General features: G+C 68.3%; 40 protein-coding genes and 1 tRNA gene (1 of these 41 running past the window's edge). 25 read left to right on the forward strand and 16 right to left on the reverse strand.

Going from position 1 to position 44,396, the window contains the following annotated elements:
* The 9 genes from dpdF to GCL84_RS26925 all read left to right on the forward strand — a co-directional run.
* A protein-coding gene (gene dpdF, locus GCL84_RS26885) for a protein DpdF (RefSeq protein ID WP_197523527.1) crosses the window boundary here: on the forward strand, positions 1-46 show its final stretch. The gene continues 2,390 nt to the left of window position 1, outside the view; the window shows 46 of its 2,436 coding nt (coding positions 2,391-2,436); its start codon lies off the left edge, out of view; the stop codon is at positions 44-46.
* Positions 47-1,042: a hypothetical protein gene (locus GCL84_RS26890; protein ID WP_156758346.1), complete on the forward strand. Its 996-nt coding sequence runs from the start codon at positions 47-49 to the stop codon at positions 1,040-1,042.
* On the forward strand, positions 1,039-4,035 hold the full coding sequence (gene dpdH, locus GCL84_RS26895; RefSeq protein ID WP_156758347.1) for a protein DpdH: 2,997 nt from the start codon (positions 1,039-1,041) through the stop codon (positions 4,033-4,035). The genes GCL84_RS26890 and dpdH overlap by 4 nt, the downstream gene beginning before the upstream one ends.
* Positions 4,032-4,787: a hypothetical protein gene (locus tag GCL84_RS26900; protein ID WP_156758348.1), complete on the forward strand. Its 756-nt coding sequence runs from the start codon at positions 4,032-4,034 to the stop codon at positions 4,785-4,787. The genes dpdH and GCL84_RS26900 overlap by 4 nt, the downstream gene beginning before the upstream one ends.
* Complete coding sequence (gene dpdJ, locus GCL84_RS26905; RefSeq protein ID WP_156758349.1) at positions 4,784-9,211, forward strand: protein DpdJ; 4,428 nt, start codon at positions 4,784-4,786, stop codon at positions 9,209-9,211. Before GCL84_RS26900 ends, dpdJ begins: the two co-directional genes overlap by 4 nt.
* Complete coding sequence (gene dpdK, locus GCL84_RS26910) at positions 9,208-9,744, forward strand: phospholipase D-like domain-containing protein DpdK (protein WP_197523528.1); 537 nt, start codon at positions 9,208-9,210, stop codon at positions 9,742-9,744. Before dpdJ ends, dpdK begins: the two co-directional genes overlap by 4 nt.
* Complete coding sequence (dpdD, locus tag GCL84_RS26915; protein WP_268891420.1) at positions 9,741-11,951, forward strand: protein DpdD; 2,211 nt, start codon at positions 9,741-9,743, stop codon at positions 11,949-11,951. The genes dpdK and dpdD overlap by 4 nt, the downstream gene beginning before the upstream one ends.
* 187 nt (positions 11,952-12,138) lie before the next feature.
* Positions 12,139-13,128: an IS30 family transposase gene (locus GCL84_RS26920; RefSeq protein WP_197523529.1), complete on the forward strand. Its 990-nt coding sequence runs from the start codon at positions 12,139-12,141 to the stop codon at positions 13,126-13,128.
* Positions 13,129-13,485: 357 nt separating this feature from the next.
* A complete protein-coding gene (locus tag GCL84_RS26925; RefSeq protein WP_156758353.1) occupies positions 13,486-15,057 on the forward strand; it encodes a hypothetical protein in 1,572 nt (523 codons plus the stop codon).
* Between the two features lie 455 nt (positions 15,058-15,512).
* On the opposite strand, the gene GCL84_RS26930 is transcribed toward GCL84_RS26925, so the two are convergent.
* Together GCL84_RS26930 and GCL84_RS26935 are read right to left on the reverse strand one after the other, a co-directional pair.
* Positions 15,513-15,755, reverse strand: coding sequence for a hypothetical protein (locus GCL84_RS26930; RefSeq protein WP_156758354.1), 243 nt, complete (start codon positions 15,753-15,755; stop codon positions 15,513-15,515).
* 435 nt (positions 15,756-16,190) lie between these two features.
* A complete protein-coding gene (locus GCL84_RS26935) occupies positions 16,191-16,541 on the reverse strand; it encodes a helix-turn-helix domain-containing protein (RefSeq protein WP_156758355.1) in 351 nt (116 codons plus the stop codon).
* Positions 16,542-16,825: 284 nt separating this feature from the next.
* Between GCL84_RS26935 and GCL84_RS26940 the strand changes: the two genes are divergently transcribed.
* From GCL84_RS26940 to GCL84_RS26960, 5 genes are all read left to right on the forward strand, one after another.
* Positions 16,826-18,094, forward strand: coding sequence for a helix-turn-helix domain-containing protein (locus GCL84_RS26940; RefSeq protein WP_156758356.1), 1,269 nt, complete (start codon positions 16,826-16,828; stop codon positions 18,092-18,094).
* Between the two features lie 19 nt (positions 18,095-18,113).
* Positions 18,114-18,815, forward strand: coding sequence for a creatininase family protein (locus GCL84_RS26945; RefSeq protein ID WP_156758357.1), 702 nt, complete (start codon positions 18,114-18,116; stop codon positions 18,813-18,815).
* A gap of 172 nt (positions 18,816-18,987) precedes the next feature.
* Positions 18,988-19,191 (forward strand): hypothetical protein, encoded by a 204-nt coding sequence (locus GCL84_RS26950; RefSeq protein WP_156758358.1) that lies wholly within the window; start codon positions 18,988-18,990, stop codon positions 19,189-19,191.
* Between the two features lie 80 nt (positions 19,192-19,271).
* Complete coding sequence (locus GCL84_RS26955; RefSeq protein ID WP_156758359.1) at positions 19,272-21,314, forward strand: P-loop NTPase family protein; 2,043 nt, start codon at positions 19,272-19,274, stop codon at positions 21,312-21,314.
* A gap of 246 nt (positions 21,315-21,560) precedes the next feature.
* A complete protein-coding gene (locus tag GCL84_RS26960) occupies positions 21,561-23,315 on the forward strand; it encodes a recombinase family protein (RefSeq protein WP_156758360.1) in 1,755 nt (584 codons plus the stop codon).
* Here GCL84_RS26960 and GCL84_RS26965 read toward each other — a convergent pair.
* Positions 23,297-23,380: transfer RNA gene (locus tag GCL84_RS26965), tRNA-Leu, on the reverse strand. The genes GCL84_RS26960 and GCL84_RS26965 overlap by 19 nt on opposite strands.
* A 184-nt stretch (positions 23,381-23,564) precedes the next feature.
* Between GCL84_RS26965 and GCL84_RS26970 the strand changes: the two genes are divergently transcribed.
* Positions 23,565-23,843 carry an Lrp/AsnC family transcriptional regulator gene (locus tag GCL84_RS26970; protein ID WP_156758361.1) on the forward strand — a complete coding sequence of 93 codons (279 nt, stop codon included), beginning with the start codon at positions 23,565-23,567 and terminating at the stop codon, positions 23,841-23,843.
* 1 nt (position 23,844) lies between these two features.
* On the opposite strand, the gene GCL84_RS26975 is transcribed toward GCL84_RS26970, so the two are convergent.
* The 6 genes from GCL84_RS26975 to ctaE all read right to left on the reverse strand — a co-directional run bounded on the left by GCL84_RS26975 (position 23,845) and on the right by ctaE (position 30,161).
* Positions 23,845-24,882 (reverse strand): MrcB family domain-containing protein, encoded by a 1,038-nt coding sequence (locus GCL84_RS26975; RefSeq protein ID WP_156758362.1) that lies wholly within the window; start codon positions 24,880-24,882, stop codon positions 23,845-23,847.
* 25 nt (positions 24,883-24,907) lie between these two features.
* A complete protein-coding gene (locus tag GCL84_RS26980; RefSeq protein ID WP_235926757.1) occupies positions 24,908-25,783 on the reverse strand; it encodes a serine hydrolase in 876 nt (291 codons plus the stop codon).
* Positions 25,784-25,872: 89 nt separating this feature from the next.
* On the reverse strand, positions 25,873-27,546 hold the full coding sequence (gene qcrB / locus GCL84_RS26985) for a cytochrome bc1 complex cytochrome b subunit (RefSeq protein ID WP_156758363.1): 1,674 nt from the start codon (positions 27,544-27,546) through the stop codon (positions 25,873-25,875).
* Positions 27,543-28,679 carry a cytochrome bc1 complex Rieske iron-sulfur subunit gene (qcrA, locus tag GCL84_RS26990; protein ID WP_156758364.1) on the reverse strand — a complete coding sequence of 379 codons (1,137 nt, stop codon included), beginning with the start codon at positions 28,677-28,679 and terminating at the stop codon, positions 27,543-27,545. The genes qcrB and qcrA overlap by 4 nt, the downstream gene beginning before the upstream one ends.
* Entirely contained in the window at positions 28,676-29,473 is a 798-nt protein-coding gene (gene qcrC / locus GCL84_RS26995) for a cytochrome bc1 complex diheme cytochrome c subunit (protein ID WP_156758365.1), read from the reverse strand. The genes qcrA and qcrC overlap by 4 nt, the downstream gene beginning before the upstream one ends.
* A 61-nt stretch (positions 29,474-29,534) precedes the next feature.
* On the reverse strand, positions 29,535-30,161 hold the full coding sequence (gene ctaE / locus GCL84_RS27000; RefSeq protein ID WP_156758366.1) for an aa3-type cytochrome oxidase subunit III: 627 nt from the start codon (positions 30,159-30,161) through the stop codon (positions 29,535-29,537).
* 103 nt (positions 30,162-30,264) lie between these two features.
* Here ctaE and GCL84_RS27005 point away from each other — a divergent pair, with 103 nt between their 5' ends.
* From GCL84_RS27005 to trpD, 3 genes are read left to right on the forward strand one after another with little or no spacing between them, the layout of a single operon-like run.
* A complete protein-coding gene (locus tag GCL84_RS27005) occupies positions 30,265-30,711 on the forward strand; it encodes a hypothetical protein (RefSeq protein ID WP_156758367.1) in 447 nt (148 codons plus the stop codon).
* 17 nt (positions 30,712-30,728) lie between these two features.
* Complete coding sequence (locus tag GCL84_RS27010; RefSeq protein WP_235926758.1) at positions 30,729-31,157, forward strand: hypothetical protein; 429 nt, start codon at positions 30,729-30,731, stop codon at positions 31,155-31,157.
* An 8-nt stretch (positions 31,158-31,165) separates the two neighbouring features.
* A complete protein-coding gene (gene trpD, locus GCL84_RS27015; protein WP_156758368.1) occupies positions 31,166-32,212 on the forward strand; it encodes an anthranilate phosphoribosyltransferase in 1,047 nt (348 codons plus the stop codon).
* 424 nt (positions 32,213-32,636) lie between these two features.
* On the opposite strand, the gene GCL84_RS27020 is transcribed toward trpD, so the two are convergent.
* Positions 32,637-33,038, reverse strand: a complete 402-nt coding sequence (locus GCL84_RS27020) for a cytochrome c oxidase subunit 4 (protein WP_156758369.1) — start codon at positions 33,036-33,038, stop codon at positions 32,637-32,639.
* Positions 33,039-33,068: 30 nt separating this feature from the next.
* Positions 33,069-33,977 carry an aa3-type cytochrome oxidase subunit II gene (gene ctaC, locus GCL84_RS27025; protein WP_156758406.1) on the reverse strand — a complete coding sequence of 303 codons (909 nt, stop codon included), beginning with the start codon at positions 33,975-33,977 and terminating at the stop codon, positions 33,069-33,071.
* A gap of 483 nt (positions 33,978-34,460) precedes the next feature.
* On the opposite strand from ctaC, the gene asnB reads away from it, so the two are divergent.
* Complete coding sequence (gene asnB / locus GCL84_RS27030; protein ID WP_156758370.1) at positions 34,461-36,389, forward strand: asparagine synthase (glutamine-hydrolyzing); 1,929 nt, start codon at positions 34,461-34,463, stop codon at positions 36,387-36,389.
* Between the two features lie 185 nt (positions 36,390-36,574).
* Here the strand turns inward: asnB and GCL84_RS27035 are convergent, their stop codons facing one another.
* Together GCL84_RS27035 and GCL84_RS27040 are read right to left on the reverse strand one after the other, a co-directional pair.
* Positions 36,575-36,850 (reverse strand): helix-turn-helix domain-containing protein, encoded by a 276-nt coding sequence (locus tag GCL84_RS27035; RefSeq protein ID WP_156758371.1) that lies wholly within the window; start codon positions 36,848-36,850, stop codon positions 36,575-36,577.
* Between the two features lie 69 nt (positions 36,851-36,919).
* Positions 36,920-37,852 (reverse strand): carbohydrate kinase family protein, encoded by a 933-nt coding sequence (locus GCL84_RS27040; RefSeq protein ID WP_235926770.1) that lies wholly within the window; start codon positions 37,850-37,852, stop codon positions 36,920-36,922.
* Positions 37,853-38,102: 250 nt separating this feature from the next.
* On the opposite strand from GCL84_RS27040, the gene GCL84_RS29550 reads away from it, so the two are divergent.
* A complete protein-coding gene (locus GCL84_RS29550) occupies positions 38,103-38,276 on the forward strand; it encodes a hypothetical protein (RefSeq protein ID WP_197523531.1) in 174 nt (57 codons plus the stop codon).
* Positions 38,277-38,342: 66 nt separating this feature from the next.
* Here GCL84_RS29550 and GCL84_RS27045 read toward each other — a convergent pair whose 3' ends face one another.
* A complete protein-coding gene (locus GCL84_RS27045) occupies positions 38,343-38,705 on the reverse strand; it encodes a HesB/IscA family protein (protein ID WP_156758373.1) in 363 nt (120 codons plus the stop codon).
* A gap of 155 nt (positions 38,706-38,860) precedes the next feature.
* Positions 38,861-39,895 (reverse strand): glycerate kinase, encoded by a 1,035-nt coding sequence (locus tag GCL84_RS27050; protein WP_156758374.1) that lies wholly within the window; start codon positions 39,893-39,895, stop codon positions 38,861-38,863.
* 43 nt (positions 39,896-39,938) lie between these two features.
* Between GCL84_RS27050 and GCL84_RS27055 the strand changes: the two genes are divergently transcribed.
* Together GCL84_RS27055 and GCL84_RS27060 are read left to right on the forward strand one after the other, a co-directional pair.
* The gene (locus GCL84_RS27055; RefSeq protein ID WP_156758375.1) at positions 39,939-40,592 is read left to right on the forward strand and encodes a DUF3043 domain-containing protein; all 654 of its coding nucleotides are present in this window, start codon (positions 39,939-39,941) and stop codon (positions 40,590-40,592) included.
* 97 nt (positions 40,593-40,689) lie between these two features.
* Positions 40,690-41,688: an aldo/keto reductase family protein gene (locus GCL84_RS27060; protein ID WP_156758376.1), complete on the forward strand. Its 999-nt coding sequence runs from the start codon at positions 40,690-40,692 to the stop codon at positions 41,686-41,688.
* On the opposite strand, the gene GCL84_RS27065 is transcribed toward GCL84_RS27060, so the two are convergent.
* Entirely contained in the window at positions 41,685-41,882 is a 198-nt protein-coding gene (locus GCL84_RS27065) for a hypothetical protein (RefSeq protein ID WP_156758377.1), read from the reverse strand. The two genes, GCL84_RS27060 and GCL84_RS27065, sit on opposite strands and share 4 nt — an antisense overlap.
* Positions 41,883-41,895: 13 nt before the next feature.
* On the opposite strand from GCL84_RS27065, the gene GCL84_RS27070 reads away from it, so the two are divergent.
* Genes GCL84_RS27070 through GCL84_RS27080 form a run of 3 tightly spaced genes read left to right on the forward strand, consistent with a single transcriptional unit; the run spans position 41,896 to position 44,217 of the window.
* Positions 41,896-42,432, forward strand: a complete 537-nt coding sequence (locus GCL84_RS27070) for a bifunctional adenosylcobinamide kinase/adenosylcobinamide-phosphate guanylyltransferase (protein ID WP_156758378.1) — start codon at positions 41,896-41,898, stop codon at positions 42,430-42,432.
* A gap of 16 nt (positions 42,433-42,448) precedes the next feature.
* Complete coding sequence (gene cobT / locus GCL84_RS27075) at positions 42,449-43,516, forward strand: nicotinate-nucleotide--dimethylbenzimidazole phosphoribosyltransferase (RefSeq protein ID WP_156758379.1); 1,068 nt, start codon at positions 42,449-42,451, stop codon at positions 43,514-43,516.
* Between the two features lie 2 nt (positions 43,517-43,518).
* Positions 43,519-44,217, forward strand: a complete 699-nt coding sequence (locus GCL84_RS27080; protein ID WP_156758380.1) for an adenosylcobinamide-GDP ribazoletransferase — start codon at positions 43,519-43,521, stop codon at positions 44,215-44,217.
* Positions 44,218-44,396: the final 179 nt, after the last annotated feature.

Here is a 44,396-nt window from a genome sequence, read left to right on the forward strand (position 1 = left end):
ATGGGGCCGCCAACACCGAATCGACCACTTGCTGCGGAGGCTGTGAATGGCGCTGCTGACCTCGCCGGACATGCTTCCCGAGGGCACGCGGTTCTTGACGCGCGCGCTCGTGGCCACCAAGGGCAAGCCCGTTGACAGGGACGAACTCACTGCCCTGGTGGCGCCGCCCGGCCTCGCTGAGGCGATGACCACCCTGGTAGCAGTGATCGACGACGACGCTCCCGACGACGCCGACGAGAGGGAGCAGGCCACAACGGGCGATGCGGGGAACGAGGCTGCGCAGCGGTCCCTGGACGCTTTGCGCACCCTCGGGGTCGTCGACATCGCCAAGAATGAGGTGGCCCTGTCCGAGGTCACTGCCCGGTTGTGGTCACGACCAGAACACGTCACCCCGCGCGCCTTCCGCGCTTTCATGCTGGACCGGTTCCTGCAGACCGCCGACCCGCAGGCTGCGCCGGACAGCATCGAGGGTGTGATGGACTTGGTGCACGCCCTTGACCTGTTCTATACTGCGGAAGAGCCGATGCGCCCGATGGCGCGGTTCAAATCTGGGCCGAAGGGGCCGGGTTTCGCCGCCTTGCAGACTGCGGCGCTAGGCATCGACGACGACCTGTGGCCGGTGCGCAACGCCACCCGCTGGACTCCGTTCGTTCGCTGGGCTTGCTACCTCGGCCTGGCGCGAAACGTCAGTCCGAGCGCGATGGTCCCCGACGCCAGCACCGCACTCGCCCTGCGCCTGTCCTCCCTGGAAAGCAGGACGTACCGGGCCAGCGAGTTCGTCGCGCAGTGCGCCGCCGCCGTGCCCCTGCTGGACGGAGGCGCGTTGCAGCGGACATTCACTGTTGAGTGGACGGGCGACACACAGGTCATTTCACCCGCCCTGTCAATCTCACTGCTGCAACTGGAGGCCGACGGCGCAGTCACGTTCAGCAAGCAAAGCGACTCCGGGGTGTGCGTCTTGCGCACCCGACCGGACCGGTCCACCGACAAGCCGGTCACCTCGATCGAGTGGACGGCCAACGCCGAGAGGGGGGCCGCATGAGCGGCAACCTGGTCTGCTGGAACCGTGAGGCTGTCGATACCGCCACGCAGGTCGACGTCGGAGGTCTGCAGGTCGACGACGCCCACGCCGACGCGGTGTTCGCCGCGATCCACCAGCCCCTGCCGCTCAAGCGGGTCCGCGACGTCCGCCAGAACCAGACCTCCCCGGCGACCGAGAGCGACCTGCTGGCGGAGTTCACCAAGCCGATTAACGCCAATGAGCCAAGGCTGGTGTTCGTCACCGGCCCCAAGGGCAGCGGCAAGAGCCACCTTGTGCGCTGGCTGAAGTCGCAGATCGGTCCCCGGCCCTTGTGGCACGTGGTCTACATCGAAAAGCGCAACACCAACCTTCGCCGTGTCATCGAACTGATCCTCGACGGCATCGACACACCGAGAGCCATCCAACTCCGCGCCACGCTGGCCAGAGCCAGCGCGGAGATCGCCAGCGACGCTGAGGCGGTCAACGCGCTGCTCAGCCGACTGGACCACCTGATCCAGTTCGACCGGTCCGGCGCGCTCAAGGGCCTCGACGGAGTGCCTGAGCCGGAGATCAAGGAGTTGCGCACGACCGCGCACCGACTGCTCGGCGACTTCACCTTCCGCCAGGAGTTGAGCAAGCAGGACGGGCCAATCCACCGACTGGTGCGACTTGCCCGCGGCGGGGCGGGCGCGTCCGAGACCGACGAGGCCGACCTGCACGTGACCGAGGGTGACCTCGTCGTCGAGGCTTCGCACTTCGAAGACCTCGGCCAGGAAATCCAGCGCCTGGTGAAGCAGGTCAACAGCAGCAGGTCCCTGCGCGCGGACCTCGCGGCGTTGTGCGACTCGTACCTGGAGCGCGCCAAGGGCGAGGTCTTCACCGGGCCGAGCACCGACCTGCTCGAGGTGTTCGAGGACGTCCGCAAGGAGATCCACTCGCGGGGCAAGGAACTGTGCCTGTTCGTCGAGGACCTGGTCCTGCTGCACGGCATCGACAAGCAGTTGGCGCAGGCCCTGACCATCCCCGCGAACCGGCAACTGTGCAGGCTTCGCGCGGCGATCGCCGTTACCGACGGTTACCTGCGCTCGGTGGACACGTTCGCCGACCGGGGGAGCCACTTCGTGATCGATGTAGACATGCCGGAGATCGGCCAGTCGCGGTTGCGGGAGTTCGTCGGGCGCTACCTCAACGTCGGCCGCCTCACCGCGACGGAACTGGCCGTAGAACAGCAGCCCGCAACGACCGCCAACGCCTGCCTGCACTGCGAGCTGCGGCCCCGTTGCCACGACGCTTTCGGGGCCACGCCGCTGGGGCACGGGCTGTACCCTTTCAACGCCCATGCGGTCGACCGCCTGGTGGAGCTGGCCAGTCCGGACGAGTTCCGTCCGCGCGACATCCTGCGCCACGTGATCCGCGACTCCCTGGAAGTCGCCGAGGACGAACTGCCTCGAGACGGGGCCTTTCCCTCCTCGGCGTTCGCGCGGACCCTCGACAGCTCCCGGCGAGCGGTCCCGGTCGACGTCAGGGCCACAGTCCACAGGCAGAACCCCTCCACCGCGGAGCCCGAGGTGAGCTTGCGGGCCTTCTACGCCGACACCCCGCCAGCCGTGGACGGGCACCTGAAGAAGATCGCCGCGTACTTGCGCGTCGCCCTGAGCGACCTGCCCAGCGACTCAGGCGGCGACGCTGCAGCCGAGATAAGCTTGGATGCGTCGGCAATCGGGCCGTCGACGGCGCCGTCGAGGCAGAAATCGGCCAAGCCCGCGGTCGATAAGCCTGCGGAGAGCACGAAGCGTGACGAGTTCCAACTCTGGACCGACGGGGTCCAACTGCCCAGTGGAACAGCCAACAAGATCCGGACCTGGATCTGCAACAACATCGTCACCGTCCTGCGGGGCGGTGAGCATGGACTGTTGGTCGCCAAGACCACAAAACGCTCGTGGCGGGTCGGTGCGCACGAGTTGCGCCTGACCGATGTCAAGATCGCAAACGCCGCAGGCAGTGGCGGCATCGCGTCGGACACGCCGTTCCCCATCGCTGTGACCGACGACAACGCGCTGATGTTGAAGGGGATCGCCGCCGCCTCGGACGGCAAGCCGCTTGACGAGGTGGACGGCGGCGTCTGGTACTTCGCGGTGCAGTCGCGCATCGGCCGTTACGCCGAGCGAATCGCGGTACTGGCCTCGCGGGACGCCGAAGCGCGTGTGGCGGAGGCCGCGCGCGCTCTCACCGTCCTACGAGGAAGCGCCGCCCGGCCCGGGACCTCGGTCGTCGAAGCGCTACCCGCGATGCTGGACCCGACTCCTCTCGCAGGGGCGAATCGGGCGTTGCGGGACTTCGCAACCGACACCAGGCCCGCCCACCGCATCTGTCTCTCGGTGCTGCGCGACCACATGACGGGTGCCAAGGGCGCGGGCAAGCCAATCATCCTCGACATCGGCCCGATTTACCGGACCATCGCGCAAACCCTGACGACCACAACCTTTGCTGAACTGGAGCAGAAACACGGCGGCGAGATCTTTGCGGGACTGCAGGTCCGGCTCGCTCGAGCGGCGGACAAGGGGTGGTCGGAGGTCGGCAACCTCACGACCGACCTCGCCGCCCGCTTGGACCCTCGGGAGGACCTGGCGGTGGCCATGTCAGTGATCGAGCAGTTGGTGGACCGAGGGCACCTTGCGGGAAAGCTGCCGAACCAACGCGCCAAGCAGGAGTACGAAGATGCCGCCTCTGATGTGTCGCCTGCGCTGATGGCGGTCTACCAGCGCGCGGCCGCCGTCCCCCCGGGGCAGCGGGGCCCGGGTGCGCTGTGGGAGTTGCGTGAGGACCCAGTGCCCGGCCTTATTAAGCTCCGCGCCTACCTGGCCGCGGCTGAGAAGATCATGTCAGGGGTGGAGAGCAAACTTCCCGAGACGCACGACGGCGAGGCCTCGATCGACACCGAACTGCTCATCCAGGAGTTCAAAGGTCTGGCGGACCAGTTGGACGCGTTGGCCAAGAGAGGGGCACGGGCATGACCGCACCAGCATTGGCGGCCCGCGCGCGCAAACTGCTCGACCGACTGGGGCAGGTCATGGAGGGGGAGGCAGACGTCCACGTCCGCACCTCCGTGGAGAGCGCCGCAGGTCGGGCCAGGTCCAGTCGAGAGGCGCTGTCGGCAATCGACGCTGCGCTGCCCCGCCTGCGAGAACATGGGATCGCCCCCGAGGGACTGCCCGCGGAGTTGATCAGGAGCGCGACGAACGCAAGAACCGCGTTGCGGACAGCCGCGACCAACGTCGCCTCCGACGACCCTCGCAACGCCGCACGGCGCGTCGGCACCGACACGGTGGACCGGGCTTTGGAGTCCGCGGAGAAGGTGGTCCGCTCTCTCAACGACAGCTTGGCCAAGTCCGCGGAGCGCTGGCGGTTGGGAGTGCTGCCACAGGGCGTCAACCAGCCTGTGACCTCATACCCCGGCGTCAGCGACGCGCTCGTCATCAGCCTGCGCCGCATTCAGACCAAGCTGACCGCCAGGTTCGACGGCTCCCGGGGGGCTGCGGCCTTCCCGGACTGGGTCGATGAGATTCTGGAGTTGGCCGCCCGCTGGGAACGGGACCGCCCGGTCCTGGAAAAGGCCCTGCAAGATCATCATCCCGAGGTCGTGGCGTTCCTGCGGCAGGCAGCGACCGAGGCTGGTGCCTCGTGGGACCTCATCACCCCCTCTGTCCAGAAGTGGCTGGCCGACCCTGGCCACACGACGGGTTTGAAGGTCGTACTCCGATCGTGAGCACCAGCATCTCCACCGACGCGCTCATGCGCGCCCTCGACGTCATCGAGGAAGCCGAGACACGCAACCTCGCCTGGGGGCTGTTCGACGAGTCGTGGACCCGCGACGGGCTCCTCGACCTGCTCGCCGCCAGGTGGCAGGAAGGCTCCGCCGAGGAGTGCCTCGACCGCTTGGTCGAGGAGCAACTGCTCCTGCAACTGCCTGCCTCCTGGCCGCAGGCTTACCGCACCCGGATGTCGGAGACGGTCCGCCTCTTCAGCAAGCTGCGGCAACTGTTCCCAAACCAGCCCTGGCAGACCGGCGCCCGCCTCGTGTCCGACATTCGCTTCACGCGGCAGCCGCGGATGTTCTCCGAGCGGGATATTGCCCCGGATGCCTGTGTCGAACGACTCGCGCAATTGGGAGTCCCCGAGACTGTCCTCGTCGAGGTCCGCCGCGTGCTAGGCGGCAGAAAGCTCTCGCGGTTCCAGTTGGCGGCGACGGCTGCGGTGGTCAACGCCACCCGCTCCAGTGAGGACCGGGGGGTTGTGGTCAGCGCGGGGACCGGTAGTGGAAAGACCCTCGCCTTCTACTTGCCCGCGCTCTCGCGGATGTCCGCGGAGAAACCAGCCTCCGGGCGCGCTGTGGCGATCTACCCGCGCAACGAACTGCTCAAGGACCAGTTCGCGACAGCCCTAGCGGAGATCCGCCGCCTGCGCCAGGCCGGGGGCAGGCAGTTGACAATCGGCGCGTACTTCGGCCCCACGCCCTTCTCCGTCAATGAGCCCCCACCGGCGTGGGGCGGGTGGCGAAAGCGCGGGAAACGGTACATCTGCCCGTTCCTGACCTGCCCGTCGCTGGAAGACGACGGCTCCGTCTGCGCGGGCGAACTGAGCTGGGACAAGCCTCGAAACGGCGACGACGTGCTGAACTGGGGACGCTTGGTCTGCTTGCGGTGCGAGGACGCCGTCACAGGCGACGAATTGCGGTTGACGCGAACATCCATCCAGCGCGACCAACCTGACATCCTGTTCACCACCACCGAGATGCTCAACCAACAGTTGAGCGACGGGTGGTCCAGGCACGTGTTCGGCGCGGGCGGCAACAGCAAGCGCAAGCCGAACCTCGTGCTGCTCGACGAGATCCACACCTTCACCGGGACCAGCGGAGCCCAAGCGGCATTCCTACTACGGAGGTGGCGCAAACTGCTCGGCACGCACGTGACCTGGGTCGGCTTGAGCGCCACCTTGGCCAACGCGGCGACCTTCTTCGCCGATCTGTGTGGGCTCAACGTGGATAGCATCGAGGACATCCGCCCCGCCGACAGCGACCTTAAGCCCCACGGCAGCGAGTACCAACTGCTCCTGCGCGGAGACCCTGCCTCGCAGTCCGCGCTGTTGTCGACGACCATCCAGAGCCTCATGCTGCTCCGCCGCGTGCTTGGCCCCCGAGGCAGTACTGCGACCAGCCCGTACGGGTCGCGGGTGTTCGCCTTCCTGGAGAACCTGGACCTGGTCAACCGCCTCTACCGGCAGGTACTCAGCGCAGAGGGGCGCAACCCGTTCGGCGAGGTGGACACTTCGAAAAAAGTGCTCGCCGCGTTGCGCTCAGACCACGTCGTGCCTGGCGACGAGCGGATGGACCGAGACAGCGAGGGCCAGTACTGGTGGCTGCCCAGTCTGCTCGGGTTCGAGCAGCACCCCTTGCAGATCTCTCGGACGTCGTCGCAAGACAGCGGCGTCGACAGTAGCGCTGACGTGATCGTGGCGACATCCTCGCTGGAGGTCGGCTACGACGACCCTCGCGTCGGCGGCGTGCTCCAACACAAGGCACCGCGTGACATAGCTCAGTTCCTGCAGCGACGCGGTCGTGCGGGCCGAGTGCAGTCCCAACGCCCATGGACGGTGGTCGTTCTCTCCGACTACGGCCGCGACCGGCTCGCATTCCAGTCCTATGAGTCAATACTAGATCCGTCCGTGCCAGCCAAAAGTCTGCCGCTGGGCAACCAGTCGGTGCGGAAGATGCAAGCCGCGATGTGCCTAGTTGACTGGATCGCTATCCGCTTGAGTGCCGACGGCAACAGGCGGTGGGATGCCCGCAAGCTCCTGCGCGAACCGAACTCGGAGAACCAGGCGATCGCCCGTCGCTGTGCCGAGCTGCTGCACGAGGTTCTGGAGGGCGGACAGGCCCAGCACGACCTCGTCGCGTTCGTGCGCGAAAGTCTCCGGCTCAGCGACGATGAGGCCGCTAGCGTCTGCTGGGAACACCCCCGCTCGCTGCTGCTGGAGGTCGTACCTACCGCTTACCGGCGCCTGGCCAGCCAGTGGGCGGCCGTCGACGAGACGCGGCAGCTACGGCAGCAGATAGACACCGTCGCGCGGCAACCGCTGCCGGAGTACATCCCGAAGACGCTGTTCAGCGACCTGGAACTACCCGAGGTCGAGGTCGCTCCACCCGACGACTACGACCCCGCAGCCGACACCTCGCTTCCCGTGGGCATGGGCTTGAGCGAGCTGGCCCCCGGCAAAGTCACGCTGCGCTGGGCGGTGCAAAAGGTTCGCGGCCTGTGGGTCGAAGTCCCGCCCGGTGGCGTCGTAGACCTCGACGACCGCCTCGCGCCCGGCGGTGAGGTGTTGCGCGATGTGGACTCTCCGGCTGGGCTCGTGCCGCTGGTGCGTCCGATACGGATCCGACCCGAATCGCCCAGCAAGGACATCGACGCCGCCTCTAACGCCCGGTTGCGGTGGCGGTACCTCATCGACGAGGGCATTGGCGGCACCGCGCTGCCACGCGCGCGAAACAGCCCGCTGGGCGACCTCGTCGCCGAGGTGACCGCGTTCCTCAACATCGACCGGGGGCCGTTGCGCACATGGCGCTACGCCCTCGACGGCACTGCGGAGATCGTCACAAGGTCAGGCGGCCGTGTACGCCAGGACTACACCTTCACCAGGAACGGGTCACCCGCAGCAGTTGGTTTCGCCTCGACAGTCGACGCATTGGTGGTCGTCGTCCACGCGCCTGCCTCGATCGAAAGTTTCGACCTGCTCGACGACCCGGACCGACTCCGACAACTGCGCACCGACCGCTTCCAGCACTTGGCCGTCGAAGGTTTGACGACACGGGGGCTTAACCCCTTCGCTGCGGGCTGGGTCACCGATGTCGCCGTCTCCGTCGCCGCACAGGCAGTGCTGCACGGCGGAACAGCGCAGGACTTGGTGACCGCGCCGTTGTCGCAGTGGAAGGAACTCGCGGAGCAGGTCGTGGACGGCGTGCTGTTGGCGACGTCGCACACCGACCTAGAGCAGACACCGCTGCGCGACGTCGTACTGGACACCCTCAGCGACCCGCAGATGACCGATGTGCTCCGCGCCGCGCTGTCTGTCCTCGTCACCGCTCCTGACGTGTCGTGGCTGCCGTGGCTGCGGGCCCGGTTCCTGCAGACCGTGGCGGCTGCGTGGCAGTCCGCTGCACAGCAGGTGTGCCTGGACTTCAACGTCGACACTGATGCCCTTGTCGATGTGGTCGACGAAGGTGGCCTCACCGCCCGTGTTGTGCTGTCAGACTCTGTGCCAGGCGGAGGAGGCCTGGTCGAGACGCTGGTCCGCCGCATCTCAGACGATCCCCGACGTTTCGACACGCTGGTCGCGACCGCAACGGAAGCCAGCGACACCGAAGAGGTCGATCCGTCGCTTCGCCGGGCGCTGGGCCTACTGGGAGAGGACGTCGACGTGGCTGCCGCGGCGGAGGCGTTCAGGTCCGCCCCGCACAACAACCGCTTGGCACTGTGGCAGAATTTGATCAACATGCTGGCTGACAAGGGTATCTCGCGCACGAGGATGGCCCTCTCGGCGCTCTCGGCGAGGGTTTTCCGCCCGGGATCCAGCCGCAGCAGCGACAAGTTGCTGCGGACGCTGCTGGACCAGTGGGACGCGATCGACCTGCGCGCGGGGTTCGCTATCGACCACCGGTCGGTCTGCGCGTTCCTCGCCGAAGACGGCCAGGTGCTGGCAGCCTTGCAGCAGCTGGCAGGGTCGAGCACCGGCGATGACCGACGTGCACGGGCGCAATCGGTCTTGCTCAGCTTGCTCTGGACCAGGGCATGCGCGCGGCGGCCCGAGACGCTGCGCGCCAGCAATCGCTTCGTGGCCAACCCTCCCGCAACTGAGCGCACCTTCGTCGAACACGCACTTCCCGGCCGGCCGAAGGGCGTCGATGTCGACCGGAACGGATGGCGCGAGGACCTCATCGCGGTCTTGCGCACATGGGGAGAAGCCCGGGTCTTCAGCACCAAGGCAAACGCGTCAGCCTTGTCCGCAGCCGTGCGAAGTCTCATCGTCGACCCCCTGGAGGTCGATTGGCTGCACGCCTATCCCAAGGTGACCGGCGCGGTCAGGGACGGCGGCAGACACTCCGTGTCCGTGACCCTGCAAGAGGCGCCACAGTGACGACCAGGCTGATCCACCGACAAGCCGCGTCCCCCAGCCGCGAGATCGCCGAATGCCTGGAGGGGATGCTCCTGAGCGAATTGCTGAGCCCCGGCAGGTCGCTGCTGGTGATGTCCCCGTGGATGTCCGACTTTCCTGTCGTAGACAACCGGGGAGGGCGATTCACCTCAATCGAGCAGTCGTGGACCGCCTCGCTCGTGCCGTTCTCCGCAGTGCTGCGCGCACTGCTTGTCCGAAGGGTCGAGGTCCGCCTGGCCTGTGGCCCTGGCGACCGCGACAGCGAGTTCGCCAAACGCGTCGAGCGGGGCGCCCAACTCGATGGGACATCGGCGCGCTTGTCAATCTCCCCGCTCCCGCACAGCGACAAGGCACTCAGCCACGAGAAGGCACTGGTCGCGGACACGTGGGCAATCTACGGCTCGATGAACCTCACCTACCGCGGCGTCACCTTCAACGGTGAACTGATCACGGTGACCACTGACCTGGCCACCGTGACCAAGGTCGGGACCGAACTGCGCGGGGTGTTCGCGTGAGCCCGACTCCTGACGCGGAGTGGTCCGCATTCCTTGAGGGCTTCTTCGCTGACCCCAACGAACTGCGTCCCCATGGCAGCCGGAGCCTGCGGGACTTGATCGACGAGGCGCGACAAGCCTGGTTCAGCGATCCGCAGAGGCCGATGTTCCTGCCGCTGCGCGCCTCCTCCTACACCTACTGGTACGCGATCTTTCCCGACCGCAGCCAGCAACCCTGGGTGCGAGACCTGGTCCGCGCCCACGTGGGATCGTGGATCAGCACCCAGGTCGCCGTTGAGGGGGACTCCACCACAGCGGTCGACGCCCCGGTGCGCGCCCTCATCGGTGACCAAGGCGCCGCGTTCAGGTTCCTCGTGGCCCGCCACGCCGACGCGGTGTCGATGACCCGCGACAGCATCGCCCGACTTGTGCGGACCCTCGCGCAGCGTCCGCACCGCAAGGTCAGACTCCTGCCCCCGCTCGGGATGGTGCTCGGCGATTTCGCCGACGCGTGCGCCTCTGGCGCGCAGTCGCTCGCGGCGAGTCATCTCGACCGCCTTGAACAAGACCACAGGCTCTCCAAGACCAACAAACTGTTCTTACGGCTGCGCTACCTCGCGGTGTTCGAATGCTGGCAGGAACTGGCGGACCTTCCGGAGTTCCCGGACCTGCTCCGCCTTGACCGCCCCGCCGCGGCGTCAGACGCCCTGGCCCGATATGCGATGGCGCGAGTGCCGCTCGATGCCGATCTGGCCGCCTTCGCCGAGCAGACGCCCGAGTTCGGCAACCTCGTGCCATCGGTGACCGCGATCAGGTCCGCCGCGGGCGCGCAATACTACGCGTTCTGGTCGGTCGCCTCCGGCGAGCGCAGCAGCGCCGTATCCGCCCGATTGGCCGAGGCGGGCTGGCTGGACCACGCCACCGACCGGCCGGGCTTGGCCCTCATTCTAGGAGGAGGACCGGACCAGGACCCGACGGCGACTGTTGAGGTCGATCCCCAGGTGCTGCACGACGCCGTGGCCAGGGGCCGTTTCGACGCCGCGATCGAACTGCTGAGCGCGTCCAAGCCCACAACTCACCTGCTGGAGGTGCTCACCGAGGTTCTGCTGTCCACCTTCCACCCGCAGGCGATCGCCTTGTTCCAACGGTGGAAGAGCGTGCTTGGCCCCGACGAGGCCACTGTCGCGCTCACGGCGCGAGGCACGCCCTCTGTCGCGCGGAAGTCGGCGGAACTGGCGACCGCTGACTTCGGAGCGGCGCTGAGGCAAGCATTCACCGACTCCAACGCTGTGCAACGGGCTGAGGCCTTTGAAGAACTCAAAGAGCACTCGATTGCACGTCTCATGAGGCCTGGGGTGCTGGCTGATGTGTTGGCGGTGGTGCGCTCGCTGAGCGGAGACATCGACCAGTCGTTGCGCCCTGAACTGGTGGACCTGCTGCTGGACATCGAACGCGACCTGTACGCGGCGTCGAAGAACGTGCCTGGCATCCAAGACCTGCGTGTTCTGGTTATCGAGACGTGGGCGTTGAACGACGCTACGGGCGACAGGCGCCGGGTCGAGCGGGTCATCGATTTGGTGGCTCGAACCCTGGCGAGCGGTCTGGGAACCGAGACGTACAGCGACGTGGTGGACGGGCTCATCCTGGCATGGGCACCGTTCCAGACCTCAGCGGATCTCGAACTGGGACTGGAAGCTGTAGAGGTGCTCGCCGCATGGCGGCCTGATTCCGACTCCCATCTGCTCGAATTCGCCGTCCCGATCATCAGCCGGATCGGCGTACACAACGCATCGAACCTGGGGCCTTCGTGGCTACAGACCGCGGTCCGACTGGGAACCGACTTCGGCCTTGACCTCACCGGCCTGTTAGTCCCGTTCGACAGTGCCACAGACGGCGATGACGCCCTGCGGGTGCCCAGTGGGACCGTGATCGCGATCTACTCCTTGATCGAGCCTGCAGCGCGCAGGGCTGCCGACGTGCTCAAGGCCACCTTTGCGCACATCCGCGTCGACGTACTCTCGGACAAAGTCGCCACCGAGGCGCTGCGCACCGCGAGTCGGACGGCGGATGTCATGGTGATCGCAGACAAAGCAGCGGCGCACGCCGCGACTGACGCCATTAAGGCAGCGCGCGGCACCAAGCCGCTTGCTTATGCGCGCGGAAAGGGAACTGCATCCCTACTCGACGCGGTCTACCAGGAACTCGCGAGCGCGTTCGCGAGAATTTAGGGCAGCTTCTACACGCTGTTGAGAGGGGTGCCCGTTTGCGAGTCGACGACGCGCGCCCGATGAGCTACTTGGTCGTGCGCCAACTCAGCGCCGAGGGCGTCGAACAGCAGTAGACCCGCTTGCCCTTGACCGGTCGAAGCATTTGATCTTGGTGTGATGGTGGTCGGCGTTCCGGGAGGATGTGCCGATGCGTCAGATGTTGACCGTGGCCGATCGGGAGGAGATCTCTCGTGGTGTGGCCCAGGGTCTGGAGTTCACCGAGATCGCGGTGGTGATCGGCCGCGATCCGTCGGTCATCTCGCGTGAGGTGGGTCGTCATGGCGGGCGGACCGCCTATCGGGCCGGGCGGGCCCAGCGGGCCGCGCGGGTGTCACGACAGCGCCCGAAGCGGCTGCGTCTGGACCGGGATCCGGTGTTGCGGGCGACCGTGGTGTCGTTGCTGCGTCAGAGTTTCTCCCCGGAGCAGGTGGCGGGCAGGTTGCGCCTGACCCACCCCGACGAGCAGGCTTGCCGGGTGTCCCACGAGGCGATCTACTCCTGGATCCACGCGCTGCCCGTGCGCGAGCTCGAACGCGCCGGCATCGCGCTGCGATCAGGGCGCACGCGTCGCCGGGGCCGGTCCCAGCCGGTCAACCGGGCGCCTCGGATCAGTGGGATCCGCTGGATCGACGAGCGTCCCGCCGAGGCTGGGGACCGTGCTGTCCCCGGCCACTGGGAGGGGGACCTTGTCGTTGGGGCGCAAGGGAAAACCGCGTGTATCACCCTGGTGGAGCGGACCTCGCGGTTCCTGGTCATGCTACCGGTCATCCGCCAGGACTCTGTGTCGGTGACCACCACCATCGGCGAGCACGTCGTCGGGCTGCCGTTCCTGCTGCGCAAGTCACTGACCTGGGACTGCGGCAAGGAGATGGCCCGCCACGCCGACCTCACCCTCGCCGCTGACCTGCCCGTGTTCTTCGCCCACCCGCACTCCCCGTGGGAACGGGGGACCAACGAGAACACCAACCGTCTGATCCGCGAGTACCTGCCCAAGGGCACCGAGATCACCACCGACCGCGGCTACCTCGCCACCATCGCCACCGAGATCAACAGGCGACCACGCCGTATCCTGGGATTCAGAACCCCAGCAGAAGTCTTCGCCGACCTCCTCACCAGCGCGAATGCTTCGACCGACTGAAGGCGCCAACGTGTCCGAGGCGGGAGGCGCGCACTATCTACACGGTTGAGCCTGGCGCGTGATGCTCGATAACAGCCTATAGCAGGTCTAGGTGCCAGCGGTGGTCTTCGCACCCGAATAGAACGATTATGATCCCCTTCGGCACGAAGAGACCAGGTGACGGAATCTGGCGGACTGCATCGGTCGTTAGGTTTCGATCCGCCTTAATCGAAGCCAAGGTGGATCGAACCAAAAATAGTCGTGCGAGAACACGTATGACGTCCATCAGCGTGACGGTCAGGCCACAATAGAAACCGATTCGCTAACGGATGGTTGATCTGTTGGTGCAAGTGATGGTGCGGCAAGTACTATCTGTACATGGAGAATGACGATAACACGCAACGTCCAGAGAAAACGCCCTGGGGAGTCGCCGAGGATGTTGAGTCGATCGCAATATTAGGCAGAAAGTTTACAAAATTTGTAACAAATACAGATTCTTGGCATTTTTCAGTCGCATCACAAATGCCTGTTCTGTGCCTTCCAGAAGCGACTCTGCGAAGGCCGGAGGAAGATGTCAACTGGGATGAACACAGAAAGATTTATCTGCACAACCCTATTCGCATGTTGATAAGTACAGACGTCTTAGAACTTGAACCAGAATCCGTCGTGACTGAACTCTACTCTCTATCGGAGACTTCGAGCTTCCAGATTTCCGCCTGTCAGGGTGACATTGCAGAATTGTGGCCACAGATTAGGCAATTCGAGTTGAACAGGGCAGTAAATGCTGAATATGCGGGACTTTTCATAAAGTCGAGAGCAGCAGAGACTCAAGTTGGCATCTCACTTAAATCCTTGGCAGAAACGGCTGGTAGTATTGCGCATACCTCGTCGCTCGAGCAAATATATGACGCTTTGCTACTTCATCGTGCTGCCAATAATATGCGTAGCGAGCTTTTTGTAAGCTCACTGCCGGAATTCCTCGAAGTTCGATCAGACGGATTTCGAACGCTTCCTGGTGTGGTTTCCCCAAAAGAAGCAATTCGACTCTGTTATGCAATAATGCGAAGTCGTCGCGAATATGTCACACATCTGTCGCCCGGCCAGAGGTTTACTGCTGATACACACACATTCTATGGAACGCTTTCATCGACCATACTTCCAAAAAGTATGCAGACGCTCCGGCACTGTTTGCGCCCAGGTTCGGAGAAGCGGAATCAGGTCGTAGCCAGGCATCTCCAAACTATAATTGCTAGATTCTCGGACCTTTTAATTTCTGCTGACGAACTTCATCATCTTAAAGTGATGGAGGGACTATTTGGGGGAAATAACAATAGCCTGACGGAGCAGATATACCATCTCAGTGCCAGCGTGCTGAACTACTGCGGAATTCTAGAATCGCTTGCTTGGCTTGCGAAGGAGGTCGATGAATATACTGAGAATCGCGGAAAAATGTCTATCTCTTGGGGTCGGTTAGTCGGGGATAAGGGATCTGATTTCGGAGCGCGCCTTCAGGCGGATGGGCGGATCGTGAGGGATGCGGCTCGTAGGCAGCCGTCAGAATGGCTTCAATTTGTACTCGATCTCCGCGCCGTGATGCAACATCGACGTCCCCTAGAGGGTGGGGTTCTGGAAGTGAGAGAGCGGTCTGGTCAGAGATGCCGCGCGAATTTTAGCGTGATTGATCTACCCTCTTCCTGTTCGGATGCGGCTCTTATCCCACTCGCAGTATTGGGACCAAATAACGACGGCTTGGTGCAGCCTTCGTTTTTACAGCATGAGATGGTCAAGTCGCTTTCGCCGATAATTGAAGCGACTGTCGGTTCTCTTGAGTGGAGGTCGGTTGAATGGCTTACTCGAAATCAATCCAACAAGCAGGAAATTGAATATCTGACGAAAATTGGACGGATTCATGCCGCTCAATGGCTATGGCCTATTCCTGAGAGCCGATAATCTTTATTCTATCTGCGGTTTACACAGCGAAACTCGCAAAGAAGGCGTGGATCGCATGTGATGCTCGAAGATCTAACTAGTTTAGGGTGTGCAAACGGGTTGAATCCAGATATAGGCGATTTCGCAGAGGGTTGCGGTGTCGCCCCAACGGTGGTCCGGCGAGATTTAAATAACGGCGGCTGGATTCTGAGGGCCTTCGATGACGTGGCTTGATGAGAGGTTGTCTCGGATGATGAGGTGGCGGTGTTCTTCCATGGCGGTGCCATGGAAGACGGCGATCTGGGAGTCGTTTTTAGCAAGGCGGAAGGTTTGGCCGTGGTAGTAGATGCGGACGTGTGGGTGATGACGAGTTGCTTGCTGGGGGTGAGGCGGTGTGTTGTGGGCATGGGGTGTCCTGTCGGACTGGAGGTTAGAGGCTGAGTACGTTATTTCGGTGATAGAGGAGGGCGTGGGAGTCAATTGGCAGTTCGGCGGATGGCGTGGACGATGACATCTAGGTCGTTGAATGCGTCGTCGCTGAAATTGTTGTTGTCTAGGGCCTTGGCGGCGGTTTGAGCGGCGTTAATGAGGTCGTGGAATTTGGTGGATTGGGGTGGGGTGAGGTGGTTTTCGGGGTCCTTCATGAGGGTGGTGAGGGCTGTGAGGACGTCGCACAGGACGGCGATGGCGATGTTGCGGGCGTCGGTGTCGGCGTTCATGGGTTCTCTCTGGATGGTTTGGGTGGGGGCGTTCGGTACTCGGGTTGTGCGAATTCGTTGCGGAGGGCGTGGGTGTGGTGGCTGTCGGGGTGCTCTAGGAGCCAGCGGAGGCAGGTGGTGACGTCGTCTAGGGCTATGGCTAGGTGGGTTATGTCTTTGAGGGTGAGGGTGTTGGTGAGGGCTGCTGCGATGAGGTTGTCGGGGGTGACGTTGAGGTCGATGAGGTTGCCGGGGAGGTACGGGGTTTGGGTGGGTGGTTCTGGAGTTGGATGGCGAGGATTTGATGGCATGTTTCGAGGATTCGGGGTGTGAGGGTTTCGAGGCGTTCGACTTCGTGGGGGTTGATGCCGCGTGTTTCTAGTGCGTATTGGATTTGGGAGGCGGTGGTGGTCATGGATTGGAGGTGGGCGATGAGGGTGATTAGGTCTGTGGTGTTCATGGGTCGTAGTGGGGGATTTCTGGTGGTGTGAGGCCGCAGTAGAGGAGGAGGGCGTGGAGGTGTTGGCGGGTTGGGTCTGGGGTGGTGTGTGGGATGGGTGGGAGGCCGTGGGCGCGGGTGAGGTATTCGGCGGTGGTGAGTAGGAGAGTGAAGGGGGTGGTGCCGTAGGCGGTGGCGATTGCGAGTAGGCGCGGGAGGGTGGGGTGGGTGGTGGCCTTCTCGTAGCTGCGGAGGGTGTGTTCGGGGATGTCGGTGGTGTCGGAGAGGTCGCGGATTGAGGTGTGGGTGGTGTTGCGGAGGGTGGTGAGGGTCAGGGCGAGTGCGGTGCGGTAGTCGGGGGTGGGCATGGGGCCTGTTCCGTGGGTTAGTTCGTGTTTCAGGTTTGACGTTGCTCTGTGTGGGTGCCGGGGTCCATCGACACGTGCGCATGATCTTTATGCGGGGAACTCCTAAAGGGCTCGACCTGGGGTTATGGTGGGTGGGGAGGGGAATCCGCGGGGCCGTTGACGCCGTGGGTATGAGCGCTGAGGGGAGGGGTGTGATGAGCGGCCGTTACTGCATGCGGTGTGGGGGTCGGCTGGCTCGAGATAGTCGGACGAGCATGTGCGACGCGTGTCGGCGGGTCAGTGGCGTGGGGACCGACCACGCGCCGAAGTTGGGCATGGGGTTCTGGTCGACCGACCAGATGCGGGACGCGTTCGACTCCCGGGACATGGGGACCGTGGTGCGGGCGTACCGGTACCACCCGGCGCATGGGCACAAGCCGTTGCCGCAGGAGACGGTGGCGCGGTGGTTGGGGACGGTGACGCAGTCGCAGTTGAGTCGGATCGAGTCGGGGCGCAACCGGGTTGAGGCGCTGGACAAGCTGATCCACTATGCGCGGGCGCTGCGGATGCCTGCGGAGTTGTTGTGGTTCTCGCTGCCGGATGACGTGGACGTGATCCCGATACCGAGGGCTGAGGACGTGCTTGCGCTGCCGGGCGGGCCGGTGGTGCCTGCGGCGAGTGCGCCGACGGGGTCGGCCATCGCGGACAGTCTGATGGGGACGTTGGACTTCTACGCGAGCACGGACAATCTGGTGGGGTCGCACTCGCTGTTGGAGGTGGTGCCGCCGCAGTTGCGGTTCATTGAGGAGCTGTTGGGGAAGGCGCGAGGGCGGGATCGGCAGGCGTTGTTGCGAGTGGGTGCGCGGTACGCGGAGTTCGCGGGGTGGGTGTATCAGGACACCGGGGACTTGCAGAGCGCCATGCAGCTCTCGGCGACGTCGTACGACTTCGCCAATGAGGCCGATGACCTGGCGTTGCAGTCGTACGTGTTGATGCGGCGGAGCAACATTGCCAGCGACGCGGGGCGTAGCGAGCTGGCGTTGCGGTTGGCGACATCGGCGTTGGAACAGGCGGAGTCGTTGTCACCCCGGTTGCGGGCGTTGGCGCTGCGGCAGCAGGCGCACGCACACGCCCAGCGCGGGGACGATGTGGCGTGCGCTCGGGCGTTGGAAGAGGCGTTCGTGCTGGCTCAGCGGACGCCGGGCTCTGGGGCCGACCTGGGGCACTACTGCACTCCGGAGTACTTGGAGATGGAGGCGGCGCACTGCTGGGTTGAGCTGGGCAAGCCGAACGACGCGATCGGGTCGTTGCGCAAGGGGTTGGGTGAGTGGCAGCCGGAGTTCCGGCGTGACCTGGGGTTGTGCCTGGCGCGGTTGGCGCTGGCGCACGCGGTGGAGGGGCAGGCGGAGTACGCGGTGCAGGTGGCGCGGAGTTCTGCGGTGATCGCGTTGGAGACGCGTTCGTCGCGGATTCAGGCGCAGTTGGGGCGGGTGCCGGGTGTTTTGGCTGCTCAGGACGCGTTGGAGGAATCTCGGATGGTGGGTCGGCTGGTAGCATCTTTGCGGTTGAATTAGTCGACGAACGAAGGTGTCTATGTTTGCCGGTGCCACGGCGGAAGAGGTAGCGGAGCGGGGCGCTTCAGTGGCTGTTCTTCCGGTTGGGAGCTTTGAACAGCACGGCGGGCATCTGCCTTTGGCGACGGACACTCTGATTGCTGAGATCATGGCACAGCGGGTGTCGTCGGATTACGGGTTGTTCTGCCTTCCGCCGGTTACCTTCTCTTGTTCTCACGAGCACGAAGGATTCGCGGGCACGGTCAGTATCAGTGCGGCGACGCTGATTGCGGTGGTGGCAGATATCCGGGCATCACTGGCGCGGTCCGGGGTGCGCAAGCTGGTCCTGGTGAACGGGCATGGCGGGAACTACGTGCTGTCCAACATCGCCCAGGAGGCGAACACGGGCGGGCCGGTGGTTGGCTTGTTCCCCGGCACTGACGACGTTGACGCTGCTCGGGCCGCTGCGGGTATGCGGACCACGGCGCATGAGGACATGCACGGCGGCGAGTGGGAGACGTCCATCCTGCTGCACGCGATGCCGGACGTGGTGCGGCCTGGCTATCGGGACGCGGACTTTGACGCGGCCGTTCGCCCACACCTGCACGCGGTGGGCATGGGCGGCTACACCAAGACCGGGATCATCGGTCGGCCGTCGCTGGCGACTGCCGAAAAGGGAGGTTTGGCGCTGGATTCATTGTCCGCGTCGTTCGGTGGATTGCTTGGCTTGTTGGGCGGCTGAGCGGGGTTAATGTCGGTCGCGCATAATGGACATGCGCGCGGCGGGGAGTTGCGAATACGTGCGCGCATAGAAGGTATGCGAGCATTTCATCAAATGGAGGTTGGTCGAGCCGTTTACTCGGTTGTGTTGGCCGGTGAATCCGCCGGTCGGAACCGAGAGAACGGAATTCGACATGGAACGCTGGGAAGACCTTCAGGCCAGGCTCTTTCACCTGGGGTACCTGGGCGAGGAACTCGAGTACTTCGCCACCGACCGGCAGCGCGGGGCGTGGCTGTACCGGCAGATCGCGGTGGAGGCGTTCAAGGCCGCTGAGATCGCCGATACCTACGCGGATGAGTCCTACACGGCTGAGAGCTTCCTCGGCGGTGACCTGTGAGGCGGCAGTGGCGGCCGGGGCGAGACCGGGTGCGGATCGTGGGCGTCGGGGTTCCGTGGTGGCGTCGGGTGCTGGTCTGGGTGGCAGCGTGGGTCCGCCGGGTCTGGGCGCGGTGGGTCACCTACTGGCCGGGGCTGGCCTATCCGGGGATCGCGTGGCGGGCGGTCGCTGGGTGGCGCGGTTGGGTCCTGGCGGGTCAGGGGGTGCTGTGGGCTTGGCGGCCGGTGTGGCGGTTGATCGGGCCGTGGTGCCGGGATGCCGCCGCGTGGGTGGTGCACGTGGCACCGGGGCTGGTGGTGCGGCTGTTCTGGCGCGCCTTGGTCGTGGGGGTGCGGTGGTTGGTCCGTCGTGGGGTGCCTGGTGGGCTGCGGGTGCTTGGGCTGGTCGTGGTCGGCGCGACGTGGCTGGCCGGGTGCCTCGGGCGGTACGTGCTGGCGTATCGGGACTTTGGGCCGCTGGTGCGGGAGATGGAGACCGAGGGGGTGCGGGCGCACCGGGTTAAGGGTGCTCGGGACGCGTGGCGGCGGACTACCTACCGGCGGTTGACCGTGATCGGCCTGGTTGCTCTGGGCGTGCTGGTGGGTGTGCTCGGGCTGGTGCGGCGGTATGGGCCGGTGGCCGGGTGGGGTGTGGTCCTGGTGGTCGTCGGGGTGCTGGCGGCGGTGGGGCGGGCGCGTCGACCCCAGCCGGCGCCGGCGGGTGATGCGGCGGTTCAGGAGCGGGGGGCGGATGAGCCGTTCCCGATCGCGGACGCGCACACCCGGTCTCAGGCGGCGGAGTGTGTGGCTCGGGCGGTCGCGGCCGAGGGGATCGAACTGCGGGCGGTGGAGAGCGCCAAGCGGCAGCCGTGGGGATGGGAGACGGCTGTGGTGTTGCGACGCGGGACACCGGCCGGGTTGGTGGGCAAAGTCGCTGAGTTGGAGACGACGTTGGACCTGCCGTCCGGGGGTGTCTTGGCCGCGCCGGATCGGGGGCGGCGGGCGCGGGTGGTGCTGAGGCTGGCGGAGCGGGACCCGTTCGCCGGGCTGGCACCGGCTGTCGACCGTGCGCCGGGGTCATTGTCCATCCGGGACTCGCACCCGGTGGGGGTGCGCATGGGCGGCGATGAGCTGCGGCTGTCGCTGTACGGGGTGCACGGGGTCGTGATCGGCGGTCCGGGGTCGGGCAAGTCGCAGACGTTGCGGGCGTTGGCCGATGTGGTGTCGGCGTGCTCGGACGCGGTGGTGTGGGACCTCGATCCAGCGGGGAACGGGTTGGAGGCGCTGGGGGCCGGGGTGGCCCGGTCCGAGCGGGACCCGCGCGGGATCGAGGCCGCGTTCAGCGACGCGTTGACGATGGCCCAGGCGCGGCCACGGTTGCTGTCCCGGCTGGGGATGGGCGATGCCTGGGACGCGTCTGCGGAGCGGCCCGCCGTGGTGGTGTTTTGCGACGAGTATCCCCGGTTGACCGATCAGGCCAAGGCGCTCGCTATCGACCTGATCAGAGTCGGGCGCAAGGCGCGGGTGACGCTGGTCTTGGCCGCGAGCGAGGCGACCTCGGACGCACTTGGGGCGGCGGTCGCGGAGATCGCGGCGTTGAAGGTCATGCACGCGTGTCGGCACGCGGATGTGCGGTTGGTGCTCGGGGCGAACATGGGCGCGGACGGGTGGCGACCCGACCGGCTCAACCCCGCAACCGGGGACGCGCCGGAGGATGCTGGGGTCTGCTACGTCCACGCGGCCGGGGCGCGTGATCCGGTGCTGAACAAGATCCGGGTGGTGCCGGGTGAGCGGGCGCGGCTCAACGGGTCGCATCGGGCGGCGCGGGGGCTGCCAAGGATCGACGCGGACACCCTCGGGGCTCTGCCCACCGTGCCCACGGCAGGGGACGCGGTGGACAGGACGGCGGTAGGGGACGTGCTGGCGGCGTTCGGGCCGGATGACCGGCTGTGGACTGAGACGCTGCTCGGACGGCTGGCCGGTGTCGACGGCCGGTATGCGGGGTGGTCGGCGGACGAGTTGGCTGGGTTGCTCGCTCCGTTGGAGGTGCGCCCGGTGCAGGTCAAGATCGACCGGCGCAACCGCAACGGCTACCGCCGTGACGTCTTGACGGCTGCTTGGGACGCCTACCGGGGGCAGTCATGAGCCTCTACCCGGTAGAGGCCGGTAGAGCTGCGGATTGTGGTTCTGACCTGGGCGGTAGACGGGTAGACGCCCGTTCCGGCGGGTGTGTGTCCCGGGCGGAAGTCGCCGGTTCGACTCAGAACGGCACGGAACATCCAGCGGTGCGTCTACCGAGTGAACTTCCCCCGCTGAACCCGACCGCTTCGCGCATTCTCCTTGCAATCCTGATCGAATTGACGACGATGGACACCCTGGAAAGGGGGACCCATGACCACCGAGATGACCACGAATCCGTGGGCGACATTGGATGACCTTTGGGGAATCGAGGTCGCCACCAACCTGAGCGCGGGACAGGCGTGGAACGTCGCGTTCTACGGCCGCTGCTCGACCGAGGACAACCAGGACCCCGCCACCTCGCGCGGGTGGCAGCGGGGCAACGCGACCAAGTTCGTGGAGCCCTTCGGCGGGACCGTCGTCGCGGAGTTCTTCGACATCGGCCAGTCCCGTTCGGTGCCCTGGGACCGGCGCGACGCCGGGGCCCGGTTGCTGGCCGCACTCAAGGACCCGAACCGGGGCTGGGACGCGCTGGTGGTGGGTGAGGGCACCCGGTGTTGGTTCGGCAACCAGTTCTCCCTGATCGCGCCCCGGTTCGCGGCGTACGGGGTGGACCTGTGGGTCCCTGAGTTGGGCGGGAAGTACGACCCGCGCAACGCCTCCCACAAGATGCTGATGAGCGTGCTGGGCGGCATGAGCGAGTCCGAGCGCCAGCACGTCCAAGCCCGTGTCCGCGCCGCGATGGACTCGCAGGTGGTCAACGAGGGCCGCCACCAGGGCGGGCGCGCGCCCTACGGGTACGTGACCGTCGACGGCGGGCCGCATCCCAACCCGCGCAAGTTCGCCGAGGGCTACCGGCTGCGCGTGCTGTCCCTCGACCCGGAAGCGGCGGAGGTCGTTCGACGCATCTTCGCCGAATACCTCGACGGCAACGGCGACCGCGCTATCGCCAACATGCTCAACCGAGAAGGCATCGAATGCCCTTCGGCGCGTCGACCGGAACAGAACAAGCACCGACACGGCGACGGCTGGCAAGCAAGCACGGTCCGCGCCATTCTGGACAACCCCCGCTACACCGGATACGCCGTATTCGGTCGCTGGACCAAAAACGAAACACTCATTGATCCTGACGACGTGGGCGCGGGACACAAGACCATATTCCGGAAAGCATCATCGGACCGGGTCGTGCGGTCCCGCCACCCCGCCCACCCGGAAGTCGTGTCGGTCGAGATGTTCACCCAAGCCCAACTGCTTCGCCGGTCGAAGTCCGTTGGTGGGTTGGCGACCGCGCGGAAGGCGGAGCGTGGGGCGAACTCCACCCGGTCCTACCTGCTGCGCGGGATCATCCGGTGCGGAATCTGCGACCGGAAGATGCAGGGAGCCACCATCCGCTCCGGTGCCTACTACCGCTGCACCGCCCGCAACCTCGCCCCCAGCTCCCCGTTCCTGCTCGACCACCCCCGCACGGTCAACTTGCGCGAGGATCACGTCACCACAGCCCTGAACGGCTGGTTGGGGCGTCTGTTCCACCCGGACAACGTGGACGCCACTGTCGCCGAACTCCTGGGAGCGCAGGAAGGCGTGGTCATCGCCCCGAACGTCGCCAACGCCAAAGCCCGCAAGGCCGATGCTGAACGGCGGCTACGGAAGCTGCAAGACGCCATCGCGGCGGGCGTGGACCCCACAGCCCTGGTCGAGCCCATCAACCAGGCCCAGGCCGAACGCGTGGCCGCGCAAGCGGAGATCGACAACCACCGCGACGGCGACGAACTCGACCCCGCCGAGGTCTACGCGATGATCGACTCGCTCGGGGATGTGGCCCGCACGCTGGACGAACGCAAGCCCCCGGCGCTGAACCGGCTGTACCGCGCGCTCGACCTGAAGATGGTCTACCAAGCGAAAGAGCAGGCCATCGATGTGATGGCCTGCCCGCGTGTAGCTAGTGAACGTGTCCGAGGGGGGACTTGAACCCCCACGCCCGTTAAGGGCACTAGCACCTCAAGCTAGCGCGTCTGCCATTCCGCCACCCGGACTTGCGAGGTCTCCCTCGCGGTGCGGTGGAGAGCATAGCCGATCGCCTGCCCAGCCTTGCAGCGGGGGATCACCGAGGTTGATCTTCCTCGCGGTGGCTGCGGGAGTCGATGTCCGCGCGGCTGGGAGGAGGGTGGTGCCAGGCTGCTCTAGGGTGGTTGCAGTCGACTCAGGGTAGGGGGCGGGATGATTACCGCTATCGTGCTGGTGCGGGCTGCGACGGATCGGATTCCGGAGACGGCGCAGGAGATTGCTGACATTTCCGGGGTGGCGGAGGTGTACTCGTGTGCTGGGGATGTGGATCTCATCGCGGTGGTTCGGGTGGGTGAGCACGCGGAGTTGGCGGAGTTGATCCCTGGGGCGATCGGGAAGGTGGAGGGTGTGTTGGACACGGACACGCACATCGCGTTCCGGTCGTACGCCAAGCGGGACACGGACACCGCCTTCGACATCGGTGTGAGCTGAGTCAGACCCGGTAGCGGTAGGAGATCGGGGTCAGGGCTGCGGGGTCGGCCAGCCAGGGGTGGATGGCGCGCAGGGTGCCGCCGCTGGCGGTGGTGGGGTCCAGGGTGATGCTGTGGACGACGATCAGCATTGTGTTGGGGTGCTTGGCGGCGTTCAACCGCACCTCGTTGTGGGTGAGGATCACCTCCAGGCCGGGTGACGTCGTGCCTTTCACCTCGACGTACAGGTGTTCGTCGCCTCGGCGGGCGTCGAGGTCGTAGGACTCCGTCGCGCCCACGTCTACGACGGTGAAGCCCTGGGTGGTCAGGTGGGTGGTGGCCAGGTCGACCGCGTGGCGCTCGATGGCGAGGCGTTCTCCAGCGTTGAGGCGGAGGCCTTGGCCTCTTCGCTTGCCTGCGGTGGTCTCGGCGGCGGTGAGGGCGTCGGCGACCTCGGAGGTGGCGTCGGTCGCGTAGACCAGGCCCAGTGCTTTGGTGAGGAAGACCAGGTCGGCAGCCAGGACGTCGTCGGGCGGGATGGCCTCGCGCGGGTAGGCCAGGGCGGCCACGGTGCCCGCCTCGTAGCCTTGGGCCCGTTTGCTGGAACGGCCCAGCAGGTCGACCTGGTGCAGGACGTCCGGGCGGGTGCCCAGTGCGGGCTTGGCGGCGGCGCGGGCCCACTCAGCTCGGGCGCGCAGTTCGGGCAGCGGCCGGGTTTGGACGGTGTCCCCCACCCAGTCGGTGGTGCCCTGCATGAGGGTCAGGTAGGCGCACTCCCCTGCGGCGTCGAACAGGTAGACGACGTACCAGCCGCGGGTGGCGCTGGGCGATCTGCTCGCGGAGAAGACTCTGGCCCAGGGGATCTCGGCGAGACGACCGACCCCGTCGCTGGCATCGACGGCGAGGTCGTCGGCGGGGAAGGCCGGGAGTGCGGGGAGTTGGGAACGCAGCCAGGTGACCATCTCGCGGCGGACCAGGTGGCCGCGGGTCCGCATCGCCGGGGTCTTGTTCGGGGAGTACGAGTTCTGGAGTTCGAGGACCTGTGCCAACGCTTCCCGCATCACTTGATCATGATTGCACGAGGGGTCAGAAGCGGCCCTCGAACAAGAGGCGGGCGATCTCGGTGTCGGTGGTGCGGCCCTCGTCGTAGGCGCCCTTGTTGTTGAGGTTGTTCATGATGGCCAGGGTGTAGCGCTCCGCTGGGCCTGCGAAGCCGACCGTGTTCATCACCCAGCCGCTGTCTTCTTCTGACCAGCCGTCCTTGTTGCCGGGGGTGGCTGCTGGGCCTGCGCCCCAGACGCCCCATTGTTGGTTGGGGGCTACGGTGCGCATTTCTTTGAGGATGAACGTTCGGTCTGCTGGGGGGAGGGCGTCCAGGACGTGGGTCATGAGGCGGTCGAGGTCGGCGGTGGTGCACTTCTGGAAGCCCCAGTACGGGTAGATGTCGCTGTAGCCCTTCTGGGGGGCCAGGGAGGTCAGGCCGTAGGTGGGGAAGGCCCTGTTCCACAGGGTGTGGTCGTGGCCGCCGTACTTGGTCCACAGGTGGGCGGCGGCGTGGTCGTCGCTGGTGTGGAGCATGGCGGTGATGGCGGTGCGGTCTGCCCGGGTGAGGTGGACGGCGCCGGTGTGGGAGCGGTGGAGGAGGTCGACGACCATGGCGAGCTTGATGGTCGACGCGGTCCAGGTGAGGTCTTCGGCGTGGGTGTTGCGCCACACGGCGCCGGTCTCGCGGTCGCGGAGGACCACGCCGACGGTGCCGGGGCGGGTGGCGATGTAGTCCTCGACGGCGGCGATGCGGCGTTGGAGGTCGCAGTCGAAGCCCGTGGCGGAACAGGGCACAGGGGTCTCCGACGACGCGGCGGGGTGGGGTGCGGGGGTCGGGGATTGCGCGGAACACCCGGTCAGCACCAGCAGCGCCAGCGGGAGGGCTGCCAGGGCGACCTTGGTCTTGTCCCCGATCACCGCGGCAGGCTACCGCACGCCGAGCGCCCCCGGAATGGCCGAAGGGGCGGCCTCCCGGAGTCCGGGTGGCCGCCCCTTCGGGGTTCGACTCAGAGCTTCGAGGACGGGTCCTCGGTCGCCGTGTGCTGACCGGTCTCATTCGGACCGGGCTCGATCTGGGCGTGGTCGCCGTGCGCGGCCGCGCGGGCGCGGGCGAGGGCGGCGGTCTCCTCCGGGGGGTCCGGGGTGAGCCAGGAGCCCTGCACCGGCGCACCGGCGGAGCCGAGCTTGTTCATCTTCTTCGGCACCGAGGTGCCCTGGTACTCCAGCGGGAGCGGGTGGCCGTGGTCGTCGACCTGGCCCAGCGGCTGGTGCACCTCGATGAACTCGCCGTGCGGGAGGCGCTTGATGATGCCGGTCTCGACGCCGTGCTCCAGCACCTCGCGGTCCGAGCGCTGCAGGCCCAGGCAGAGGCGGTAGGTGATGTAGTAGACCAGCGGCGGGAGCACCAGCAGGCCGATGCGGCCCATCCAGGTGGTGGCGTTCAGCGAGATGTTGAACTTCTCCGCCAGGACGTCGTTGGCCGCCGACAGCAGCGCCACCATGAAGTAGGTGATCGCCATCATGCCCAGGCTGGTGCGGACGGGAACGTCGCGCGGGCGCTGCAGCAGGTTGTGGTGGGCGTAGTCCTTGGTGAACTTGCGCTCGATCCACGGGTAGGCCATCGCGATGCCGCCGAGCAGCGGCAGGCCCAGGATGAACGGGAAGAAAGACGCCGCGATCGTGTAGTTCCCGAGGTAGATCTCCCACGAGGGCCACAGCCGGATCAGGCCGTCGGTCCAGCTCATGTACCAGTCGGGCACCGTGCCCGCGGAGATGTGCGCGGCGTTGTACGGGCCGAAGTTCCAGTACGGGTTGATCTGGAACAGGCCGCCCATCAGCGCGGTGACGCCGACGACGACGGCCATGAACGAGCCGCCCTTGACCGCGAACACCGGCATGATGCGGACGCCGACGACGTTGGTCTCCTTGCGGCGCACCCCCGGGAACTGGGTGTGCTTCTGGTACCAGACCAGTGCCAGGTGCACGCCGATGAGCGCGAGCAGGATGCCCGGCACGACCAGGATGTGGATCGAGTAGAGCCTCGGGATGATGTCCGTGCCCGGGAACTCGCTGCCGAAGAGCAGGTAGTGGATCCAGGTGCCGAGCACCGGGATCGACAGCAGCAGGCCGGACATGATCCGCAGGCCCGCGCCGGAGAGCAGGTCGTCGGGCAGCGAGTAGCCCGCGAAGCCCTCGAGCGCGCCGAGCAGGAACAGGTTGACGCCGATGACCCAGTTGACCTCGCGCGGGCGGCGGAACGCGCCGGTGAAGAACACGCGGAACATGTGGGTGACGATCGAGGCCATGAACAGCAGCGCGGACCAGTGGTGCATCTGCCGCGCGAACAGGCCGCCCTGCACGTCGAAGACGATGTTCAGCGACGACTCGTAGGCCCTGGACATCTCCACGCCGCGCAGGTTGTCGAAGGGCCCCTCGTAGACGACCTCCACCATCGACGGGTCGAAGAACAGCGCCAGGTACGTGCCGGTCAGCAGCAGGATGATGAAGCTGTAGAGCGCGATCTCGCCCAGCAGGAACGACCAGTGGGTCGGGAAGACCTTGTTCAGCTGCTTGCGCATCCCGCCCGCGGGGTGGAAGCGGTCATCGGCCCACTTGGCGCCCGCACCCGCCGCGCGCATGGCGGGGTTGCTCGGCTTGGTGGGAGTTGTGATAGCGCTCATGACTTCCGCTCCCAGAAGGCGGGGCCGATAGCTTCGTTGAAATCGTGCCTTGCGTAAAGGTAACCCGTTTCCTCATCGAGGGCGATGGGGAGCTGGGCCAGCTTGCGCGTGGCCGGACCGAATACCGGCTTGGCGTAGGCCAGGGCGTCGAACTGCGACTGGTGGCACGGGCACAGAATCCTGTTCGTGCGCTGCTCGTACAGGGAGGTCGGGCAGCCGAGGTGGCTGCAGATCTTCGTGTACGCGTAGTAGTCGCCGTAGTTGTAGTCCTCCTGGCCCTGGTGCTTGACCACCTTCGCGGAGTCCTCGGGGCGCAGCCGGATCAGCATGACCGGGTTGTCCGCGCGCTTGAGCGCGTGGGCCAGGGCCGTGTGGCTGCCGCGCTCCGACTCGCGGAACGGGAACACCGTCTCCATGGCGCCCGCGTCGAGGTCCTCCGGCTTGACCAGGGAGACCTCTTCCGGGATGCCGGTGGCCCGGCGCAGGAAGACGCGCTCGCCGTCGGTGTTCTGCCAGCCGGTGTGCCACAGCGAGTCCTTGGTCTCGCTGTCGGCCCAGGGGTTCTTGACCAGGCCACCGAGGGCGAACACGCCCAGGCCCAGGCCCATGACGCCTGCGCCGAGCCCGGCGCTGCGCTTGATCAGCGAGCGGCGCGCGATGCCGCTGCGGTCGCCGGAGTCGGACAGGTGGGCCAGCAGGGTGGCCTTGTCCAGCTCGGTCGAGCCGCCCTCGTGCCGCTGCTGGACCGCGACCTCGTGCGGGATGAACTTCTTGGTGTAGAGCAGCGCGCCGATGCCGATGGCGCTGATGGACACGCCCAGGGTCAGGCCGAGCATCGGGGTGTAGAGCGAGTACAGGGTGTGTCCCGGCTGGTCCGGGGCGACGTAGGCCGACGGCCACGCGACGAACACCACGATGAAGGCCAGGCCCGCCAGCGCGGCGAGGAGGAACCACAGCGCGACCAGGCGCTCCGCGCGCTTCTCGGCCCGGGTGCCCTTGACCGGCCAGGGGTCCGGGTACTCGACCAGCTCCACGCCGTCGAGCTTCCCGCCCAGCTTGACCAGGTCCTCGCGGGACATCTCCGCGAGCGCCGCCTCACTGGGAAGCTTCTGCTCCGGATCGGACGAACTCATGCTTTAGCCCCAATCCACAGGGTCACACCGACCAGCGCGGCGATGCCCACGATGAATGCGATCAGGCCCTCCGACTGGGGCCCGAGCCCGCCCAGCGGGTTGCCACCGGGGTTGTTGTTCCCGTCGGTGACCGACTTGACGTAGGCGATGATGTCCTTCTTCTCCTCCGGCGTGAGCTGCCGGTCGGAGAACTTGGGCATGTTCTGCGGACCGGTCAGCATCGCGGCGTAGATCTCGGTCTCGGTGACGCCGTCGAGCGCGGGCGCGTACTTGCCGGAGGACAGGGCGCCGCCGCGGCCGGTGAAGTTGTGGCAGGAGGCGCAGTTGAGGCGGAACAGCTCGCCGCCGCGCGCGGGGTTGTCGCCGACCAGCTCGCCGCCCGAGGCGTTGGGGAGCTGGACGCCGCCGCCGTGTGACTGCACGAACGCGCCCAGGGCGTCGATCTCCTCGGGGGAGAGCTTCACGGGCTTGCGGGGGGCCTGGGCCTCCTGGCGCACCGCGGGCATCCGCCCGGTCGCCGTCTGGAAGTACACCGAGGCCTGGCCGATGCCGATGAGGCTGGGGCCGCGGTCCTCCACGCCCTCCAGGTTCGCGCCGTGGCAGGAGATGCAGGTGTTGTTGTAGACCTGCTCACCCTTGCGCACCAGGGCCGCGTTGTCCTGGGCCTGGGCCACCGGCGGCTCCGGCGCCAGCGCGGAGTAGGCGAAACCGACCGACAGCAGCCCGAAACCGAGGGCGAGGAGCCCGGCCAGGCGCCTGCGGAACTTGCCACGACTGCGTGGTTTGTTGGTCATTGAACGGCAACCCTTGCTGTCAGTTCGGGCTCGGCGAAGCGGTGGTGGGGAGCTGTGCGCGTCATGGCACCAGGTAGACGACCGCGAACAGGCCGATCCACACGACGTCGACGAAGTGCCAGTAGTACGAGACCACGATGGCCGAGGTGGCCTGGGCGGGCGTGAACTTGCTCAGCTTCGTCCTGATGAGCAGGTACACGAACGCGACGAGGCCGCCGATGACGTGCAGGCCGTGGAAGCCGGTCGCGAGGAAGAAGACCGTCCCGAACGGACCCGACGGGATGGTCAGACCCTCGTGGACCAGCTCGTAGTACTCGTAGGCCTGACCGCCCACGAACACCGCGCCCATGATCAGCGTCAGGATGTACCAGCGCCGGAGGCCGAACACGTCCCCGCGCTCGGCGGCGAAGACGCCGAGCTGGCAGGTGAACGACGAGGCCACCAGGATGATCGTGAACGGCAACGCGTACGCCACGTTGAGTTCGAACGGCTCACCGTTGGCCAGCGGGGGCGGCCAGGACCCCGTCGAGTTCTGCGCCTTGACCGTGAAGAACATGGCGAAGAGCCCGGCGAAGAACATCAGCTCGCTGGAGAGCCAGACGATGGTGCCGACGCTGACCATGTTCGGCCGGTTCAGCGAGTGCACACGCTGGCCAATGGAGGGCGCTGCAGCAGTCACGCGTCGCATTATGTCCTGCGGTTACGCGCCACGCCCGGGCGGGGCGCGCATGGACCGCGTCACACCCAGGACACATCCCCGATATGCGCATGGATGCGCAAAAGGAGTCCCGATGTCGCTCATGGACCGGGTTCGCGGGCTGTTCCGGCGCCCCGAGCCGGAGCCCCTGGACGTGCACGCCCCGGGTTTGGCGGTGGTCGCGTCGTGTGACGACCCGGCCGTCGCGCCCTCCTCGGTGCTGGCCGCCTCGAAGGGGTGGGCGGAGGACGGGCAGGCCGTGTTGCGGTACCGGCTGGAGCTGCCCGCCGCCCGGGTGGGCGAGGCTTCGGGGTTGATCGGTCAAGACGGCTATGAACTGCGGGTGGACGGAGAGGAAACGGCGGACCCGGTGCGGTGCGCGGCGCTGCGGGCGGGGATCGTCACCGCGTTGGCGGTCGCGCGCGACCACTCGCGGATGGCGAGCCTGGCGCAGCGGCTGGGCGGGGACGCCATCGGCTGGGACGTGCTGCAACCACGGGAGGGTGAGACCGATAACATCGGGGTGCCCGACCTGACCTGAGCGTAAGGACGCCGCGCATGAGCACTCAGCCCATGAAGACCATGGTGCCCCTGAAGATCATGGTGTTCAGCCACCGGCCCGAGGTGCGCGAGACGATCATCACAGCGGTGGGCAGGCGCCCGGCCGCGGACGTGGGGCGGGTGTCCTTCGTCGAGGTCGGCACGGTCGCCGAGGTGCTGATGACGATGGACGCGGGCGGCGTCGACCTGGCCATCCTCGACGGTGAGGCGCAGCCGACCGGCGGCATCGGCCTGTGCAGGCAGCTCAAGGACGAGATCACCGACTGTCCCCCGATCGTGATCGCGGTGCGCCGCAAGGACGACCGCTGGCTGGCCACCTGGTCGCGCGCCGAGGGCGTGCTGGTGCACCCGCTCGACCCGCTGACCGCCGCGGAGACCGTGGCCGACGTGCTGCGCTCCACGCGCCTGCCCGTCGCGCGCGGCTGAGCCCGGCCATGCCCGCCGTCCCCACCTGGCCCGGCCTGCTCAACCGCCTGATCGAGGGCGCCGACCTGGCCCGGGACGAGACGACCTGGGCGATGGACGAGATCATGTCCGGCGGCGCCACGCAGGCCCAGATCGCCGGGTTCGCGGTGGCGCTGCGCGCCAAGGGCGAGACCGCCGACGAGATCGCGGGCATGGCCGAGGGCATGCTCTCCCACGCCAGGCCGCTGCGGGTCGACGGCCCCGCGGTCGACGTCGTCGGCACCGGCGGGGACGGCGCGCACACGGTCAACATCTCCACCATGGCCTCGATCACCACCGCCGCGGCGGGGGTCCCGGTGGTCAAGCACGGCAACCGCTCGTCGTCGTCGAAGTGCGGCACCGCGGACGTGCTCGAGGAGCTGGGCGTGGCCATCGAGCTGCCCCCCGAGGGCGTGGCGGCGTGCGTGGCCGAGGTCGGCATCGGCTTCTGCTTCGCCCCGGTGTTCCACCCGGCGTTCCGGATGACCGGCCCGCCCCGGCGCGAGCTGGGCATCCCGACCGCGTTCAACGTCCTGGGCCCGCTGACCAACCCGGCGCGGATCGCCGCCGGGCTGGTGGGCTGCGCCAACGCCAGGATGGCCCCGATCCTCGCGGCGGTGTTCGCCGGGCGCGGCGCGAGCGTGCTGGTCGTGCGCGGCGACGACGACCTGGACGAGATCACCACGACGACGACGACGCGGGCGTGGGTGGCCACCGGCGGGACGGTGCGCGAGGAGGTCATCGACCCGGCTCGGCTGGGCATCGCCCCGGCCGCCCCGGCCGACCTCAAGGGCGGGGAGGCCCCGTTCAACGCCCAGGTCGTGCGGGACCTGGTGGCGGGCAAGCCGGGACCGGTCCGGGACGCGGTGCTGCTCAACGCGGCCGGGGCGATCGCGGCTTTCCACGGGTTCGGCTCGGACCTGCACGCGGACCTGGCGGCGGGGCTGGAGCAGGCGGCGCGGGCTCTGGACTCCGGGGCGGCGGCGGCGCTGTTGGAGCGGTGGACGACCGTCTCGCAGCGGCTCGCGGGCGACTAGGTCGTGTTTCGGAAATCGGTTCGATGAGAGTCGTGATCGGGGTGGTTTCTGGCGGTGCGGGGTGGAGGTGCTGGTACCGGGGTTGTACCGGTGCCTTCGCCCCGTGCCGTCAGGGGCCGCTCCGGCGCGGCTATCGCGGACAGCGGCTTTCGAAACACGACCTAGGCCGGTTTTCCTCGGGCCCCGATGGCGACTTGGTCGCGGTCGGGGCCCGAGTCGCTGTCGGGGCCCGCTTCCCGGTCACAAGGCGACTTCAAGATCATTCTGTCCTGGGGACCCCCGATTTCCACGCTAGTGGAGGGGTCTGACAAGTCGGGGGCGGTGGGGCGCGTCTGTCCACAGGCGGCGAGGCGCTCCACAGGGGGCAGACGAGCGGCGAGGCCCTCCCCGGACTCGGGGAGGGCCTCGCCTGTGTGCGTCTTCGTCAGTCCGTGGAGTTCGGGCGGGTGTGGTACTCGAACACCAGGCCGCCGACGGTCATCAGGATCAGGACCGTGGAGATGACCAGGAGCCAGACCTGCCAGAAGGCCATGGCCACGCCCGCCAAGGCGGCGGAGGCGGCGATGCCCACGGGCCAGTAGCTGCCCGGGGAGAAGAAGCCCAGTTCGCCCGCGCCGTCGCTGATCTCGGCGTCCGGGTTGTCCTCCGGACGCTGCTCGAGGCGGCGGGCGATGAAGTGGAAGTAGGACCCGATGATGAGCGAGAGCCCACCGGTCAGGACCAGGGCCGTGGTGCCGACCGCCTCGCCCGCCCACAGGCCGTAGACGATGGCGGAGAGGAAGAAGAAGCCCGTCGTGACATCGAAGAGCCTGGCTTCGACCTTCATGCTGTCCTCGCCTTCAAGGTGCGGGGCGTCCTAGTTGGACGCGGTGCGCGCGGTGCGGTCGGTGTTGAACGGCTTGGTGGTGACCGCGGTCGGAGAGCACAGCTCGCCGCAGTTCATCTCGGTCAGCGCCTCGGCGGCGGTGTAGGACCGGCCGGTCGTGGGGTTGGTCTGCTGGCGCAGGTCCATGTACCGGTCGAAGTCGGCCGGGGGCAGGGCGCGCACCTCGAAGTTCATGACCGAGTGGTAGGTCCCGCACAGCTCGGCGCAGCGGCCGACGAACGAGCCGGTCTGGTCGATGCTGTTCTGGAAGGTGAAGTCCTGCTCGTTCTTCTCCGGCATCGGGAACACGTCCCGCTTGAACAGGAACTCCGGCACCCAGAACGAGTGGATGACGTCGCGCGAGCGCAGGTTGTACTGGATGGTGCGCTCGGTGGGCAGCACCAGCAGCGGGATCTCCGCGGAGCTGCCGAGCGTGCGGACCCGGTCCTGCTCGTCCGGGGTCTGCAACTGGCCCGCGCCGTCCTTGTAGGAGACGTAGCCGAACTCCCAGTTCCACTGGAAGGCGAGCACGTCCACCGTGACGTCCGGGTCGTCGGTCTCGGCCTGCACGTAGTTCTGGGTGGTGGCGGTGAAGTAGAACAGCACCACCACGATCACGACCGGGATGCCGGTGTAGATCAGCTCCAGGAAGTGGTTGTACTGGAACTGCTTGGGCAGCTCGTCCCCGCGCTTGCGGTGCGCGATCACCGGCCAGAGGATCAGCGCCCAGGTGATGATGCCGATGACCAGCGCGGCCACGACCGACCAGGTCCAGAACACGCGCATCGAGTCGGCCTGCGGGGTCACGCCCTCGGGCCAGCCGAAGCGCAGCACCTCACTGGTGGAGCAGCCGGAGGCGACCGGCACGACCAGCGCCATCAGCCCTGCGACCTTGGCCAGCCGTCCGCGAGAGCGGTTCGGGTGCCCTGCGGCACCGGCGGCAGGTGTGCCCACTGCGCGACTCCTCCTCGAGGCGATCTTCCCGTGGCCCCTCCGAGTCGAAGACCGCCGTCCCACCGCTGGGCAGCGGGCATCGGCGCTCGTCTGGAGCCATGCGGAGCCTAGCCCAGCGACCGGGGCCACACCCTGCGAGGGGTGAGCGGATGTCGGTCACACCCGTGTGTCGGCGTGGCGGGGGCATGGCCTTGTCACGTGCGCGCAACCCCGCCCGGCATACTGACGTCTTCCGGACGGACTGGGCACCCCCAGGAGAGCCCGGTCCCCCTTCGGCGGGTGCGCTGCCGCCCCGACCGTAGGTCGTGTTTTGGAAGTCCGTTCGATGAGAGTCGTGATCGGGGTGGTTCCTGGCGCGGCTATCGCGAACACGGGCTTTCGAAACACGACCTAGCCCCGTCCCCTGGACACGAGAGGTGCGCGAGAAGCGTGTGCGGTCTGCTTGGCCTGGTCTGCCCCTCCGAGATGGACGCCGCTGCCGCCCGCGGCGCCGTGGGCGCGGCGATGCGCTGCCAGCGGCACCGCGGCCCGGACGAGAGCGGGACGTGGACCGGCGGTGAGGCCGTCTTCGGCTTCAACCGGCTGGCGATGATCGACCTGGAGCACTCGCACCAGCCGCTGGTGTGGGGCCCCCCGGAGGCGCCACAGCGCTACACCCTGCTGTTCAACGGTGAGATCTACAACTACCTCGAGCTGCGGGCGGAGCTGTCCGAACGGCACGGTGCGCGGTTCAACACCGACGGCGACTCGGAGACGATCGTCGCCGCCTACCACTACCTCGGCGAGGCGGCGGTCCCCCGGTTGCGCGGCATGTTCGCGTTCCTGATCTGGGACGCGCAGCGGGCCGTGCTGTTCGGCGCGCGCGACCCGTTCGGCATCAAGCCGCTGTTCTACGCCGTCGGCCCCGGCGGGGTGGCGTTCTCCAGCGAGAAGAAGTCGATCCTGGAGCTGGCGCCGGTCATCGGGGTGCGCCAGGAGCTGGACCGGCGCGCGTTGCAGCACTACCTGACGCTGCAGTACGTCCCGGAGCCCGCGACGCTGCACACCCAGGTGCACCGGATCGAGTCCGGGCACTCGTTCACCCTGGTCCCGGGCGAGGAGCCCAGGATCAAGCGGTACTGGACGCCGCGGTTCGCCCCGCGGCCGGTGCACGGCCCCGCCGACGCCGAGGCCCTCTACGGGCGCATCGCCGACGTGATGAGCGACTCGGTGCGCGTCCACATGCGCGCGGACGTCACCGTGGGCTCGTTCCTGTCCGGCGGCATCGACTCCACCGCGATCGCCGCGCTGGCCCGCAGGCACAACCCGGACCTCGTGACGTTCACCACCGGCTTCGAGCGGCAGGGCTACTCGGAGGTGGACGTCGCCGCCGAGTCCGCGGCGGCGATCGGGGTCAAGCACGTGGTCAGGACGGTGTCGGCGCAGGAGATGATGGACGCGCTGCCGCTGATCACCTGGTACCTGGACGACCCGGTGGCCGACCCGGCGCTGGTGCCGCTGTGGTTCATCGCCCGCGAGGCGCGCAAGCACGTGAAGGTGGTGCTATCCGGCGAGGGCGCCGACGAGCTGTTCGGCGGGTACACGATCTACCGCGAGCCGCTGTCGCTGGCGCCGTTCGAGCGGGTGCCGGGCGCGCTGCGCAAGGTCATGGGCCGGGTCTCGGCGAAGATCCCCGAGGGCACGCGCGGCAAGGACCTGCTGCGCCGCGGCTCGCTGTCGCTGGAGGAGCGCTACTACGGCAACGCGCGCATCTTCCGCGACGACCAGCTCGAGCAGGTGCTGCGCACGTTCGACCCGTCGGTCTCGCACCGGGACGTCACCGCGGCGCACTACCGCGAGTCGGCCGCGCTGGACCCGGTGACCCGGATGCAGCACGTCGACCTGTTCACCTGGCTGCGCGGCGACATCCTGGTCAAGGCGGACAAGGTCACCATGGCCAACTCGCTGGAGCTGCGGGTGCCGTTCCTGGACCCGGAGGTCTTCAAGGTCGCCGCCGGGGTGCCGCTGGAGCAGAAGATCACCAAGGAGACGACGAAGTACGCGCTGCGCCAGGCGCTGCGCCGCATCGTCCCCGCGCACGTGCTCAACCGGCGCAAGCTCGGGTTCCCGGTGCCGATCCGGCTGTGGCTGCGGCACGAGATGTACGACTGGGCGCGCGACATCGTGATGCAGTCGCAGACTGACGCGTTGATCGACAAGAACGCGGTGATGCGGTTGCTGGAGGAGCACCGGGCGGGGCAGTTGGACCACTCGCGGCGGATCTGGGCGCTGTTGGTGTTCATGCTGTGGCACGGGATCTTCATTGAGCGGCGGATCGCGCCCGCGGTGCCGGAGCCGCATTACCCGGTGCGGCTCTAGATTGTGGTGCGCTGCGGGGCCCCGACCGGCTTGGTCGGGGCCCTGCGGCTTTTGTTGGGCGCGTGCTGCCTGTGGACAACCTGGGCTTGGTTCGGCGGAAGTGTCCGACCGTGGCGGTAGCGTGGATACCGGGGGCCGAAGGCCAAGCCGGGTGGTGGCTGGTGGGGTGCTGGGGGTGTGGGGTTTCAGGCGGTGAGGCGGTTTTCGGTTTCGACCGGTACGCGGGCGGCGCGTTGGTGCAGGTCGGCCAGGGAGACGCCGACGGCCTCGGCGATGGCGGCGACGGTGAAGAAGGCGGGGGTCGGGATGCGTCCGCGTTCGATCTTGCGGAGGGTCTCGACGGAGATGCCCGCGTCGGCGGCCACCTCGACCATGCTGCGGCGGCCTCGGGCGGCTCGGAGCAGGGAGCCGAGGAGCTCTCCCCGCTCCCGTTCCTGCTGGGTGAGCGGGGCGCGGACCATGTGGTGAGTCTAACCGACGGGCGGGGGCGCGCCCCGGGATCGGCGGATCGCCGGGGCGCGCCCGCCTGGTCAGGGCAGGATCGCGGCGACCTCGGCGGTGGCCTCGGGGCCGAAGGCGTCGGAGAAGCGCGCCAGGGCGCTGGTCTTGTCGAAGGCCCACTCCTGGGGGCCGTCGACCTCCAGGACGAGGGTGGCGACCAGGGAGCCGAGCTGGGCGGCGCGTTCGAGGCCCAGGCCGGCGGTGGTGGCGGTGAGGAAGCCCGCGCGGAAGCCGTCGCCGACGCCGGTGGGGTCGACCTTGGCGGTCTCCGGGACGGCGGGGACCGAGATGGTGGTGCCGTCCTTGGCGACGATGTCGACGCCCTTGGGGCCCAGGGTGGTGACGCGCAGGCCGATCCGGTCGGCGATCTCGGCCTCGGACCAGCCGGTCTTCTGCCGCATCAGGCCCAGCTCGTACTCGTTGGTGAACAGGTAGTCGGCGCCGGTGACGAACTCGCGGATCTGGGCGCCGTCCATGAACGCCATCTGCTGGGAGGGGTCCACGGCGAAGCGGTAGCCGCGGTGGCGGCACTCGTCGGCGCGGTGGAGCATGCCCTGCGGGTCGTCGGAGCCGATGAGGACCAGGTCGAAGGCGCCGGTGCGGGCGGCGATGGGGGCCAGCTCGATGAGCCGCGACTCCGACATCGCGCCCGGGTAGAACGAGGCGATCTGGTTCATGTCGGCGTCGGTGGTGCACACGAAGCGGGCGGTGTGCGCGGTGTCGGAGACCCGCACGCCGGAGCAGTCGACGCCGTGGCGCTCGAGCCAGGAGCGGTAGTCGGCGAAGTCGTCGCCGACCGAGCCGACCAGCACCGGGGCGCCGCCGAGCACGCCGATGCCGTAGGAGATGTTGCCCGCGATGCCGCCGCGGCGGACCACGAGGTGGTCCACCAGGAAGCTCAGTGAGACCGTGTGCAGCTGGTCGGCCACGAGCTGCTCGGCGAATTTGCCCGAGAACTGCATGAGGTGGTCGGTGGCAATGCTGCCGGACACTGCGACAGGCACGTGAGCTCTCCCCTGTTGAATCCGTTCGGCGGCCGGGCGGCCGCCGACTTCCTGGTGCGGGTCATTGTCGATCATCGCCGGGCGCGGGCGGGCGCGTGACCGCGCCCCGGACTCCGCCCGGCCACCCAGACGGGCTAGCGCCGGGGGCCGAAAAGACTACTGGCCGGTACCCCTGTGAAGTGACCTTGATTACAGTTACGGTGCAAGCATGAGCACTCCTGACGCCGACACGATGGCCGAGCTGATCGCCGACTGCGCCGACCTGCCCAGCGGCCTCGCCACCACCCAGACCACCACGTTGACCATGGTGGTCCCGGCGAGCCGCTGGGACGTCAGCGACGCGGCGGCGGCTCAGGTCACCGAGCTGGACGAGTACGTCTGACACCGCGCTGACACGCCAGAAGGGCCACGACCTCTGGGGGTCGTGGCCCTTCTGGCGATCCAGGACTCAGTTGAACGAGTCGCCGCAGGCGCAGCTTCCGCCCGCGTTCGGGTTGTCGATGGTGAAGCCCTGCTTCTCGATGGTGTCGACGAAGTCGATGACCGCGCCGTCCACGTAGGGGGCGCTCATCCGGTCGACCGCGACCTTGAGGCCGTCGTAGTCGCGGAACAGGTCGCCGTCGAGGGTGCGCTCGTCGAAGAACAGCTGGTAGCGCAGACCCGCGCAGCCGCCCGGCTGGACGGCGATGCGCAGGTGCATGTCATCGCGGCCCTCCTGGTCGAGCAGCGCCTTGGCCTTCGTCGCGGCCGTGTCCGACAGCTGCACGCCGTGGGTCGCCGCGTCGGTGCCGGTCTCCTGGGCGGTCGTCATGGTTCTCCCTTGGCTGGTGCTACGGGCTGGGCGGTTCCCGGGAAACCCGTCTCCCCGGCGAACAAGCGCAGTCGCGGTTTTGTTCCTCTGCCTATGGTGACACAGCCGCGGGGGTAAAAGTCGAGAGCCGCGCGTCGGGTTGTCCCGACCCGCGCTCACCGCCACTGCCGCGCGACGTCCTCGGCCAGGGCGGACAGCGTGCCCGCGGGGTCGGCGAGGGCGGCTTCGACGGATCCGGCGTGCTCGGCGGCGGCGTGCGCCTCCTCGACCCCCACCGACGCGGCCTGCTTGCGCCCGACAGCGACCTGACCTGCGAGGACGACGCAGGGGACGCCGCGCTCGGCCGCCGCGGCCGCGACCGCCGTGACCAGCTTGCCGCGCAGCGACTGCCAGTCGAAGCTGCCCTCCCCCGTCACCGCCAGCCCGGCGCCCGAGACCGCCTCGCGCAACCCTGTCGCCTTCGACACCATCGCCGCCCCGGAAGTGGTCCGCGCCCCCAGCGCGAGCAGGGCGAACCCGAGCCCGCCCGCCGCACCCGCCCCTGGCCGGCCGCGGGGGTCGCGGCCGGTGCGGGCGGCCAGCTCGTCGGCCCACCCCGCCAACCGCCGCTCCAACCGGTCCACCGCGGCGGCGTCCGCGCCCTTCTGCGGTCCGAACACGGCGGCGGACCCGTGCGGGCCCAGCAGCGGGTTCTCCACGTCCGCGGCGGCCACCAGCCGCACCCCGGACAGGTCCACGCCCGCCAGCGCCGCGACGGCGCCCGCTCCCCCGTCTGTCGTGGCCGAGCCGCCCAGGCCGACGACGACCTCGCGGGCCCCGGCGGCCACCGCGGCGGCGACGAGCTCGCCGACCCCGCGCGTCGTGGTCGTCTCGCAGACCCCGGGGCGCTGGTGGGCCGGGACCAGGTGCAGGCCCGCGGCCTCGGCGGACTCCAGGTAGGCGGTGTCCCCGACGCGCAGCCAGACGGCCTCGACCGGGTGGCCGAGGGGGCCGGTGACCTGGCGGCGTTCGAGGGAGCCGCCGAGGGCGGAGTGCAGCACGGGGACGAAACCGGGGCCGCCGTCGGCCAGGGGGCACAGCCGCAGCCGGTGCCCCGGCGCGCCCCTGGCCCACCCCTCGGCGATGGCCGCGGCGGCCTGCGGGGCGGTCAGCGTCCCCCCGAACCCGTCGGGCGCGATGACGACCAGCACGGCCGGAGGGTATCCGCCACCGGGCTTGTCCTACCCTGTGCCCGTGAGGTTCCTCCGTCGCAGCAGCGCAGACAGTCCCGAAGCCGAGCAGGTGGACGAGGCCGCCGTGACCGTCGGCGAGGACGCCACCAAGGCCCACACCCCGGGCAAGGGCAGGCCGACCCCGAAGCGGCGCGAGGCCGAGGGCCGCAGGCGCGGCCCGGTCGCCCCGCCGCCGAAGACCACCCGCGAGGCGCTGCGGCGCGCGCGGGGCAGCAAGGAGGACCGCTCCGAGCTCGCCGCCAAGCGCAAGGCCCAGCGCCTCGAGCAGCGCAAGCGGATGAACGAGGGCGACGACAAGTACCTGATGCCGCGCGACCGCGGCCCGGTCAAGGCCTACCTGCGCGACCTGGTGGACGCCCGCCGCAACCTGCTGGGCCTGTTCATGCCGCTGGCCGTGGTCGTGTTCGCCTCGCTGCTCGTGCCCTCGCTGGAGGTGCAGCAGTACGCGACGCTGTTCTGCCTGCTGATGCTGATCCTGATGGTCGCCGAGGGCGTCCTCAACGGGCGCAGGCTGACCAAGCTGGTGCGCGCGAAGTTCCCGAAGGACACCACCCGCGGCCTCTCCCTGGGCTGGTACGGCTTCGTGCGGGCGACGCAGTTGCGCAAGCTCCGCGTCCCCAAGCCCCGCGTCAAGCCCGGCGACGTCGTCGCCTGACCCCCGCTCCACGTCCTCCGGTGGACGGCCACCCGCACGCGGGGTGGCGCTGTTCCGCGGGCGCGCCGGGGGTGTGGGGCCCGGTTAGGCTCGGGGTATGGAACACCGCCGCTTGGGCCGCAGTGGCCTGAAAGTCTCCGAGATCTCCTACGGCAACTGGCTCACCCACGGTTCGCAGGTCGAGGAGGACGCCGCGCAGGCCTGCGTGCGGGCCGCGCTCGACGCGGGCGTCACCACCTTCGACACCGCCGACGTCTACGCCAACACCAAGGCCGAGTCGGTGCTGGGGCGCGCCATCGCGGGACAGCGGCGGGAGTCGCTGGAACTGGCGACCAAGGTGTACTGGCCGACGGGCCCCGGGGGCCCCAACGACAAGGGCCTGGGGCGCAAGCACATCGTGGAGTCCGCGCACGCCTCGCTGCGGCGGCTCGGCACCGACTACATCGACCTCTACCAGGCGCACCGGTTCGACCACCAGACGCCGCTCGAGGAGACGATGAGCGCGTTCGCCGACCTGGTGCACCAGGGCAAGGTGCTCTACCTCGGCGTGTCGGAGTGGACGGCCGACCAGATCACCCGGGGGGCGGCGCTGGCCCGCGAGCTCAAGGTGCCGTTCATCTCCAACCAGCCGCAGTACTCGATGCTGTGGCGGGTGATCGAGAAGCAGGTCGTGCCCGCCTCCGAGCGCGAGGGCCTGGGCCAGATCGTGTGGTCGCCGATGGCGCAGGGCGTGCTGTCGGGCAAGTACCTGCCCGGCGCCGAGCCGCCCGCCGGGTCGCGGGCGACCGACGAGTCCGGTGGCAAGGGCATGATCAGCCGCTGGCTGCGCGACGAGGTGCTGACCGCCGTGCAGAAGCTCAAGCCGCTGGCCGAGCAGGCCGGGCTGACGATGCCGCAGCTCGCGGTGGCGTGGGTGCTGCAGAACCCCAACGTCGCCTCGGCGATCGTGGGCGCGTCCAAGCCGGAGCAGGTCGTCGACAACGTCGCCGCCGCGGGCAAGACCCTCGACGCGGACCTGCTCAAGGCCATCGACGAGGCGCTGGGGGGCGTGGTCACCACGGACCCCGGCATGACCGTCAGCCCGCCGCGGATCTAACCCGCGCGCAGGCTCATCGGGCCGTAGACCTCGGTGTCGTCCTCGAAGAGCCTGACCTGCTCGACGCCCGCGTCGAGCAGGTCAGGCCACTCGTCGCTGAACCACAGCTCGGCCTCGGCCTGGTCGGCGAAGGTGGTGTCCGGCCCGTCGACCGGGGACCCGGCCGCGTCCTCGTAGCGCCATCGGAAGCTCACGGAGAGGCACCGTATCGTGCGGACCCTGGTCCTGGGCGGGGCGCGCTCGGGCAAGTCGGCCCACGCCGAGGGGCTGCTGCCCGGCGACGGCCCGGTCACCTACCTGGCCACCGCCCGCCGCCACCCCGACGACGCCGACTGGGACGCGCGCATCGCCGCCCACGTCGACCGCCGCCCGCCGTCGTGGTCGACCGTCGAGGTCCCCGACACCGCCTCGCTGGTCGGGGCGCTGGCCTCGGCGCGGGCCGACGGTCCCCCGCTGCTGCTCGACGACGTGGCCACGTGGCTGGCCGGGGCGATGGACGACGCCGGGGCGTGGGCGTCGGCCGGTGTGTCCATGGTGGACGCCAGGGCGCGGCTGGTCGGCGCGGTCGCCGGGTGCGCGGCCCGGCTCGTGGTCGTCTCGGCCGAGGTCGGCCTGGGTGTGGTGCCCTCCACCCGCTCTGGCAGGCTCTTCCGCGATGAGCTCGGCGCGGTGAACGCGTCCCTGGCCGAGGTGTGCAGCGAGGTGCTGCTGCTGGTCGCGGGCCTGCCGCTGCGCCTGAGATGAGCGAGGAGGCCCACCGGTGACCACCCATTTCCCGACCGTGCCCGCCCCGGACGCCGAGGCCCGGCGCGCCGCCGTGGCCCGCCAGGAGCGGCTGACCAAGCCCGCGGGGTCGCTGGGCCGCCTCGAGGAGCTGGGCGTGTGGGTGGCGGCCTGCCAGGGGCAGTGCCCGCCGCGGCCGTTCGCCCGGCCGCGCGTGGTGGTCTTCGCGGGCGACCACGGGGTCGCCGCGAACGGTGTGTCGGCGTTCCCCAGCGAGGTCACCGGGCAGATGGTGGCCAACTTCCTCACCGGCGGCGCCGCGGTCAACGTCCTGGCCGCGGTCGCCGGGGCGACCGTGCGCGTGGTGGACATGTCGGTCGACACCGACGGCGACGGCCTGCCCGACCAGGTCACCGCGCACAAGGTGCGCCGCTCGTCCGGCCCGGTGGACCGCGCGGACGCCCTGACCGACGAGGAGGTCGCCGCCGCCGTCGCCGCGGGCCGGGCGATCGCCGACGAGGAGGTCGACGCGGGCGCCGACCTGCTCATCGCGGGTGACATGGGCATCGGCAACACCACCCCCGCCTCGGTCATCATCGCCGCGCTGACCGGTGCGGAGCCCGTCGCCGTCGTGGGCCGCGGCACCGGCGTGGACGACCAGGGCTGGATGCGCAAGGCCGTCGCCATCCGCGACGCGCTGCGCCGCGCCCGCCGGGTCTGCGACGACCCGGTGGCGCTGCTGCGGACCAGCGCGGGCGCCGACATCGCCGCCATGGCCGCGTTCCTGGCCCAGGCGGCGGTGCGCAAGACCCCGGTGATCCTCGACGGCCTCATCAGCGGCGCGGCGGCGCTGGTCGCCGAGGAGCTGGCCCCGGGCGCGTCGGCGTGGTGGGTCGCAGGCCACCGCTCCGTCGAGCCCGCGCACGACCTGGTGCTCGACCAGCTCGACCTGCGCCCGGTCCTGGAGATGGACCTGCGCCTGGGCGAGGGCTCCGGCGCGCTCGCCGCGCTGCCCCTGGTGGCCATGTCGGCACGGCTGCTCGCCGAGATGGCCACGTTCGAGGACGCGGGGGTCACCGGTCGCGACATCCCCCTGCCCGAGTAGCCGTGCGGCTCGCCTTCTCCTGGCTGACCGTCCTGCCGCTGCGCGTGTCCGATGTGGACAGGGCAGCCGCGGGCCGGGCGATCGCGCTGGCCCCGGTGGTCGGCGTGGTCCTGGGGCTGCTGGCGGCGGGCGTGCTGTGGCTGCCGTTCCCGCCGCTGCTGGGCGGGCTGCTCGCGGTGGGCGCCCTCGCGCTGGCGACGCGGGGGATGCACGTGGACGGCGTGGCGGACACCGCCGACGGGCTGGGCTGCTACGGGCCGCCGGAGCGGGCGCTGGCGGTGATGAAGGCCGGGGACGTCGGGCCGTTCGGCGTGGTGGCGCTGCTGGTGCTGCTGGGGGTGCAGGCGGTGTCGATGGCCGCTGTGCCGTGGGAGGCGGTGGTGCTGGCCGTGGCGGCGGGGCGGGCCGCGTTCGCCGGGTGCTGCGTGCGGGGGGTGGTCGCGGCGCGGGCTGAGGGCTTGGGGGCGTTGGTCGCGGGGACGCAGCGGGAGTGGGTGCCTGCGGCGTGGGGGGTGGTCCTGGCGGGTGCGGGGTGGTTCTTCGTCGGGGTGGGGGCGATTGTGGGGGTTGTGGTGGCGGGGGTGGTTGTGGCTGGGGTGGTGTGGCACACGGGGCGGCGGTTCGGCGGGGTCACCGGGGATGTGTTGGGGGCGTCGTGCGAGGTCGCGACGGCGGTGGTGTTGGTGGCTTGCACGGTGTGAGGCGGGGGTGCGGTGGAGTTGTCCACAGGCATGATCGACTTTGGGGTGCCGATCGGGTTAAGGCGGTAAAATGGGCTGAGGGACGCCCCCAGAGGTCAATGCCACTTACTTAGTGTTTTTTCCTGGTTGGGCGGGTGTGGTGGAGGGTTCGGGTGAGGGGGTCCGGTCGGTGTCGGCTT

Origin of the sequence: Actinokineospora pegani, from assembly GCF_009745975.1 — a bacterium.
Classification (GTDB): domain Bacteria; phylum Actinomycetota; class Actinomycetes; order Mycobacteriales; family Pseudonocardiaceae; genus Actinokineospora; species Actinokineospora pegani.

Coding starts and splice junctions, on each gene's coding strand:
- GCL84_RS26890 (WP_156758346.1), top strand. CDS start 47: ATGGCGCTGCTGACCTCGCCGGACATGCTTCCCGAGGGCACGCGGTTC.
- dpdH (WP_156758347.1), top strand. CDS start 1,039: ATGAGCGGCAACCTGGTCTGCTGGAACCGTGAGGCTGTCGATACCGCC.
- GCL84_RS26900 (WP_156758348.1), top strand. CDS start 4,032: ATGACCGCACCAGCATTGGCGGCCCGCGCGCGCAAACTGCTCGACCGA.
- GCL84_RS26920 (WP_197523529.1), top strand. CDS start 12,139: ATGCGTCAGATGTTGACCGTGGCCGATCGGGAGGAGATCTCTCGTGGT.
- GCL84_RS26925 (WP_156758353.1), top strand. CDS start 13,486: ATGGAGAATGACGATAACACGCAACGTCCAGAGAAAACGCCCTGGGGA.
- GCL84_RS26930 (WP_156758354.1), bottom strand. CDS start 15,755: ATGAACGCCGACACCGACGCCCGCAACATCGCCATCGCCGTCCTGTGC.
- GCL84_RS26935 (WP_156758355.1), bottom strand. CDS start 16,541: ATGCCCACCCCCGACTACCGCACCGCACTCGCCCTGACCCTCACCACC.
- GCL84_RS26945 (WP_156758357.1), top strand. CDS start 18,114: ATGTTTGCCGGTGCCACGGCGGAAGAGGTAGCGGAGCGGGGCGCTTCA.
- GCL84_RS26950 (WP_156758358.1), top strand. CDS start 18,988: ATGGAACGCTGGGAAGACCTTCAGGCCAGGCTCTTTCACCTGGGGTAC.
- GCL84_RS26960 (WP_156758360.1), top strand. CDS start 21,561: ATGACCACCGAGATGACCACGAATCCGTGGGCGACATTGGATGACCTT.
- GCL84_RS26970 (WP_156758361.1), top strand. CDS start 23,565: ATGATTACCGCTATCGTGCTGGTGCGGGCTGCGACGGATCGGATTCCG.
- GCL84_RS26975 (WP_156758362.1), bottom strand. CDS start 24,882: ATGCGGGAAGCGTTGGCACAGGTCCTCGAACTCCAGAACTCGTACTCC.
- qcrB (WP_156758363.1), bottom strand. CDS start 27,546: ATGAGCGCTATCACAACTCCCACCAAGCCGAGCAACCCCGCCATGCGC.
- qcrA (WP_156758364.1), bottom strand. CDS start 28,679: ATGAGTTCGTCCGATCCGGAGCAGAAGCTTCCCAGTGAGGCGGCGCTC.
- qcrC (WP_156758365.1), bottom strand. CDS start 29,473: ATGACCAACAAACCACGCAGTCGTGGCAAGTTCCGCAGGCGCCTGGCC.
- ctaE (WP_156758366.1), bottom strand. CDS start 30,161: ATGCGACGCGTGACTGCTGCAGCGCCCTCCATTGGCCAGCGTGTGCAC.
- GCL84_RS27005 (WP_156758367.1), top strand. CDS start 30,265: ATGTCGCTCATGGACCGGGTTCGCGGGCTGTTCCGGCGCCCCGAGCCG.
- GCL84_RS27010 (WP_235926758.1), top strand. CDS start 30,729: ATGAGCACTCAGCCCATGAAGACCATGGTGCCCCTGAAGATCATGGTG.
- trpD (WP_156758368.1), top strand. CDS start 31,166: ATGCCCGCCGTCCCCACCTGGCCCGGCCTGCTCAACCGCCTGATCGAG.
- GCL84_RS27020 (WP_156758369.1), bottom strand. CDS start 33,038: ATGAAGGTCGAAGCCAGGCTCTTCGATGTCACGACGGGCTTCTTCTTC.
- GCL84_RS27035 (WP_156758371.1), bottom strand. CDS start 36,850: ATGGTCCGCGCCCCGCTCACCCAGCAGGAACGGGAGCGGGGAGAGCTC.
- GCL84_RS27040 (WP_235926770.1), bottom strand. CDS start 37,852: ATGCAGTTCTCGGGCAAATTCGCCGAGCAGCTCGTGGCCGACCAGCTG.
- GCL84_RS29550 (WP_197523531.1), top strand. CDS start 38,103: ATGAGCACTCCTGACGCCGACACGATGGCCGAGCTGATCGCCGACTGC.
- GCL84_RS27045 (WP_156758373.1), bottom strand. CDS start 38,705: ATGACGACCGCCCAGGAGACCGGCACCGACGCGGCGACCCACGGCGTG.
- GCL84_RS27060 (WP_156758376.1), top strand. CDS start 40,690: ATGGAACACCGCCGCTTGGGCCGCAGTGGCCTGAAAGTCTCCGAGATC.